The following is a 57,671-nucleotide window of genomic DNA, read 5'->3' as shown; positions in this document are numbered from 1 at the left end:
CCAGTAAAATAATCTCTATTTAATCGCTAAATTCGATTAGGTTAATCAGAAATGTTTATTTCCATTGGTTATAAGCTTAGTTTACTTTGTTATAAGCGAATTCGCTGAAGCACTCTTAAAAACCAACCGAGGAATACAAAATGTCTGAACAAAATGTGACTTTCCCACAACTGAACAAACCGGCTCCGGCTTTTAATGCAAAAACCACTCATGGCATGAAAACTCTGGAAGACTACAAAGGTAAATGGCTGGTGCTGTTTTCGCACCCAGCTGACTTTACGCCCGTTTGTACCACTGAGTTTATGGGCTTTGCTACCCGTGCTGATCAGTTTGCGGCGTTAAATTGCGAACTATTAGGCCTGTCAATTGATAGCGTGCACTCACACATTGCCTGGGCACGCAGCATTGAAGAAAACTTTGGTGTGAAAATTACCTTCCCTATCATCGCCGATTTATCGATGGAAGTGGCTAAAGCCTACGGCATGATTCAGCCGGGTGCCAGCGATACCGCTGCGGTACGTGCTACCTTCATTATCGACCCGAATGGTATTTTACGGGCGATGGTTTACTACCCAATGAGTAACGGTCGTAGCATAGACGAGTTTGTACGTGTATTAAAAGCGCTACAAACCAGTGATGAACATAAAGTGGCGACACCAGAAAACTGGCAGCCAGGTGAAGATGTCATCGTACCACCACCAGCAACGATGGCGGATGCCGAAATCCGTAAAGATCAAGGTTACCAATATACTGACTGGTATTTCAGCAAAAAATCGCTGTAAACCGTTTGATGTTTTCAAGAGCTGCGCCGCAGCTCTTGCTTTCACTTCTTAGGAGGGGTTATGGATCCTTTAGTACATATTAAAGCCTTTTTAGATAGCGACAGTGAAACCTTTAGCTATGTCGTGGCGGATTTAACGTCGGGCTTGGCGGTGATTATCGATCCGGTACTGGATTTTGATTATAAGTCAGGCCGAACCTCGACCAAAAGTGCAGAAGACATTCTGGCTTATGTCGAGCAGAAAACCTTTAAGGTGGAATGGATACTGGAAACACATGCCCATGCTGACCATCTTTCTGCTGCTCCGTTTTTTAAAGAAAAACTCGGCGCTAAAATTGGTATTGGCGAACATATTCAGCAAGTACAGGGAATTTTTAAGCAGATTTTTAATCTTGAAAAAGAATTTCTGCCTAATGGCGCCCAATTTGATCGCTTATTTAAAGATGGTGAAGAGCTCAAAGTTGGCAGTTTATCGATCAAGGTAATGCATACCCCAGGTCATACGCCAGCGGATCTGGCTTATATCGTGAACGGCAACATGGCCTTTGTTGGCGATACTTTATTTATGCCGGATGTCGGTACGGCACGCTGCGATTTCCCGGGTGGCAGTGCTAAAACCTTATACCAGTCGATCAAAAAATTGCTGTCACTACCCGCGGAGACGGAAATCTATATTTGCCATGATTATCCAACCCAAGGCCGTAAGCATGAATACAAAACAACGGTTGCTGAGCAACTTGAGCACAATATTCATGTAAACAGTGAGATTTCAGAAGAGGCCTTTGTGCAAAAACGCGAGGCGCGTGATAAGACCTTATCGATGCCACGGCTAATTTTGCCCTCGATTCAGGTCAATATCCGAGCTGGGCAGTTACCGCCAAAAGAAGACAACGGCCAAGTTTATTTGAAAGTTCCTATCAATATGCTGTAACGGCATCTAGAGAAATATTGTGACCTATATTTTGTTAGGTGCTGCACTAATTGGATTGAGCCTCGGCGTCTTCGGATCCGGAGGCTCCATCCTAAATGTTCCAGTATTGATGTATTTGGTTGGACAACCTGCCGAAATAGCGATTGCTTCTTCGTTAGCTATTGTTGCTCTTATTAATCTTGGGGCAGCGTAGCAAATGTCTTTAACAAGCGGATCAGTTATCGGCATCTAATTTGGTTTGGGCTCCACAGTATGGTGGGTACTTATCTGGGAGCATGGGGTGGCACCCTTGTTAACAGTAAAATTCAGGTAGTTGTTTTCGTCATCTGAATGTTAGTTGCCGCTGTCGCAGGCGCAGCTTGGTAGGGAATTTTATATTCTTCTTTGAATAAGCATATATCAAAAAAGAATTAATTAATTTACAGTAAGCGTTGCAGCAAATTAGTGCAACATGCATAGCGATGTTGCTTATATTATTGCGTTAGAACAAATATCTTATCTTTAATTTTTGCTAATGTAAGGCAATTCATTCCTCTGTAAGGTGTTGTTATGCATGCTAGTCCTACAACAAGCTTATCCTATACCGGTTTATCGATAGGTAAAAAACTGTTTATTAGTTTTGGCAGCCTTAGCGTGCTAATGCTGGTGGTTGCCGTAGTGGTGCAGCTGGCACAGCTGGCAATGGATACGGCAAGGGCCAGTGCAGCAGATAAGCGTAATCTGGCGGTGTTGCAGCTGGAAAAAGAAATCGATCACTTGGTTTGGGCTAACCAGCTGGCGAACAGTATTTTGTTGCAGCAGTCTTTTGCCGGACAACTTAATCCGCAACAATGCGCCTTTGGCCGTTGGTACGAGCAATTTAAAGCCTCAGACGTGTATAAAAATGGCAGCAAAGAGCTGCGTCGGGTATTAGATTCGATAGATGCACCACACAAACAGTTACATCAGAGTGCCGTCAGTATTGCGCAAGCCGCCCCAGATCAACGTGCCGCTATTTACCAGCAAGACTCCCTTTCGGCTTTGACACAAGTGCAACAGGCGCTGGGCGAGCTGCACACTATTTTTCAGGCTGAGCGCGACGCCATTATTGCAAAGGCAGAAGTTACTGATCGTAACGCTATGCGGGCGGTTTGGGCCGTGTTGGTGTTAACTCTGCTGGCTGCGGTGTTATTTGGCCTGTGGCTGCGCCGGGTTATCTCTTTACCTATGAAACAACTCACCCAACGTGCTGAAGCCATTGCTGCCGGTAACTTAACGGGCGAGCCATTGGTTATTCAAAGCCGCGATGAAGTTGGTTTGGCTGCGCAGGCGTTTAATATCATGCAGCAGCAATTGCGTCAGCTGATTAGCAATTTGGTGCAAAAATCAGATCAGGTAGCTGAGCACGCCGCCCGAGTATCGGACATTACCAGTCGCACCGATGTTGATTTACGGCGTCAGGTAGCAGAAATAGAACAGTTGGCCACCGCCATGAACGAAATGGCCTCCACTATTGCAGAGGTGGCAAAGCATGCGCAGAACACCTCCGACGCGACCCATCAGTCAGAGCAACATGCTGAGCAGGGGCAAAAGATAGTGCGCTTAGTGATCAACAGTATTAATGAAATTGCGTCAGAAGTGGATAATGCCTCTGTTACCATCAGCCAGGTACAGCAGGAAAGTCAGAATATTGGTGCTATTTTAGATACTATTCAGGCTATTGCCGAGCAAACGAACCTGTTGGCGCTTAACGCGGCTATCGAAGCCGCGCGTGCCGGCGAGCAGGGCCGTGGTTTTGCCGTAGTGGCAGATGAGGTGCGCACGCTGGCCGCACGTACGCAAAGCTCGACCACTGAAATTAAAAACCTGATCGAGCGGTTGCAGCACAGTGCCGCCAATGCGGTTAACACCATGAATGCCGGCGTGACCAAGGCGCAGCATGGTGTGGCCATGGCCGATAAAGCCGGTGCAGCACTGACTGATATTATGCAGTCAGTAAGCGCAATAACCGATATGACGCTACAAATCGCCAGCGCAACCGAAGAGCAAAGCACGGTAGTACAAGAGATGGACAAAAACCTGTTAAGGGTAAATTCACTGACGATGGATACCAAGCAGCGCTCGAATGAAGCAGATACAACCTCTGCTGAACTGGAAAACATGGCCGGACAGTTACGTGGTGAGAGCCATCGGTTTACAGTGAATTAGTACTAGGAAAAGCAAGCCTCTCTGTTAACGTAGATCATTATTTTCTTGATACCATTTAACAGGCAATACAACGCAAAATGGATGTATATTTGGCTAGGCCAGCTCCTATGATGTTCTTGAACTTTACCGCAGGCCGTACTTTTTTAATAAGAGTGAACTGTTTGCGCTAGGCCTAGCTAAAAATTAATTGTGAGTAAATGAGTTGAAGTAAAAATACATCGTTAACATACCAATATAAAACCCATGGTCGTCTTGTCGATTTTCGCTATTAGGTGATGTGGTAGCCATTAACGTCAGGGCATGCCACCTCTACAACTCGGCTCTGTGTGAACCTGTCCCCCCTAAGTGGTGCAAGTGTCAAAATATTAAAATCTCAAAGTGCAACAATTGTGACCAAAATTATCGTAAATCGTTTGTTTTAAACTGTCTGTCTTTAAAGCTATGGACAATACGACTGCTATTATCGAGTTTACTCCTGATGGAGTTATAGCAGTTTCGGCATGCTGGGTTTAAGTAGCACGCTGCGTTATATCAAAAGCCATGGCGCCAGAGTGGGCAGCGTCACTAATTGTGAAGGTTTTGAACATGACTTGGATCTGACCTACAGCATTCAGCAGGGCGTGTTAAAATGTTTAAGCTTTCGCCTTCGCAATGTCACCGCTCGAGCCAATTACCGCACCTATGTTGATGAGAAAAGGCTAATTCTGCAAAACAACCTGACCTTCAATTAACCCAGTTATCCAAACGTCTCCGGTAAGGGGTAGATCTCTGCCACTTACCGGAGTGCATGCTGCATTCGTATTCAGCTTGCCTATCTTAAACATTTAAGTAAGCTTAAAAAAACAACACCAAAATGTTATAGGACAGGGTATGAAACAGCTAAATTTAATTGGAGTCGCGTTAGTGGTTTTGTTTATCGCAGCTTGCCAGCCGGCAATTGAGCAGAAAACTGAGGGATCTGTGATTGGTACAATCTCACCTTATGTAAAATTAAGCCATCCAGAGTGGACTAAGGATGCGGTGATCTATCAGCTTAATACCCGCCAATTCAGTGAGGAGGGAACTTTTCAGGCAGCGATGGCGCAGTTACCTCGGCTAAAAGCGTTGGGTGTGGATATTATCTGGCTAATGCCGATCCACCCTATTGGCGAAGTAAACCGTAAAGGTAGCCTGGGTAGCCCCTATTCAGTCAAAGACTATTTTGATGTGAATCCCGAGTTTGGTAGCAAAGCAGATTTTAAAGCCTTTGTTGCTGCGGCTCACGAACTGGGGCTATATGTTATCTTAGACTGGGTTGCCAATCATACAGCCTGGGATAATGTTTGGGTTGCGCAACATCCGGAATGGTACTTGCGTGACTGGAAAGGGGATTTCCGCCCGACGCCCTGGTGGGACTGGAGTGATATTATCGAGCTGGACTATGCACAGCCGGCGTTGCGCCAGCAAATGGCCAAGGCGATGCGCTACTGGGTCGAAGAGTTCGGTGTTGACGGCTATCGTGCTGATGTTGCTGGCTTTGTGCCACTGGATTTTTGGGTTGCGGTACGACGTGATTTGGAGCAGGTCAAGCCGGTATTCATGTTGGCAGAATTCGAAGGTCGTGATTTTCACGCTGAGGCCTTTGATGCGACTTATGGCTGGACTTGGGGCGCAGCCATGCATGATATTGCACTGGGTAAAAAGGATACTCATCAGCTGTACGTTTACTATTCATGGAATGAGCGTTTTTACCCACAACAGGTAATGCGTTTGCTTGGCGTCAGCAATCATGATCAGAACAGCTGGGAAGGAACCGAGTTTGAGCGTTTTGGCGCGGCCTTACCTGCTGCGATGGTGCTGTCGTTTGTCAGTGAGGGTATTCCTATGATTTATAACGGTCAGGAAGCAGGTTATGATAAGCGATTAGAGTTTTTCGAACGCGACCCTATCGTCTGGCAGCAACATCAAAACGGAGAGTTGTATCGCCAACTGATAGCGCTTAAAAAAGCCTACCGGCCACTTTGGAACTCGATCTGGGGCGCGCGAATGCTCCCAGTGCACAATAGTGCTGAGCGCAAGGTTTTGAGTTTTGTGCGCCAGAATGATCAGCAGCGGGTGTTTGCCATCTTTAATTTATCTGATGAATCGCATCAGGTCAGTTTTAATTTACAGCTGCACCATGGTGTCTATACTGATTATTTTAGCCAACAGCCACAGAGTTTTGCTAGCGAGACTAGTATAGAACTGGCAGCTTGGAGCTATAGGGTATTCGTAGCGAATCGCTAGAACTCAGCGGAGGTACTTAAAAAGTATAAAAGATGCTTGCAGTGTGACAGTGCAAGACTGAGATATATCAGCTCTTTTTACTGAAACCCTTTATCTGCGGGTGCTGATGGCCGCCTTTACCATGGAGGTGGCCACGCGCTATATCTTCTGCAGTAGCCTCACGTAAGTTTAGCACTTCGATTGCGAAATTAGGGTTTTGCCAGCCAGTGAGTGATTGGTATCCACATCCGCCTTAAACATGCTCACTTTGACGATAGTCACCTGTCGCTCGCCCTGCGTTAAAGATTAACTCGAAAAGTCGTGATTTAGGCGATTTGTGGTTCGGGGGGTGAAGCAGACAACTGTGAAGCGGTATATGTGGGTAAAGCGAGAAACGTGTTACGTAGGTTGCATCAAAGGATTGGATTTTAAAATGCTGCAACGTCGTTTTGTTAACTTTTGGCTCTAGAATAGTCACCAGGTAGAGTATAACTAGAGGCTGTTGATCTTTGAGCGAAAATTAAACGGCATAGCAACAAGGTATAATGGTTTCGCCAAAAATCAAAAATACCACCGAAAACGGACGTTGCTATGCCAAGAACTATGTTAACAGATAAAGCCTGGAATGCCCTAAAGCAAATCCTTAAAGACACGGGGCGTGTTTACAATAAGTATGAGCATAGAAACACGCTTGAAGGCATTCTGTATCGGATGCGCACTGGAATTCAATGGCGAGATCTGCCTGAAAAATTCGGCCGTTGGAACACGGTTTTTAGACGTTTTAACCTCTGGTCAAAAAAGGGGATACTTCAAAAACTGTTTCAAAGTATTTCGTCTGATAATGACCCTGAATGGCTCTTTATTGATGGTAGTATCGTGAAGGCTCATCAGGATAGCACCGGTGCAGCAAGTGGCGCAGGCGAAGCTATAGGAAAAAGCCGGGGTGGCAATTCGACAAAAATTCATCTTGCTGTTGATAGCGGTGGACTTCCAGTTTACTTCGAAATCTCGTGTGGACAAGTACATGACATCGTCCATGCTCAGCGCTTGATAGAAGCAGCCCCGAAATCAAGTAATGTCACTGCCGATAAGGGCTACGATAGTGATAGTTTACGAGCATTTATTTAAGCTCAAGGTTGCGTGGCCAATATTCCGAGGAAAGAGAACAGCAAAACTGGGAATGGCCATATGGACTGGTGCCTTTATAAGTATCGGCACTTGGTTGAGAACGCCTTTTTAAAAATTAAAAAATATCGGGCTGTAGCTACTCGCTACGACAAACTGGCAAGAAACTACGCCAGTAATGTCGCATTAGCCTTTGTCCTGGTATGGCTGCCAATACATTGCTGAATGATATTTGAGCAAAGATCAACAGCCTCTAGTAAAGCAGCATTTAAAAATTAGCGCTGTATTGTGTCGAAAGCGTTCTATGACAACCCCAATAGTCGCCAGCGTTGAGACGATTGTTGTTAACTTTTACCTTTAGTGTGCCAGTGTATAGAGGCCTTAATATCAAGCGCACATCTACGGCGTTTTTTTACTTATGGTGATGCTCTTCAGTGCAGTGCTTTATCGATATTGTGCATACTTACGGCGATTTTTTACCTCACTAAAAGTCGATAACATAAGTGCAAGTGTTGCTTATAATACTGGTGTAATAGACTTTTTACGTTAAACAACCTAATTTTGTATTAAGTTTTGTGGTTAATCGCAACGAGGAAGTAAATTGACGCCCTTCAAGGTAGGTAATGCACCAGAGCAGGATATTGAGCAACCAAAGGTGTGGGCAGAGGCGTTTTTTACTACGATTGATCACCTAGCTGCTTTTGTTGATCTTCCTCCTCAGTTTTTAAAAAGGCAAGAGCGTGTAAAGCAATCGAAAGTGCAAACGAGGTTAATCGAGAACCATGCACTATTACGTCGGGTGCGGCCTTGGTTTAATTCGGATCAGGTTGCATGGGCATGGTATATCGTTGAGCCGATTGTCGCTTTTGAACAATTAACGCCATCAGAAATGATTAAAATATTTCATGGCTCAGGTATTGAGACATTGAATGATTGGATCACAGTGCGAGAATTGGGCTGCTTGAATTAGTTGTAAAATTGTCATGTTTGTACTTTGTCATATTGCTTGAATTCAGACCACATATACTAAAGTTACTTATGAATATCATTTTACGCCTATTGCAGTTGAACACTTTTGCTACTATTTTATAAATCGATTAAGAATTGCTTTGGATTATTATATGAAATGGTTCAAAAAAAACGAGCCTACTGTAGATTCTGTTATTCGTGACCGAGAAATACAGCAAACTTTAGACCTCAATGCGATAAAGCATTTTGTTGCATATATTGAGTTTGATAACAAAGGTAATATTAGTTTTGCAAATGAGTTATTTCTTCAAGCTAGTGGCTATTTAGAATCTGAGATAATTGGTAAGCATCACAGAATCCTTTGTGACAAAAATTATATTAACAGTAATGAATATAAACGCTTTTGGGATGACTTAGCCCAAGGTCAAAGTAAAACTGACATTTTTGAACGAAGAACTAAAACTGGCAAGGTTCTATTCTTGGACGCCACTTATTTTCCAGTGAAAGACCAGTCAGGCCAAGTTTTTAAAGTAATTAAGATTTGTAGTGACGTCACTGCTAACAAACTCAGGCTAGACTTTCAGAACGCTGTATTTAAATCTATGGACAATACGACTGCTATTATCGAGTTTACTCCTGATGGAGTTATAGCAGATGCTAATGAGTTATTTCTCTCCGTTATGGGGTACTCGAAGGACGAACTAATTGGGAAACATCATAAAATTTTCTGTCATTCGCAGTTCTACGATGAGAATCCTAATTTCTGGAAAAAAATCAGTTTAGGTGAGCCATTTTCAGGGCTATTTGAAAGAAAAAATAAACTTGGGCAGGCAGTTTGGCTTGAAGCTACTTACAACCCAATAGCAGATAGTAACGGAAAAGTAACAAAGGTGGTAAAGTTTGCTGCCAACGTTACCAGTAGGATTTTGCAAGCGAATTCTGCCGCAGAGCAAGCAGCAGCAACTTCTGAACAAACGTCACAAATAACACTGCAAGCAACTAGCGTCCTCGAAGAGGCGATTAGAACAACCGATCTTATTGTTCAAGAAGTTAATAGTGCTACCTCTGTAAGCAAACAGCTTAATGAGCAATCGAATTCAATAAAGGACATCGTGGTCACTATTCGGTCGATAGCAGATCAAACTAATTTGCTTGCCTTAAATGCTGCTATTGAGGCTGCTCGAGCGGGAGAATCTGGGCGTGGTTTTGCTGTTGTGGCAGATGAAGTTAGAACGCTAGCCGCAAGAACCAGTGAAGCTACAAGCAAAATTGGAAATGTGATTGATAGTAATGCGCAACTCATTGGGCAAATCTATAACCAGATGGGCAAAATACAAGCAGCATCCGAAGATGGACAGATAAAAATTTCAGGTGTTAGTCGTGGCTTGAATGATGTAAAAAATGGCGTTGATAATATGGCACAAATTATATCAAGCCTAAAACAATAGCTTATTTGCAAAAAAATATAATATCTTCTGCTCATGTCGGCTTTTCGCTCCTAGTAAAGTTCGTCTGTATGCCAAAACTGGAAATTCAGTTCGTTTTTTTCAGCTATGTCTAATGATCTTTTGGGCTTGATGTTTCAGATGAATGATGCTGCGCTCTGGGTACTAGTTTGAAAGAAATAGCCGCTTAGTACTTTGGTCCGTATAGTGTTAAAGCGAGTATAAAGAAGTAATTAAATTTAGTGCTTCCGTTGGCATTGTCATGCAATACCTTGATTTACGGATTTTCCATGTTTAAGTGCTTATTTATAAAGAAATTTAATTCACGAGCTGTGGCTCTGCTTACTGGCATTTTTTGGGATGATTGTTTAGTAAGTTGAGCGAGTTTTTCGCTAGCTTGTCTACTCACTCATAGCGATTATTATTTCATTATCATCCCTAAATAAGTTATACGTATTTCCATTACCCGACTGTTAAGGGCAAACCATGCATAAACCCGTTATTCTTATTTTTAGCGTTTGCAGCCTGTTTTCATACTCTAACAGCCTACAAGCTGATCCTTTGTCATCACATGCCATAGAGAATATTTTAATTAAAGGCCGGCAGATAGACTTACTGGGTCACAGCAGTAGCGCATCTGAAGGCATTATCGGTAATGCCGAGATTTTAGATCGTCCTTTATTGCGCACTGGAGAAATTTTAGAATTTATTCCCGGTATGGTTGTGACACAGCATAGTGGTAGCGGCAAATCTAACCAATATTTTTTAAGGGGCTTTAATTTAGATCATGGTACGGACTTTTCCAACTTTGTGGATGGAATGCCAGTCAATATGCGCAGCCATGGTCATGGCCAAGGTTATACCGATTTAAACTTTATTATCCCCGAGATTATCAGCCAAATTGATTATCAAAAAGGCACCTACCTCGCCAACAGCGGCGATTTTTCTGCCGCAGGCTCAGCACGTTTTGGCTTGCAAAATACTACCCCTAATGAAATCTCTTTGACGCTTGGAGAGAATGCCTATCAACGTGTTTTAGCAAAAGGCAGCTTAAATACCGCTCAGGGCAATTTGTTATTAGCGTCAGAGCTGCAAGGCTATGATGGCCCATGGCAAGATATTTCTGAAAACACGCGTAAAGTAAACCTGCTAAGTCGTTACAGTCAGCGCCTTGAAAACGGGCAGTTTGCACTTACTGTTATGGCATATGACAATAGCTGGAACGCGGCTGACCAAGTGCCTCAGCGAGCTATTAACGATGGCTTGATTGGTCGCTTTGGTTCACTTGACAATACCTTGGGGGGAGATAGCTCGCGCTATAGCCTGTCTGGCAGTTGGTTCAACGATAACTGGCAGGCAAACGCTTATATTATTCGCTCAGAACTCGATTTATGGTCAAACTTTACCTACTTCTTGGCTGACCCTGTGAATGGCGATCAGTTTGAACAAACCGATTCTCGTACAATTTATGGTGGGGAAATAAGCCGTAATTGGCATCGAGATATCGGCAGTATTGCTGCGGAGTATGTTGTAGGCGTGCAAACCCGCATTGATGATATTGCCGAGGTAGGACTTTACAATACGCAAGCCCGCCAAAGACTGAATACCGTGCGTGAAGATGCAGTATTACAACGTAGCATTGGCTTGTTTAACCAAAACACTTTTGCGTTAACCGAGCAATGGCTGCTGCATATTGGTGCCCGTTATGATGTGATGCGCGCCCGTGTAGACAGTAACGAAGAGGCAAATAGCGGTAAGTCATCCGAAGGCATTGTGTCGTTTAAAGGCGGCCTTAGTTATCAAATGAGCCCAAATTGGCAAAGCTATTTTAATGTGGGGCAAGGTTTTCATTCAAATGATGCTCGCGGCACTACTGCAACTCGCGTACCCCAGACGGATGAAGCCGTTGAGCCGGTTGATTTTTTAGTGCGTAGCAATGGCGCCGAGCTTGGCATTCGTTATTTTGATAGCGTTACCTTCAATGCTTCAGCAGCATTATGGTACTTAGATATGGACTCAGAATTATTATATGTGGGTGATGCGGGTACCAATGAGCCTAGCCGTGCATCACGACGCTATGGTTTAGAGATTGCAGCATATTATTGGTTGAATAACAGCTGGAGTATAGATACTGAACTCGCACTTACTCGCTCACGGTTTACCGAAGAAGCAACTGATGAAGGTGAGTATATTGATGGTTCATTACCGATGGTATTCAGCATGGGGCTTATTTATAAAGCGGATGACGTTTGGCAAACGAGCCTAAGGCTGCGCCATTTTGGTAAGCGCACACTAGACAGTTTTAATGAACAACGTTCTGCATCGTCTACCGTGCTAAATGGTAATCTAAAATACAACTTGTCAAATTGGCGTGTTTCAATTGATCTTCTTAACATACTGAACAGCAAAGCCAGTGATATAGAATACTTTTATGCGTCAAGATTAAACAATGAAGCTGCAGAAGGCATTGAAGATCGTCATATACACCCTATGGAGCCAAGAACCGTAAGGATTAGTGCAACTTATGCTTTTTAAAATTACCTCAATAACGAAATAAAAATCACGAATGACCAAAATCACAGGATGTTTTTGTCAATTCACGCTATAGCGTAACAAAGAATTGAGTTTGGTTCATGGCGTGAATAGTGTGGGTATTTAAAGTAGTGCTAATACCTAAAATCATCTATAAAGTGTCGAAAAATTCGACACTAGAACTCATCGGATACGACAGTTAAATTCCCGATTTTGTAACATATTTGTAGGGCTCTAAATCACAAAAGCGCTATTGCGAACTGATCGAGCCCCATTCAATAATGAAGAGTGTTGAATTGACTGAAGGCAAGGAGCCCGAACATGAAATGGATATTGGTTGCAGTACTCATGCTTTTTCATAACCCCCTAATCGCTTCAACTCAGTATTCTCAAGCGCAATGTAATGAGTTAAAAAAACAAAGAGAATACATTCGTAAGCGCATGAATGCAGGCTATGGTGTTGCTGGCGGCGGGTGGGTGGTTGATATGGCGATAGTGATGTTGATGAAAGCAGGCTAAGCACGGTTCAAAATGACTTTATCGAGCAGATTTATACGTTGCTCAAATCACATTTTATTGATAATACTAAATAATATCATGGATTGAGACGGTTTTATGTCGGTGAGTTATTACGATCAGCAAGCTGCGAGCTTTGCGCATGACACCCTCAGTGTCGATATAACGTTGCTTTATGACGAGTTTTTGCCGCTGCTGGCGCCGGGTAGTGTTATCGTCGATGCCGGTTGCGGTGCAGGTAGGGATAGTCGCTTTTTCCTGTCTAAAGGGTTTCAGGTATTGGCCTTTGATGCCAGTAAGGCGCTGGTCGACATCGCTGAACAAGTTACCGGTATCGCGGTGGCACATAGTACCTTTCTTCGCTTTACCCCTCCGATCAACGTTGATGCTATTTTGGCGTGTGCCTCGCTGTTGCATGTGCCTAAAGTTGAGCAGCAAGCTACGTTTCAGCATTTAGCGCAATGGTTAAAACCCGAAGGGATCCTGTACTGCTCATATAAGTATGGTGACAACGACTATGCTAAGGCAGGGCGGCAATTTACTAACGCCAATGAGGCGCGCTTGGCTGCGTTTTTAGAGGGCGCTGGTTTGCGTATAAAAAAAGTTTGGATCACCGCCGATGCACGCCCAGATCGCGCTGACGAACAATGGTTAAACGCGATTTTGGTGAAAACTGCCTGATGGTGCAGCAGTTATTCCAAGGCAAGGTGCTTACTACAGGTGGCGAAAATGACCCGCTATTACCCAAGTTATTAACGGCAATTAATCACGCGACAGAAGTGGAAATCAGTGTGTCGTTTATTCAGCCATCGGGGTTGCAGTTGCTGTTGCCAGCGTTAACCGATGCGTTAAGCGCTGGCGCTAAAATCAAAATACTGACCTCTGATTATTTGCATATCACCTCGCCAGAGGCATTACGCCAGCTGTTGCTGCTTTGCGAGCAAGGCGCCCAAGTGAAGCTGTTTTGTTGCCAAGCTAACACGCCGTTTCATATGAAAGCCTATATCTTTGTCAAAGGCTATGAGGGGGTGATGGAAGAGGGCTGCGCTTATATTGGCTCCAATAACATTAGCCGTACAGCACTGTTAAATTCTCATGAGTGGACATTACGCCATGATTTTCAGCAGAAATATGCTGTTGAGTGTCAGTTTACTGATATTCGCCAACAATTTGTTGCCATATTTAGTCACCCACAAAGCCAGCCACTAACAGAAGCACGATGGGCGGCTTATTTGCAGCGCTACCAACAAAATAAACAACAACGCTTACAGTTAGTGGATGCGGTTATTGAAGAAGAGCCGCGTTTTACGCCCAATGAGGCACAGATGTTAGCATTAGCGGCGTTAACAGAAAGTCGGCAACAAGGTTATAAGCGCGGCTTAGTGGTTCTTGCAACCGGCATGGGTAAAACTTGGCTGGCAGCGTTTGACGCCAAGCAATTGGCCGCCAAACGTGTGCTTTTTGTGGCCCATCGTGAAGAAATCTTATTGCAAGCGCAGCAAAGCTTTAGTCAGTTAAACCCGAATAAAAGTAGTGGTTTATATCTCGGTTCAGAAAAAGCACCCGAGGCTGACTTGTTATTCGCGTCTATCCAAACGTTAAGTAAAGTAGCGCACTTGCAGCAGTTTAAACCTGATCACTTTGATTATGTGGTTGTCGATGAATTTCATCATGCTGCCAGCCCCAGTTATCAGGCATTGTTACATTATTTTACCCCTGAATTTCTGTTGGGGCTAACCGCCACGCCTGAGCGCAGTGATCAGGCGGATATTCTGGCGCTGTGTGATAACAATTTGGTGTTTGAACGCAATCTTGTGCATGGCATCGAAAGCCGTATTTTGGTGCCATTTCATTATTATGGCATTTACGATCAGTTTGTTGATTACCAAGAGATCCCCTGGCGCAGTGGTAAGTTTGATCCCAAAGCTTTAGACAGCGCTTTTGCTACGCGCAAGCGGACTGCACACATTTTTGAGCACTGGCAAAAACACAAACAACAGCGCACCTTGGCCTTTTGTGTGTCACGCCGACACGCCGATTACATGGCCTAGTATTTTAATGCGCAGGGCATCGCTGCGGCTGCGGTTTATCAAGGCAGCGCATTAAGGCGCAATGAAGCATTAAGCTTATTGCAGCAAGCGCAGTTGAGTGTGCTGTTTTCGGTTGATTTATTCAACGAGGGAACTGACTTACCCGCTATTGATACGGTGTTGATGTTACGGCCAACAGAGTCAAAGATTTTGTTTTTACAACAATTAGGTCGTGGGTTACGCCAAGCTGAACACGTCGGCAAAACGCATGTGGTGGTGCTTGATTTTATTGGTAATCATCAGTCATTTTTAAATAAACCGGCAGCGCTGTATAACGTGAGTGGTGTTAAAGCCATTATTAGCACATTGGCAAAGCAGCCGGTGATTGCGCCAGGTTGTTATATTAATTTTGCACCTGAGGTTGTCAACTTTTGGCAGCAGCTTGTGCGTAACATGAAAAACACGGCGGCTGAAGATTTTCAACAATTGCAGTTAGAGCTTGGGCATCGCCCCACGGCGGCAGAGTTTGTGCTAGCGGGGTTCGATATCAAAAAAGTGCGAGATAAACACGGTAGCTGGTTTAACTTAGTAGCAGAGCAAACTGAAGATGCTGAAATGGCGTTGCTGCTTGAACGTTATGGCAGTTGGTTACGCGAGGGGGTCGAAACGACCGGCATAAACAAATGTTTTAAAATGATCTTGCTGCGGGCTTTTTTAGCGTTAGATGGGTTTAGTGCGCCTGTTAGTACTCACCAATTAGCTAAACAAAGCCGGCAACAAATTTGGCGGCGGCCAGATTTAGTAGAGAAAGACGTTCCCGCTGCACTTAGGCAAGACAATAACAGTGAAAAATGGCATCAGTATTGGTATAAGAACCCGATCCATTTTTATGCCAAGCAAGATAAAGCGGCTAGCAAGCCTTGGTTTGTTTTGAATGCAGGGCGGTTTGCCGCTAACTTTGAGGTTCGTCCTGCTGATATTGAAGCGCTCACGGCGTTAACACATGAGTTAATTGACCTGCGATTAGCGCAATATTTATTGCGTGATGCCCTGGTTTGATAAATCTTAAACACCTTAGTAGGCAAAATCGAGTTGGCTAAAAAGCAGTTCGCTGGGTTAAATCGACATGTTGCCACCAAAATTGCACTTCCTCGAACCACCGCAATGTCTCTTATTGGAGTGTTATGCCGGGTTGAAATGGTGTTCGCTTGGCAATAGCTGCCGCATTAAACCGACATGCGGCGGCCACATCTTGGTATTTTGCATGAATGTCGTCGCTAGATGCACACAACTATCTTACCAATATCCGATTTTAGTTATTACCACAAAGTTTGCGCTCGCCGCATGGCAGTGTTTTGGTGGTTACCTTGCTCCTTATCTCACTAATTAAAATAATTTATCTTAACTTCCCTTTAAAATCGTGGGTTAGCAGAGAGGGGGCAGGCTTTTTTTCATTAATTGAAAAGGGGTTTTTGTGTCTTTACTCCGCTCATTTTTACTTTTGGTAAGCTATGTTTAAGTGCTTTCACCATAATTTAACCAAGAAATTGGTTGACAAATTGGCAAGAAATAAATAGCTTTGCTGTCATACCGGGTGGTAAGCTTATGACTTTAGACAAGCAATTTACGGTCGGTACCTGTTAGTTCTACAACAGCATTTACGCGTTGCAACAATGCAACAACACAGTTTTTTGTGGTGTACAAACGTTTCTTTGCACCATTGTCAGTGCAGCAAAAAAATTAGGGGTGAACAATGTCAAAACCAACGATCGGCTTCATCGGCCTTGGCCTTATGGGCGGCAACATGGTCGAAAATCTACAGAAAAAAGGTTATCAGCTGACGGTAATGGATCTTAACAAAGACGCAGTTGCAGCCTGTGTTGCCAGAGGTGCATCTACAGCCAGCACGGCAAAGGAACTGGCCGCATCAGTTGATATCGTCATGCTTTGTCTCACCACCTCAGCTATTGTTGAAAAAGTGGTTTACGGTGAAGAGGGTATTCTCGCAGGCATTAAAGCCGGGGCAGTACTGGTAGACTTTGGTACCTCTATTCCAGCGTCAACGCGCAAAATCGGTGCTGACCTCGCCAAAAAAGGCGCGGGTATGATCGACGCCCCCCTAGGTCGTACACCGGCACACGCTAAAGATGGCTTACTGAATATTATGGCTGCCGGTGACCAGGAAACCTTCAACAAAGTGCAGCCGGTGTTGCAAGATCAAGGCGAAAACGTGTTTTATTTGGGCGAATTGGGTGCAGGCCACACCACAAAACTTATCAACAACTTCGTTGGTATGACAACCGTTTGCGCCATGTCTCAGGCATTTGCTATTGCTGATCGTGCTGGTGTTAATCGGCAACAACTATTCGACATTATGTCGACCGGGCCTTCCAGCTCACCCTTTATGAAGTTCTGTAAGCACTATGCAGTAGACAATGTGAGTGATCTTGGGTTTTCACTGGCTAATGCTAACAAAGACCTTGGCTATTTCCTGCAAATGGTTGAAGACCTTGGCACCGAATCAAAGATTGCCAAGGGCTCATCAAGTGATTTGCAAGCCGCATTCGATGCTGGCATGGGCAACGGCAACGTGCCAGAGATCTTCGATTACTACCGCGAACTTAACAAATAGCGCGATTTGTCAGCCTGTCGACGCTATCCGAGCTATACATTCCTCGAAGAGGACAGTCGCTCGTTTTTAAAGCAGCATCGACGGTGGATAAGGCGCTAATAAGATGGAATTTATTAGCGCAGGAAGTAACTCCCTTACTTCATGCTCTTACAGTAATGAAGCGAGTCTCAGTATTGAGGTGCAAAAACCATAATGCGTTTATTCAAAGATTATCTGCTAAACATGTGCCTGGCTCTGGTATTAGTCCCAGTATCAGTTACTGCATTCGCAACTGAATATTTTGTCGCGAATAAAGACTACTACCAGGCGATTTCATCGAAACTGGTTGCAGGTGACAAGATCATCTTGAAAAACGGGGTGTGGACAGACTTTGAGATCCTGCTGGAAGGGCAAGGTGAAGCTGATGCGCCTATAACGTTAACGGCAGAAACCAAGGGCCAAGTGATCCTGTCTGGCCTGTCTAATCTGCGGTTAGCCGGTCAGCATCTAGCCGTTTCTGGTTTGGTGTTTAAAAACGGTTATACCCCCAGCAGTGCCGTTATTGAGTTTCGCAAAAACAGTAATGCGTTAGCCTTTCACTCACGGGTGACGGAAGTCGTTATCGATAACTATAACAACCCGGATAAGCAGGAATCGGATTATTGGGTAGCCTTATATGGGCAGCATAATCGGTTAGACCACAGTCATTTCGTGGGAAAACGTAATAGAGGCGTTACCCTAGCGGTTAGGTTAAATAGCGAACAGAGTCAGCAAAACTATCACCAGATTGATCACAATTACTTTGGTTATCGCCCTACCTTTGGCTCTAATGGTGGCGAAACACTGCGCATTGGCACCAGCCATTATTCGCTTACCGATTCTTATACCTTGGTTGAAAACAATTACTTCGAACACACCAATGGTGAAGTAGAAATTATTTCGATCAAGTCCGGCAAAAATACCCTACGTGGCAACGTGTTCTTTGAGGCCCGCGGCACGCTGACCCTGCGCCATGGTAACGGTAATATCGTCGAGCAGAATATATTTTTAGGAAACGGCGTGGAGCACACTGGTGGGATACGTGTTATCAACAAAGATCAGGTGATCCGTAACAATTATCTGCAAGGTTTAAAAGGCTATCGATTTGGCAGTGGCTTTACGGTGCTAAATGGCGTCCCGAACTCGTCAATCAACCGCTATCATCAGGTCGAAAACGCCCTTATCGTTAACAACAGCTTTATAGACGTTGATCATATGCACTTGGCGGCCGGTAGCGATGCCGAACGCACCGCGGTGCCTATCAACTCCGTGATGAAAGATAACCTGATTATCAATACCAATAAACAGCAGCCTTTCAGCCTGTTTGATGATGTAAGCGGCATAAAACTCTCCGGTAATATTGCCAATACCGAGCTGCCAGTCGCGCTGAGCTATGGTGTAAAACGCCAGAACGTCGCCCTTAAAAAAGCTGAAAACGGCCTGCTTTATCCCGTGTCGGGCAAGCTAAACGCTGGGGCGAAGCGCGACTTAAAAGTACTGTCTAAACAAGATACTGGGGCAAGTTGGTATCCGAAATCGCCTGGGTTTGTCACATTTGATTCAGGTCAAACACATCAAGTGGCACAGGGTGAAACGGCTTTATTAGCGGCAATAGACCAAGCCGGTGAAGGTGACGTTATTGTGCTGGCTAATGGTCAATATGATGTCTCAAAACTGATCAAAATTAATAAAACGTTAACCATCAAAGCGGCACAAGCAGGTCAAGCCACGTTAACCTTTGAACGTTCCGCCTTGTTTGAAATTCAGAACGGCGGCAGTTTGAAACTTGAGGGCTTAGTGATCTCTGGGGCAAATAGTCCTGACTCGGCGGGTAATTCTGTGGTTCGAACCCAAAAATGGGGCATGGTTGATAACTACCGCTTTGTGCTGCTGAACTCACACATCTTAGCGCTGGATATCAATCATACCTTTGATTTTTTCGTCACGGGCAAGGGTGCCTTTGCCGATGAGATCAGCCTGATGGGTAACACTTTTGACAATGTGACCGGCGATATTCTGGTTCTTAATACTGAAATTGAAGATTTGGGCATTTATAACGCCGAGTATGTCACGGTAAAAAACAATACCTTTAACAATGTGCAGGGGGCGGTGGTGAAGCTTTATCGTGGTGGTACCGATGAAAGCACGTTTGGGCCGCTTTTGCATATGGCAGATAACACGTTAAACCAAGTGGGTTATGGCAAGCGCAACAAAAATAAATCCAGCTTGTATTTGCACGGTGTGCAGGTTGCCAACATTCTGCAAAACACGCTAGTTAAGTCTGCGCCAATAGTGGTAGAGCATACGGTTGGTGAGCCCATAACGGTTATTAAGAACAATCTTTTTGATGCCACACAAGCACCCACTGTCACTGAACTCAGGGTTGAAGGGCCGCACACGGCAGTCATTGACGATAACAAAACCCTAAATACTGACAAGAGGTAGCTGCAGATGAACATGTCAAAATTACTGTTAAAAGTAACGTCGCTGATACTGGTTACCTTGGCCTTTATACTGCCATTTGCTGTGCAAGCGGCTCATCCTAATTTGGTGATTACACCCGCTGATGTGTCTGAGATGCGCAAGGCCATTTCTAAGCCAGGACGATTCTCTAAAGCGTATAGCGATCTAAAAAGCCAAGTTGATCTGCAATTGACTCAGCCTATCAATGTTCCTGTACCGAAAGACGGTGGTGGCGGTTTTACCCATGAACAGCATAAGAAAAATTATCAGCTAATGTACAACGCCGGCATTGTTTATCAGCTTAGCCAAGATAAAACTTATGCCAATTATGTACGTGATATGTTGCTGGCTTATGCAAAGTTGTATCCAACATTAGATGTGCACCCCGCACGAAAAGTGGAGTCACAAAATCCCGGCAAGCTGTTTTGGCAAAGTTTAAATGAGGCCGTTTGGTTGGTACATACCATCCAGGCTTACGATTTTGTTCACAGTGCGCTCAGTGCACAAGACAGAAAGCGCATTGAAACCAAGCTGCTTAAGCCTGTTGCGCTGTTTTTGTCAGAGGGGCAGCCCTCTACCTTTAACAAAGTGCATAACCATGGTACCTGGGCAACCGCCGGGGTGGGTATGGTCGGTTATGTGATGAACGAGCCAGAGTGGGTTGAAAAAGCGCTTTACGATTTGGAAAAATCAGGCAAAGGCGGGTTTTTAAAGCAACTGGAAGAATTATTTTCCCCTCAGGGTTACTACAATGAAGGGCCATATTACCAGCGTTACGCCTTATTGCCTTTCGTTACCTTTGCCAAAGCGATTGAAAATAACGAACCGCAAAGAAAGATCTTTCAGTATCGTGATGGGATTGTATTAAAAGCTATAGATACCACTGTTCAATTAAGTTATGACGGTTTGTTCTTCCCCATCAACGATGCGATAAAAAGTAAGGGTATCGACACCATCGAGTTGGTGCATGGCGTTGCGCTGGCATACAGCCTAACAGAGGCGCCAGGCTATCTGGATATCGCTAAGCAACAGGATCAGATTATTCTCTCTGGCGATGGCCTAAAGGTAGCGCAAGCGCTGGATAAAGGTTTGGCTGAAGCCTATCAATTTGACTCCGTTGCCTTTGGTGATGGCAGTGATGGCAAGCAAGGCGCGCTAGTGATTATGCGCAGCCAGTTAGCGGGTGATCAGGCCGTACTGTTTAAACCTGCAGCTCAAGGTCTTGGCCATGGCCACTTTGACAAGCTCACCTGGCAGTTTTATGACCTGGGTAAAGAAATTGTCTCTGATTATGGTGCGGCGCGTTTTCTCAATGTGGAAGCCAAATTTGGTGGCCGTTACCTGCCTGAAAACGAGAGTTACGCTAAGCAAACGGTGTCGCACAATACGGTGGTGGTGGATGAAACCAGTCACTTTAATGGCGACGTTGAGGTAGGCAACCAGCACTCGCCTGTACTTAATTACTTTGAAACCAGCCCGTTTGGCTCTGTTACCCGCGCGCATATTGATACGGCTTACCAAGGTGTTCAGTTAAAGCGGACTATGGCGTTGGTTAATTTACCAGAACTTAAAAAATCCATAGTGTTGGATGTGTTTGATGTTGTTGCAGAGAAAGCCCATCAACTTGATCTGCCGCTACATTACCAAGGCCAACTTATTGACACGAACTTTGAATTGTCGGTGAGTACCCAACAGCTTTCGGCGCTAGGCACTAAAAATGGTTATCAGCATCTGTGGCTTAAAGGCCGTGGTTTACCCAAGCAGGGGCTGGCTAAGGTGTCCTGGTTGAATGAGAATGGACGCTTCTATACCCACACTAGTTTAGTCGATGGTCAGGAAGAATTTCTGTTCACCCAGATCGGGGCCAACGATCCTCACTTTAATCTACGCAATGAGCAAGCTTTCGTCCGCAGAGTAGAGAACAGCAAGCAACATCACTTCATTTCCGTACTTGAACCTCACGGCGAATACAATCCAAGCGAGGAATACACGCTAGATGCAGAAAGTCAGCTCACTGAGCTTGGCTACAGCCAACAAGATGAACTGCTGTTGGTCGATATCACTATCGCAGGTAAGTCATACCTGATTGCGATTAACCAAGCGGCAGAGGGTTCAGTTAATCAACAATTTCAATATCAACACCAATCGTATGTCATTAACGGTCGACTGGCTGTTTTTGCACTGAACGATGATGAGGAGTAAGACATATGAGCAAGCAAAGTAACCATTTTATCTCTGGTGCTGAGGCCGAGATTGAAGATTTGGGCGGCGGCTTAAAACGTCAGCTACTGGGTTATAACCACGAGCTGATGATGGTGAAAGTGTGGTTTGCCAAGGGTGCCGAAGGTTATGTACACAAACATCGTCATTCACAGGTGACCTATGTGGAAGAAGGAGAATTTCACTTTAATGTTGGTGGGGAAATCAAAGTGATGAAACCCGGCGACAGTTGCCTGATCCCTCCTTTTGTAGAGCACGGTGCAGTATGTCCTACCGGCGGTATCTTAATTGACACCTTCAGCCCGCCCAGAGAAGACTTTCTAGAGGATTAATCATGAAAATTAAAGGTTTACGCTGGTGGGTGGTGATGTTGATCGCGCTGGCGACCATCATTAACTACATTGACCGTCAATCGCTCAGTGTGCTCTGGCCAGCTATTGTAGAGGATTTATTTCCTGAAAAATCGGCACTGGAACGCAAACAAATTTACGCAAACATCTCTGTGGTGTTCGTGTTCGCCTATGCCTTTGGTCAGGCGATCTTTGGCAAGATTTTTGACTGGGTGGGTACCCGCATCGGTTTCGTGCTCTCTATCGGTGTCTGGTCATTGGCGACCATTATGCATGCTCTTGCACAAGGCGTGCTGAGTTTCGCTATTTTCAGAGCGATCTTGGGGGTTGCCGAGGCGGGTAACTGGCCAGGGGCTACTAAGGGTAATGCTGAGTGGTTTCCAATCAAAGAGCGTGCATTAGCGCAGGGTATTTTTAACTCAGGTGCGGCCATTGGCGGCATTATCTCTATCCCATTGATTGCGTTTCTTACCGTTTATTTTAGTTGGCAAATGGTGTTTGTGATTATCGGTCTGGTGGGTTTTCTTTGGCTGGTACCTTGGCTGATTTTAGTTAAAGCGCCACCTGCCATGCATTCATGGATTACCGAAGAAGAACGCGACTATATCCTGACCGGTCAAAAACCGAAACTGACGCCGCAGCAGGCAGCTTTGCCAGAAGAGGCAGAATATAACCCTACTACCAAGGAGCTGCTTTCTCGCAAGGAAAGCTGGGGCGTCATTATTGCCTCTGCGGCCATCGATCCAATTTGGTGGTTGTTTGTGTTTTGGATCCCAATTTACCTGAATGAAGTTTACGGTATGGATGTGAAGTCTATCGGGATCTATGGCTGGGTACCTTATGTGGGCGCAATGTTTGGTGCCTGGTTTGGTGGTTTGCTGGCCCAGAACAGACTGAACGCGGGTTGGAGTGCGGATAAAACCCGTAAACTGACCATCACCTTGGGCTGCTTAATTATGTTGCCATCATTACTTGCGATGGCCGATCCAGGAGAGCCTGTTATTGCGGTGTTAATTATGGCCGTGATTTTATTTGGTTTCCAAACGGCTATAGGTAACGTGCAAACACTTCCTAGCGATCTTTACAGCAAGCGTGCAGTAGGTACCTTAGCCGGGTTTTCTGGCATGGCGGCTAAGTTAGGCGCAGTGGGGCTGACCTCTTTAGTGCCTTATCTTACAGCAGACGGCAATTACACTCCCGCGTTCGTGATAGGTGCAGCATTAGCCATAACTGCAGCTGCCGCGGTGTGGATTTTGATCCCCCGTATCGAACCTTTGAAGAAAACTGAGTAAGAACATGACGAAGATATTTTTTCTTGGTGAGTGCATGGTTGAACTAAGAGAACAGGATGACTCGACGATGGGGCATTCGTTTGCTGGTGATGTCTATAACTCAGCGGTATATATGAAACGCTGTTTTCCAACAATAACCGTATCCATGATCACCGCCATTGGTCGTGACCGACTCAGTGACAAAATGCTTAGCCGATTTAAAAGTGAGGATTTAGACACACAATTTGTGTTTCAACATCCAAGCAAAGTGGCGGGTATGTATTTCATTGAGACTGATAGCGCGGGTGAGCGGCGTTTCACCTACTGGCGTAACGATTCCGCCGCCAAAAAAGTGGTGCAGTTTCTAACTGATGATGTGGTGGAACAATTAACGGCAGCGGACATGTTCTTTTTCTCAGGCATTCCGCTGGCCATTATTGACGAAGACAGCCGGGACGCCTTTTGGCAAAAACTGGCACGCTTAAAGCAGGCTGGCGTGAAACTGGTGTTTGATCCCAATTATCGGGCGCAGCTTTGGGCGAGCAAAGATGCGGCAATTGAGCAGTTTAATAAAGCCTTTCAAATAAGTGATATCGCCTTACCTGGCGTTGAAGATCTCAGCGTGCTTTATGGCATTGCGTCTGCAGAAGAGGCACTAGACTTTTGCCAGCAATATCAACTGGAGGAATTGGTGGTAAAAAATGGGCCGAAATCCGTTGTCACACAAATTGGCACAGAACGGCACAGCCACCAGATCACCCCTGTTACCAATGTGGTGGATACCACCTCTGCCGGAGATGCGTTCAATGGCGTTTATTTAGGGGCGCGTTTGTCAGGACGATCGGTCTTTGAAGCGGTACAACTAGGCGCTAAAGCCGCCGGTACGGTGATCCAGCACCCGGGCGCGATAGCTCCTTTGGCAGCATTCAAACAGGCCATGTCTGAAGTAGGCATATAGCTGTTACGGCAAAACAACATACATTATTAATTAAAGAGATATTCAGACATGACGCGTTTTTCTGAACTGATGGCAAAACAGACATTACTCCCTATTATTCAAGCGCAATCACCAAAACAGGGTGTGCAAATTGCCCAAGCTATGGCGGATGCCGGTCTTACTCTGGTCGAAGTAGTATTGAGAACAGAAGCTTCTCTTGCCGCTTTAACGGCGATTAAGCAAGAAGTGCCGCAACTGAAAGTCGGCGCAGGGACGGTGATCGATGCCCGGATCTTGAATCAGGCACTGCAAGCCGGTGCTGACTTCATTGTCACCCCAGCAACCTCAAAGACGCTATTGACTGAATTGGCAAGCTGTGGCGTGCCGGTGCTACCGGGTGTGTCTAATACCGGTGATATTTTGCTGGCGTATGAGCATGGCTACTCGGAAATGAAACTTTTTCCGGCTTCACTGTCGGGCGGGGTGCCCTTCTTGCAGGCGGTATCGTCGGTATTCCAGTCGGTTCGTTTTTGTCCGACCGGTGGCGTCAATCAGCAAAATATGCAGGACTATTTGTCATTGAGCAATGTGTTTGCGGTAGGTGGAACCTGGGTTGCACCTGCCAAGTGGGTTGAACAGGGTAATTGGCAAGCCATTACCGCCGCCTGCTATCAAGCGTTGAATAGACAAGGTGCAGAAATGACCCATTCAGTGACTTAGAAGCACTCGGGGATCGTCTTGGTAGAGCAAAAGGAACAACAATGAAACCCATAAACCGCATGTTGACGCTGAGCTTAATGTTATTGGCCGTTTTCGTCACTTACGCCAATGAAAATGACCAGAGTGACAGCAATATTGTAATGCCAGTATCCCACCAACAATTAGCGCAAGGGGTATTACTGGGAAATTTTACGCATTTGGATCCTGCGAAAAAACCCAGTGAAAACTTTGATCTGCTTGATTGGAGTTTAACGCTGCCAACGGATCTGAACAAAGATAAAAAAGCCGACATTGTTTACGAGCGGGCATTAGCTGATGGCTTTGAACTGAAACCGTTGTTTTACACCGCCGAGGATGGCGGTATGGTGTTCGCTTGTCCAAATGAAGGTGCCAAAACTTCAAGCAATACCAAGTATGCCAGAACAGAGTTGCGCGAAATGCTCAGGCGCGGCAATACTCAGATCAAGACGCAAGGTATAACCAAGAATAACTGGGTTTTTAGCCAAGCGCACGGTTCAGTTAAACGCAATGCTGGCGCTGTTGAAGGCAGCCTAGAAGCAACGCTTGCCGTTAATAGGGTATCGATAACGGGCGATGAGAAACAAGTCGGCAGAGTGATCATTGGCCAGATCCATGCAACAGACGATGAGCCCATTCGACTTTATTACCGAAAACTCCCTAATAATGAAAAGGGCTCTATTTATTTTGCGCATGAGATCAATGGCGGCGATGACGTCTGGGTTCATATTATCGGCTCGCGCTCTCACACCTTAGTCAATCCCGAAGATGGCATCGGATTGAATGAGAAGTTCAGCTATAAAATTACAGTGGAAAACAGTGAGTTGTTTGTCACTATCATTCGTCCTGGCAAAGCCAATATCACTAAATCCATAGATATGAGTAAAAGTGGTTATAACAGGAATAATCAATATATGTACTTTAAAGCGGGTGTTTATAACCAAAACAATAGCGGCGATCCTCGAGACTATGTGCAGGCGACGTTCTATCACCTTGATAACCAGCACGATAATTAGCCATTTTTGTTGAATGCAACGCTAAAGGCATATTCATCAAAGCGCAAATTGGTTAACCAATTTGCGCTTTTTTTATGGCATTTTAGCTGTTTATCTTTATGGTGTTTTACCTTTTGCATCTTTTAAACTCTCATTGGTAATTAACATTGGTAATATCAATAATTAATAATTGGTTGATATAGCGGTTTGATTTGGTTATATTTCGAACGTTAAATAAATTTCTTACAGGTAACAGGTAAACCTAACCGCACAAAATAATAACGGAGAACAGGATATGTCGCTGATATTTGATAATGATGCCGACAGATGTACACAAGAGAAACACTTCAGGCTTTCGCCTGTCGCCACAGTGGTAAAAATGGCACTGGTTGTCTCTCTTACCAGTTTTATTGCGATGTCTGCCAAAGCGCAAGACACGAATGCTGAACCGAAAAAAGAAGCTGAAAATATTGAAGTTGAGGTGATTGAGGTTATAGGTACCCGTAAAACCATCCAGGACCAAATTGCCATAAAGCGTGAAGCGACTTCGGTGGTTGATGGTTTATCAGCTGAAGATATCGGTGATTTACCTGCACTGTCAATTGGTGAAGCCTTAGAGTCAATAACGGGTGCCGCCTCTCACCGTGAAAATGGCGGTGCGACAGAAATTACGATTCGCGGTTTAGGCCCCTTCTTGAGTGCCACGCACATTAATGGTCGTGAAGCGACAAATGGTAGTGGTGACCGCTCAGTTAACTTTTCACAATTTCCGTCTGAGTTAATGCAAAAAGTGGCGATTTATAAAACTCAGGACGCATCACTGATCGAAGGGGGTGTGGCCGGTGTCATTACCTTAGAAACGCTAAAGCCTTTAGATTACGGTAAACAGCAAATTCAGGGGGAGGTAAAAGTAAATTATAACCCTGATGAAGCTAATATTGACAACTCATTACACGGCAATCTAGGTGGTCGGGTAACATTCAGCCTTGTTGACCAATTTGAGTTTGACAATGGTCAGGCCTTAGGGGTTTCGTTTGGCGTGCAACGTCAGGATATCAGCCAACCTGAAGCGGAATATCGCAGTTCAGGCCCGACTGGCGCTTCTTTATGGGCATGTTTAAACGATCCCACTAACACCAATGAAGGTTTTTTCCGCAGTACGGCCGGTGATTGCGAAGATCGGGTGGTGGGTAGTAGTAATCAAGGTTATCAAACCGCGATTAACCCCGTGACGGGTGAGGCACAAAGTGCGGGTACGCCTTACGCTTGGACGGGTAGTAGCCGTAGTTACCGCCAAAATGAAACGTCTGATGAGCGTGATGCTGTGTTTCTTGCGTTACAATATCGCCCTTCCGATGCGTGGGATATCAACTTTGACGCGCAAATCTCGGATCGTAATCAAGCGGAAGCACGTCATGACTTACTGTTCTTACAAAAGCGCGTTACGCCGGGTGTCACTGGTGAAAATCTGATTGTTAATGATGTAGGCGGCATTCTGCAATGGCAAGGCGAAGAGCGTTTTGAGTCCGCCGGCGAGCAGTTTTCTCGTGAAGAAAATTATGTTGGTTACGGCCTGAATGTTGAACACTTTTTCAGTGACCGCTTAACGATCACGGCCGATTTTGGTTACTCGCAAACCAAACGTGAAGAGTTGCAAATTTCTAACCGGGGTAGAACGATTGACCGGCCCTTTTTAACGTGGGAAATGGGCAAGTATATCCCGCATATTACCGTCACTGATTTTGATGTGACCGACATCTCGAATTTCACAGATAGCTTACGCACCCGTCTTGATAGAGAAGGTGTGCGTGAAAACGAGATTGTTTCTGCACGCTTGGATTTCAAATATGCGCTGGAAAGCAATGTGTTTTCCAGTGTGCAAGGTGGGGTGAGAGCGTCAGAGCTCAGTTTTGTGCAGCTTGGTGGTAACCAAGGTAGTGGTTCACGTACGGAAATATTGCTGGATGAAAGTGCAATATCCGCATTAGACGTATTGCAGCAATGTCAGATCAATTTCCCTGAAACCGACTTATTATCCTCTGTGTCTGATGGCAATCTGATTACCCACATCGACAGTAACGGTAACGTCGTGGCCAGTGGTACGGGTTCATCATGGGCCACTTACGATAATGTCTGTTTCTCACAAGCACTTGTGAATTCAGTTGGTGGGAGCTTTGCCTACCCGGAAGTTGAGTATCAAAACTCGGGAACTCAGGATGTTACTGAAAAAACCCTGTCGGCTTATCTGATGGCCAACTACGATACTGAAATGTTCGGTAAGTTTATTCGCGGTAATTTTGGTGTGCGGCTGGTTGATACCGACGTTACTTCAATTGGTTTTAGAAACAGCTTTGATGTTGTTACCAATGAATTAGGGGTGCTGAGCCTGGTTACCGGCGATTCGTTAGAGTCGATTACTGGCGGCGGCGGTTATACCGAAATACTCCCTAGCTTTAACCTGGTCGTCGATTACAGTGACAACATTTTGCTGCGGGCCGGTATTTACCGGGGCATGTCACGAGCGAACCCCAGTGATATGAGTTATAGCCGCACATTCCAAACGGATGATGATGTAGCGCCAACGTCCTTGGCAGACTTATTTGTCGGCGTGAATGGTTCAGGTAACCCCAATATCAAGCCTCTGATGTCATGGAATTACGATGTCGCATTTGAATGGTATCCTAACGAAGATTCCATCTTCGCGCTAAGCCTCTATTACAAACAATTCCAGGGTGGGTTCCAACAACGCACCGTATTGGAAGACTTTCTTGTTGACGGTCAGACGGTAACCTTGCCGATTACCAATTCGGTCACTACGGACAATGAAAGTGACCTGTACGGCTTAGAGGCGTCAATAGCCTATCGCTGGGACAATGGTCTTGGCGTTAAGCTGGGTTACAACTACGCCGATACGGACTTCGAGTTTGAAGACAGCTTGTACGGTAATACCTTTATTACCGATTTAGATGGCACCACGCGTCAATTGACGGCAGGTATTGTGCCACCTGGCTCGGTCCCTGGCTTTTCTGAACATGTATTCAGTGGTCAGATCTACTATCAAATCGGCGATTTTGATACGGCACTTATTTACAAGTATCGCAGTGAATACTTCCAGCCCTATACCACTGACGGAACCCGACTGCGTTATGTTGATGAAGTGGGCGTATGGGAAGCCCGCGCCTCTTACCGCATTAATAAAAATATTCGGGTAAAAGTGGAAGCGATTAACCTGTTCAGTGCACCCAAATCACAGGATTTCTTTGTGCAGGGTAACTTGGGCGAAGTTAACGACTACGGTCCGCGATTCTTTGCCGGTATTAGTTTGAAGTACTAATCGATTCACTAGAGATCTGAATCAGAATGCGGGAGAAAGTCGAAGCCCGCGAGTATTGACCTATATTACTTTTGTTCAGTCACTAAGCCACTTGTTAGTACTGAACCATTAGGAGCAGAAAGCATGTTTAAACAGTCTCTGATAGCCATCATCTTGGCAACCGCTTTGGTCGGTTGTGGTGGTGGTGATAATAACGAACTGGCTGGCAATAGCAGAGGAAGTATCAGTATCAGTGGTGGCGCATTAATCGCAGGCACCACCCTCTCGGCATCGGTAACGGATGCCGACGGCATTAAAAGCGACACCCTAGTTTACCAGTGGTCAACGGGGACAACGGGATCGTCATACACCATCACTGAAGCGGATGAAGGTTCTACCATCTCCGTGTCGGCCAGATATACCGATGAAAAAGGCATTACAGAAGGCGTAGGGGCATCGACGTCTGTGATACTGCCTACCCTGGATGTCAATGCCAATGTGGTAAAAGGGCCAATAGACGCCGCAAATTGCGAAATATTTGCTGTGACTGACACGGGTGTTGCAGCAACACCGGCTCAGGCCACGGCTATCTCCAATAGTATGGGTCGCGTCACTTTTACTAATGTGCATTTTGAAGGTACGGGCTTAATTTCGTGTTCAGGCGGTACCTATAAAGATGAGTCAACCGGCTTAATGCTGGAAGCGCCTACCTTAAGATCGGTGGTGAATGTGGTGGAAGGCACTGCAGATACGCCTGCACCTTCTTATGTTGTGTCGCCTTTAACGGAAATGGCGGTTCAGGCAGCAGGTGCCAACTTAAACACCTTTGCTGAGCGTGCTCGAGTCATCAATGTACGTTTTGGTATTCGTTTTGATACTACAACTGTGTTACCGACCGAGATTGGCGTTGTAGATCTGGGCGCTGCTGGTGCAGCAGATGCCGACCGCTATGGCTCGGTATTAGCACTGTTGTCGCAACTCGATGCCGACAACGTTGACAAAAACATGGCAACGTTAATCGCCGACATCGCGGCTGATTTGGCTGATGGTGCCTTTTCAGAGGGGTTGTTAGCTGCCCTTGAAACGGCCCAGCTTAATTTACAAAGTATGTCAGTTATCGCAAATAAAGTGGATGTCTCTTTACTTAATATTATTGGTTCTGCGATTGGCTACAACAACACCCCTGTTGCTGCAATCATTGAAGGGACCTTGAGTGGCACCATTCAACATACTGCCACCGAGCCGTTAACGGGTTCTGTTATTGTGATTGACCCGAACTTTGGCGAAGATGAAATTCTGGCACAAAATAGCGAGCTGCTCGACTATGGTACTTTCAGTATCAGTGCCCAAGGCAATTGGTCATACACTGTCGATGTGAACAACGAAACGGTTGCCAGCCTAGAACTTGGCAACTCTGTGAATGATACGGTGACCATCACCTCGATTGACGGAACGACTGCTGAAATCAAGATCCGCATTGCAGCGTTAACGCAATTAGTGAAGATTTCGGATACGGGTAATGACACTGGTGAAATTCGTTTTAGTGTTAACAATTTACGTAAAGGTAAACTCAGTGCGTCTTTTGCTAAAGATGAAACCCTGGGCAGTGATGGCAATATAAAAGATGCCTATATTACACTGTATGGTTCTTCTGGTAGTTCCAGTGAGGCGTTGATTGATTTGCGTATTCAAGGTTCGCAAACGGGCAGTGATGGTATGCCGATTGCACCTCGCTTCTTGGTTAGAAACACAGAAAGTGCCGCTTATCCGGGTGTCATCGTTACCGCTCCCTTTGTGGAAGGCGAATTCTATAACGTTGACATTACCTGGGATTTAGATGCCGCTGAGCAATTAACCCTTACGATTAACGATGAAGTGATTGGTGGTGGGTCGTTCTCCACTGCGGCGGTAGTTGATCCTGATTTTGTTAATCTGGAACAGTGGTTCGCCGATGGCGTTAAAGCGGTACAATTTAGATTGGGTGACAATGATCGAACCATCCCTTTTGGTTCTTTTTATGTAGATGATATTGAGGTCTATTCAGACGTTGCAGGTACCACCCGCGTATTCGCAGATGATTTTGAAAGCTACGCCGAGGGTGACACCCTGGATGGTGTCGGCAGTCTTTATAACTTAGCGATCTACTCTGAAGTTGTGGTATTTGATGTTGGGGATGGCACTGTTGAGCCAACGCCAGCCGTTTTCTTTGACTTAACTGCGTCTATTGCAAGCAATGCTACTGCAGCCTTGACCGGAACCGTTACTGTGGTTGACCCAGATGAAGGTGAAGCCTTTATTATGCCAGCCTCGCTCCGCAGCCGATTTGGCGACTTTGCTATTCTGGAAGACGGTTCTTGGAGCTACTTGCTTGATACGACCAACGCTACCATTGCGGCTTTAGTGAGCGGTGAACGCGAAACCGATACGATCACCATTGAATCTTTCGATGGCACCACCGCAGAACTGGTGATTACTATCAATGGTGTGGGTGGCGAAACCGCAGGCGCCAATAAGGTTGCAGTGATTATTGATACCGATCCAACGGATACTGGCGAGCTACGTTATGCGCTTGGCAGTAATGGCCCACTGGCACAAGGTCGAATTACCGCATCGGTTAAGCGTTTAGATGATGAATTAGGTGATGGTGATGCGTTTATCACGCTATTTAACTCTGCCACCAATAACAATGGTGCGATCTTAGATCTACGTATCACAGACGATAGCTTTGCGGTTCGTAGCCCAAGCAATGTTGATACGTCGGCAGCCACCGTGTTGTTAGATACCTTTATGGACATTGTTATCACGTGGGAATATCCAAATGGTAACTTAGAGGTTAATCCGCTGGTAACGGTTGAAGTAGACGGCGTCAGTTTTGTGGCTGAAGGCTTTACACCAGATAACAGTTCTACCGGTGGTGTCACGCACGTTGCATTCCGGTTCGGTGACAATAGTGGCGTACGACCAGAGACGGCTAAATTTACGGTGGATGACTTAGTCATTTACGCGGATAAGGCCGGCAATAATGTGGTATTTTCTGACGATTTTGAGTCATATAATAATGGTGATTCTCTTGGCGCAGATAACTCGGCATCACCCTATAACTCAGCAACCTCTGAGGCAAGTATTGAGACTATTGGTGAAGCGAGTGGCCCTGGCACACCGGGCAATAAAATTGCTGAAATACGGGATACCGATCCGACTGACACCGGCGAGTTAAGATATGCGCTTGCCGACAAAGGCCCGCTGGCTGAAGGTCGCTTTGTGCTTGCCATCAAACGTTTAGACGATGAAATGGGTGATGGCGATGCCTATATTACGCTGTTTAATTCCGCCACCAATAACGATGGGGCGATTTTAGATCTGCGTATCACTGACGATAGCTTTGCGGTTCGCAGCCCGGCAGGTGTCGACACCTCCGCAGCCAACGTCTTGCTGGATGAATTTATGCATGTGGTGATTACCTGGAAGTACCCAGGTGGCAATCTTGAAGTGAATCCGGTGGTCACGGTTGAGGTTGACGGTGTGCGGTTTACGGCCGATGGCTTTACGCCAGATAATAACTCCTTCGGTGGTGTCACTCACATTGCGGTAAGATTTGGTAGCAACAGCGGCACCATACCTGCAACCGGTGTGGTATCGGTAGATAATATTGCTATTTATGCCGATGCAGAGGGCAGAACCCTATTGTTCTCAGACGATTTTGAATCTTATGCCGTGGGTGACTCGCTGGATACAGACAATTCTGCGTCACCTTATAACTCAGCAACTAATGAGGCGGTTGTCGCGGTGGAATAACACCTTTACTATACTGCTGGGTGAGCGCTCAGAGATTAAACGTGTAGTGTAAATAGTAAGGCGGGAATTATCCCGCCTTCTTTTTACTGTAACTCAAACCCTTAGTGTTTACGTTACTCGTACAGCGCTTATGTTATTCGCTAGCCGAATATCCGGTGTGACTGTTTTTAATTTCATAGAAGGTGGCTTGCACAAACTCTGCTGGATTGCTTGAATTGTTAACGTTATATACGCCCACTTTAAAATAGTGGTACTGACCCGGCTGATCATACAAACTTTCAGCCATATCATACTGGGCCACAACATCGGCCTTGCCTGCACGGCTAATCGTCACGGTGAGTAAGTTGAAATTAACGCTGATGTGATAACTAAAAACCTCATTCAGGGCGATTCCCTCCACCGGGTTTGCGGCGGTATTGCTGCGTGAGCCAATCATGTCAACATAGCTTTCAATGTTTCTACCTTGGCTGTCTTTCACCCGGCTCTCATGCGCGAAATAGATAGCACCGCGTTCATTTCCTGGCAGTTTTCGATAGTATAAGCGAACCGGTTCATCATCATTAGCGTGGATCTGACCAATGATTACCCGGCCAATCTGAAAATTTTCGCCAGTGGTGGTAACCTGATTAACCGCCATCTTTACCCGCAAATCGCCGTCATAGCCGCCTGCATTCTGCCGCCCTTGTGCTGAGGCACTGCCAAACACCCAGTTATTTTTATTCACGCCTTGCGTGCTGATACTACGGTCGCCACGGCGTAACATTTCTCTTAGTTCAACCCGTACATAGCTAGTATTGGCAGAGGTTTTAAAGCCATAACTGGGTGAGCGCATCACAATGCCGCCATCAGCTGAGGCATAAAAGAATTCAGAATTGGTATAACCGTTTGCAAGGTCTGTTTCAAAAATGGAGTCAGCGGTGCCACTGTTGTCCTCATCGGTAGGGATGCTCAGGTACCAGTCGATTAACTCGATACCCAATTCATTAGGAAAACGTTCGTTGAAGTTGCCGCCGGCATCTTGGCAATAATGCGCCTGAACTTCAACAATGGCATTATTTTGGTTTTCGTTATTACCAAGCCCGATTAGCTTGATATAGCGGGCTGATGTCGGCTCGATTTTTACTAGTTCAAAACCACTATGTCTGCCGCTGGAATCTGCTTGCGTTAATACGGTGGTCCAACTCGTGTTATCGCTCGAAGTTTCCACAGAAAATCTTGCGATACGTTTATTCCCTTCAAACCATTTAATGGTCAGTGCACCCAGTGTTTTAACGCTTCCCAAATCTAATATTAGCGCGGCATTTCTAACATCGTTTGACCATCTGGATTGGGATGATGTGTTGCCATCAATGGCACTGGATGCTGGATATGCCGAGTTCTCCATGGCGTCAGTGGCAGAGCGTATTGGGTACACCTGATTGATGCATTGCTCAGGTGTGACTATCACAGGGGGTGGGGATGTAATATTGGTGGTATTAGTGTCACTACTTCCACCGCAGGCTGTGACAGCTAGAGCTAAATTTATGGCAATAACGAGTTTGCCGAATTGATGGACTCTTTTTGACCGATAAGACATGCCCTTATCTCCTACTAGAACGATAAATAGAACTTGGTATAAATCTGGCGTTGTGGTGATGTTTGGTATTGCTGGTTATGCCATAAATAATTACCGGTTTATCTTTAATGGTCAACCAATTAATTTGAGCGATGGATGCTGGTGTCACATTTAAACCAATATTTCATCGGTAGCTTGGATATGTTCTTCAGTCGCATAGTCTCTTTAAGGTACTTTAAAAAGTAATTTTACTCATTATGAAACAATATAAATATATGATTTTTATATTTTTTTTATGTTGTTTTTAGTTTTTCGCTTATTGGGCAGGAGAGTTTTTTACCAAATAGGTTAACCTTTTGGTTGACCAATATTCTAATAAGGTGTAAACATAAAGCATAATAATAAAATTGCCAGTAGTTGTTCTTTTAAGAATGTTGGCATAAAGGTTCGCGATTAACTTAAGGTCGCAGTTGCGACCCCAAAATATAATTATAATTTTAGACGGGGAACAAAAATGAGACACATGCTATCAAAAATTACCTTAGCGATACTGTCGACAACGGCACTCGGTATCGCGTCTACCGCCAACGCCCAAGAGTCAGAGGTAGAACAAAGCGATATCGAAGTGATACAGGTGACGGGGATCAGAAGCTCCTTAACAAGTGCTTTGGCAGAAAAGCGTAATGCCGGCAGCTTAGTTGAAGTTATTCAAGCAGAAGATATTGGTAAACTACCCGATCAAAATTTAGCGGAAGTGCTGGAAAATATTACTGGTATTCAGATTACCCGCTCAGCGGGTGTCGGTACGGGAGTACAAATTCGCGGTACTGATGCAAACCGCACTGAAATTAATGGTGTATCTACGGTGGGATCGGGTGCAGGGCGCAGTGGTATTGATTTTGAAGATGTTTCTGCATCGATTATTGCAGGTGTCGAAGTCATAAAAGCGCCACAAGCAAAAACGATTGAAGGCTCTGTTGGTGGCACTATTAACTTAAGAACCATTCGCCCACTTGAGTTAAGTGAAACGCTAGCCGCATTTAGAGTGCAAGGTGAAGAAAGCAGTTTATCTACCGATGGCGTTAAACCGCGCTTATCAGGAACCTTTGGTGATAATTGGGAAAATGACAATGGTGAGTTTGGTTTTGTCATTAGTGGCAGTTATGCAGAGCAGGATGTAACCGCATTTCGCCCCCGAGCTGACCGTGATAATCTTGTTCGCTCTGACAGTGGTTTAGCCAGCGCACAAAGTTTCCATTATCTACCCATTCAGTTTCTGATCCAGGATTACGATAACTTTGAATATGAGACAAAAAATTTCGCTGGTTCTTTTGAGTGGGCGCCAAACAGCAACAACAAATTTTGGTTTGATGCGATTATAAATGATCAGGACCGTCGGGAAGAAAGTTCCAGGGTTCAGGCGTCAGGGGTAAGTGATCTTATTGGTGTTTCGGTTCCAACTGAATTTGAAACAATTAATTTTGGCTCTTTAGATGGTGTCGAGCTTGGCAGCATTCAAGCCGCACTTAAAGGTATTATTCCGGTTCAGTCTGACGGTTCGGACGGTAATTTACGCTTATCCAGTGACACCAGTTCTCGGGCCACCAAGAGCAAAATATTCCGGCTAGGTGGGGAACACCAGGGGGATAATTTTAAAATAAGCGCCGAGATATCCTCATCTTCATCTGACTCTGCGACCCCCCGAATTGATACTACGCTCAATTTTGTCAATCCCAATGCGGCAATTGGGTCAGCTAACGATAATGGTGTCCCGTTTGAGTATGACTTAAGTGGTGGTGCCTTGGCCTTCGGCATTGCATTTGGTGCAGAAAATGCGCCTGCTCCTGCTGATTTGCTCGACCCAGCCAACTACAGGTTGCAAGCGGTAGCACTAGCAAATAATACCAATGAAAATACCGAAGATGCCATGCGTGTTGATTTTAGCTACGACTTGAATATGTCGATTTTTACTACGCTTGACGCAGGTTATCGTTATAACAAGACATCCAGTGTGTCCAACGTTGTGGGCTCAAATCTTAGTTTGTCCAGAATGGTGGATTCTCCCAGTGGCGATTTGTTTGCTGATATTCTGACAACTGGCCCTAATAACTTTAATGCCGCAGATGGCAGAGCGCTTTATATTAAAGATTTTCTGCTGGTGAACCCGGCGTTGGTAGGCTCTGATCCTGATCGGGTATTTACTACGTTAGCTAACGCCATTACTGCCCATGGGGGGACAAGACCACTGAATGCCCCAACGTCATCAGTTGCAGGTTTTTATGATATCAGTGAATCCACTAATGCACTGTATGCTCAGGCAAATTTTGAAACTGGTATGCTTCGCGGTAATCTTGGTGTACGTTATTTAAAAACGGATCTTGATTCAACCGGCAACCGCAGTGTTAACGGAGATGTCGTCGCAGAAACTAGCTCAAGTGATTACAGTTTTGTGCTGCCGCGGATTAATCTGGCCGCCGATGTAACCGACGATCTGGTGCTGCGCGCTGCTTTTGGGAAGGATATTCGCCGTCCGAATTTTAGTGACCTTTCAACTTCTTATACATTTAGTACTAGCCCTAATCCACCGGTAGCTGGTGGTAATCCTAACTTAAAACCTGAAGTGGTTACATCCTTTGATATTTCTGCAGATTGGTATTTTGCTCAGGCCGCAGTTGTCAGTATCGGCTATTTCCACAAGATACGTAAAGATGTGCATGTGGGGCAACAAGATGATCCTTATTCAGAGCCTGTCACAGGTTATCGTGACATTATTGGTCCAGAGTGTGAGCAAGGCGGTATCTGGAACCCCATTGCGCTGATCAACGTGTTTGGTCCGGTGAGTTCTAACGTAGGTGTTTGTGTACCATTCTCCACTATTATTAATGACACTAAAGAGACTACGCAAAAAGGCATCGAAATGGCATTCCAGTATGATCTTTCTGCTTTCGAAGATCAGCTTGGCTGGGCATCTGGTTTTGGTGTGGTGGCAAACTATACTATTCAGGAATTCTCTGGTGGTGAAGCGGTCAATACCTCGGCCAGTCGTCCTAGTCAGGTTTTTGCTGCGTCAACAGGTGGTACAGGTTCACTGAACGTTACTGCCGTGCAAGGCTTACTCAACTTATCTGAAAATGCCTACAACTTGACCTTGTATTACGAAAAATATGGCTTGTCTGCCCGGATGCGTTACACCTGGCGAGAAGCGTTTCGTTCAAACGATTTTGGCAGTACATCAAGTTATCCTTGGGGGTTTCCGGTCATTCAGGAAGACCGAGGACAACTTAATGCCAGTATCAGTTATGATGTAAACGATCAACTCAATATTGGCATTGAAGCCGTCAACCTGACGGAATCTGAGGTTCGTCAATCTTGCGTTAATGAAGGCGCGCTACTTTGCTTTCAGGGCTTAACAGACCGTCGAATTACCTTGGGTGCCAGTTACAGATTTTAATTCTACTATCTAGGGCTGGTTGTCTAAGATAACCGGCTCAAGCAAAATCACAGCAAAAGCACTTGTTAAAGCAAACCTAAAGGTTTGCTTTTTTGCGTGTGGCAAAAAAAATATAAGCTCTGTGTCAGAGCCTATTATGAAAGATAAAAAACAGTGCCAGATGTGAAATGGGTTACGCTAACCGTTACTACTTATTTAAGTGAGAGATAGAATACAAACCGCGGCTTTCATCCGTTTTACGTTTGATCTCTTCCAAGGCTTTAGCTTCACTCGCCTCAAATAAAGCATTAATCAAACGGTCGAAGTGATTGTGCATCGCCGTTCTTGCCGCTGAAGCGTCACGTTTGACTATGGCGTCATAAATAGCAGTATGTTCTTTGATACGCTGCGCTATACCTTTCGAGCATACATCCTGATAAGCGGCAACGACTTGCGGCTCATTCCGTCTGACTTTCCAAAGGTTGTAAATGGACAGGACAATGGCATTGTTACGTGTTGCACTAGAAATGATCTCGTGGAATTGTTGATCGGCTTCATCAGCCTTATCCAAATCTTCTGAAGATGACATATCATCCAGAGCCTGCTTGAGCGCTGCAAGCTCGGTGTCGCGGATTTTAACTGCGGCTAACGCTGCTGCTTCTCCCTCTACTAATGCCCGAGCCTGGGTGAGCTCAAATGCGCTGATAGATTCAAGTGAAGGTGCTGAGCCAGCAGAATCAGTGACATATACGCCTGAACCTGTTTTTACCTCTACTCTGTCTCTCACTTCTAGCGCGATAATCGCTTCGCGTATCGTTGGACGGCTAACATGATAAATTTCAACCAGCTCTCTTTCAGCGGGCAGGCGGCTTCCTGCAGGGTAAACGCCTTTGTCAATCAACGCTTCTAACTTTTCAACAACTGTCCAGAAACGTCTACGTTTCTTCATGATGGGTATCCCTTTAAGTCTTGCCATTGGCCGAACAGGTACTGACGCCGATTATACCCCGAACCTATCAAAAATTCTCAAAATGCCGGCATCTTATTCAGCTAGGGTCACTCTCCAGATTAGAAATTTCTAATTGGTTTTGCTAAACGCAATGGTCTTGTTTAAATCGGTTTTAGCTTTTTGGAGCGCTGCCAAGAAAACAGTTGGGTACTGCTTTGTGACTCTAACAGTTGCAGCGCAATTCTTATGTCGGCAGTGTAATACAGTGATGCGAAGCCAAGCCGATTGCGGCCAAGGTTATGAAATACCATACCAAAAGCAATATCACCGGCACTAAAGTCTTGATGATGTTCAGCAAAATAGGTCGCGGGTTTACTAAGATCTTCATCGATAAGCAGCGATCTTACTCTGCGGGGGCCGCCGTGATAAGCCTGGATCAGCAGCAGCCGATAAACCTGTTCCCGTTTTTCTTCTGGTAAGTGGCCGAAACGGGCCATGAATACGGGATGCAACATGCGATGGTTACGTTCAAATAACCAGAGCGCGCAATCGACCTGAGCGATGCGGTGTAACTGCTTATTTTTGGGAACGCCGCAATCTTTTAATACTTGTGGAGTCAGTTGTAATATACCTCTAGCATTGGCTTTTGAATGGGCCTCGCGCACGCCACCACTTTCAATAATCAACATACCGGCCAGATCGGCTAGAAGATCTTCTGGCAGGCTAATACGCTTTTGCTGCGCGCGACGGGCATATACCAAGCGCAGGGTGTCATGCAGTGAAGCTTGGTTTTTAGGTGTGCCTACTTTTATACCATCCCAGTTGCCAGACAGCCTACCTTCCGGATGCTTGCCCAGATAACGCGCAATGGCAAGCGATAAATCGACATAAGGTTGGTGGCAACGAATCGCGAAAGGATAGCCAAGTGTCTGGTTATTACCTTCCACCCAGGCATGCACCCGCCCTTGTTGTGCCATACCCTGACGAGTTTGATTCAGGATTAACTGGGTTTGCGGTGAATCTGAGGCATCTTCGATAAATTCTAAAAAGTTGCCGCGCATATCAAATAGCAAATGGCGATTGCGCTCGGTACAGTGTCCTGAACGCGTCAGGATCCAACGTCTAACATTCATTACGTTGTCATACACACCTTGGCTCTCGGCATAAGGCTTGCTGCGCACAACGTCAGTCCAGTTCTGGTAAGGTTGCACGAGTTGTTGCCCCAGAGCGCTTGCAGACAATAGGCATCCAAATAGTATAGCGGCGGTAACGGGCCAATAGCTGCTAGGTCGCATGGAACCCATATTTTCTCCGGTGTTGCAAAAGCTGGCGCAACGGTTGTTAGCTGAGGCTCAATAGCCAGAATGATGTATACCAGCAACAGTGGGCACTTTGCTAAGTACTGTTGCTGACACTGAGTATAATCTACGGCGCCTTTATTTAAACACTAATTAGAGGTTGTGATCTGTAAGCTCACCGAACTGTATTTAGACCATTTGCCTGTCATCCTAGAGGCAAATGGCAGCCCAGATCGTTCAACTTGATTCAATAAATACTGCTGGTAGCTTTCATCATCGCCATAACGGATCACTGAGGCAGCAATGGTGCTGCTTATATTATCATCAAATTTATTCTCTATGCCGTAATCTGCAGGTACTATTTCGTCAGGATAAAAGCCCTGCAATGGGCTAATAAAGCTTTGGAAAAAACGTGTGCCATCATTAAGCCGAAAGTGTTCAACTCGGGGCGCGAGAGTTAGCGAATGGCCAATCGTTTTGATATTGCTCGAGTTTATCATTAACGCCTTATCTTATGTTGTCAGCAAATATAATGCCGTTTTGTGCTGGTGCTGCTTTAAGAGCAGCATTGTCATGGTCTGAAGTTTTACCTTGCGCGTAAAAAAGCCAATGACGCTTAACTCAAGGGTATGAAATGTATTGTGCAGATTGCGAGTCGGTTGATGACTATTTTTTTGACGATGCCACTTTTTTTGGATATTCGTGCCCACCACGGAAACCTTCGCCAAACTTGCCAGATACGTTGGCAGTCAAAATTACACGGCAAAACAGATAAGTACACACTGCATCGCCGTTGAAATTAAAGCCAGTTCTATTTCTGCTTTCTTAACGGGTGTTAATGGTGCATTAGAGCAAGCCGAATTAGCCGGCACTAAGTTAACGACGATGGCTGAAGATGCTTTACCGGATATTTCTGCTATGTCGCGCATGACCATCTTTAATGTGCTGATCAATCGCTTTAAGGCAAAGTGGCTAATCAATAGTATTGAACATGAGAATTATGAAACATGGTTTCAGCCTATCGTTTATGCGCAGTCGGCATTAGAAGATCCCAGAATCTACTCTTATGAAGGGCTGTTTAGGATGCGCGACGAGACCAACAGTATCGTGCCGCCGCAATTAGCCTTTTTGCTTGCCGAACAAGCCGATTTATTGTTTTCATTGGACCTAGTAGCAAGGCGTGCTGCGGTTGAATACTTTGCTGCAGCTAAATTAAAAGGTAAGTTATTTATTAATTTTAATCCCTCAAGCATCTATGACCCTTCATATTGTTTGCGCTCTACCGCCGCTGCCATTTATGAGCTTGGGTTGACGCCTGCCGATATTGTGTTTGAAGTCACTGAAACACACCAAAGTAGCGATTTAAATCACTTAAAAGGCATTCTGGCGTTTTATCGCAATGCCGGCTTTCAAGTTGCAATGGATGATATTGGATCGGGTTGGTCTGGCTTGAATCTTCTGCAAAAAATACGTCCAGATTACGTGAAAATAGATATGGAACTGGTGCGTGATGTGCATCAAGATGTATTTAAGTAAAATATCGTTTCCAGCCTAGTGAATATCGCCAAAACCAGCGGAATCACAACTGTGGCTGAGGGTATTGAAACGGAAGACGAGGCCAGATGGCTTATTGATAATAAAATTGATTTATTGCAGGGGTATTTATTTGGCCGGCCTAAATTTTATAATCAGAAAGTTAGCCAAGAAAAACGTGAAAATATAAAAAGCTCAGTGTCGCCACTTAAGAATGCGGCAAAAAGATTTTAGTGGCTAGGGCTTGTTGATACATATAAACTCAACAGCCTTGCTGTTGATTTAGAAGGGAAATTATCGTGATCAGTGTCACAGACCTATGCTTTCATCGACAGGATGGCGAGCAAGTTCACCAAGTATTCGACGGCCTCAGTTTTGAGATCAAATCGCAAGAGCAAGTTGCGCTACTTGGAGACAGTGGCTCGGGTAAAACTACCTTACTTAATTTATTATCTGGCTTACTGTCACCTCACAGCGGTCAAATTGTCATTAATGGCGAACAGATTTCCTCATACAACGCTTTGCAGCTTGCCTACTACCGCCGCAAAATAGGTTTGATTTTTCAGCGTTATCAACTGCTCGATTGTCTTAGTGTAAAACAAAATATCTTGTTTCAGTATAAGTTAAATTTTCCAAGGCAACGACCTAAAGACTTTGAGTGCTTAACCGAGCAGCTGGGTTTAACGGATAAACTGCACAAGTTGCCTAATCAGCTGTCTGGTGGCGAGCAACAACGGGTAGGCATTGCCCGTGCTTTACTGAATCAACCTCAGCTTGTGTTAGCTGATGAGCCCACTGGCAACCTTGACCAGGCGCGCTCGCAGCAAGTGGTAGAACTGCTGACCAGCCTGTGTAAGACTCGGCGAATCAACTTGGTTATGGTGACACATTCTCAGCAATTAACGCGGTATTTCGATAGTGTGAAAGTGCTTGCTAATGGCCAGCTTAATGAACGAAATTAAGCTTATTTTACGAACCCATATGGCGTATTTTAAGCACCATCCGTGGTTGTTGTTACTGTTTATTGTGGGGTTAAGTTTAGGCAGCGCCTTACTAACAGCCATCGCTGGATTAAACCAAGAAGCGAAAAACCGGCACCAAATTTCCGCTGCGCTTATCGATAATACCGTTAGCCATATGGTGAAACCGCCAATAGGTCAAGCGTTTTTGGACGGTGCTTTATGGCTTAAATTAAGAGCCAATGGTTATACCAATGCGCAGCCGGTGTTGCGAGGGCAGTTGCAGCTGTCATCTGGTCACACCCTTTATCTGCAAGGTGTCGACAGCCTCATGTGGTTAACTCAGTCAGCAGCGCTAAGTACGCAGCAACATGCCGAGACCACAGAGGCCAGCTTTCGCTTCGATAACATCATCATTGATAGCAATAATGCTGCAAAGTTGATGCTGGATAGCGAAAGTCGGCAACTTACCCTACAAGACTCGGTTATCAAACCAAGCTTCACCTTAGCGGCTGACATTGGTGTGTGGTCAGTTACCGATCTTGCCTATGCAGACATGCTGCTAAACGCGAACGGTCAACTGAGCTTTATTGAGCTGATTGACTTAGCGCTCGAGCAGGCCCCATTAGTTGAGGCGATACTTGGAAATGATGCTCGTTTAGTGGCAGCACAAGAGCAAGACTTTGATGCTTTATCCGAGGCATTCTTTTTTAATTTGGGTGCGCTGGCGTTACTCGGCTACATTGTGGCGGCCTTTTTAAGTTTTAATGCCATCAAGCTATCAATCGCAGGGCGCAGAAACTTACTAATACAATTTCATGTTTTAGGTTTTTCGCAGCAGGCAATTTTTATTGCCATCGCTATTGAGTTTATCGTTATGGGTTTTTTAACGGCACTATTGGGTAGTTTGGCAGGCTATATTATTGCCAACACGTTATTAATGGACATTAACAGTACGCTGATGGGCTTATATCAATTAGAAAAAGCGCTCACCCTTAGCTGGCAGTGGCAAACTTTGTTATTGGGCTTTTTGTTAAACATCGTGACCCTCGGCCTCATGTTACTCACGCAAAAAAAGGTGCTGCATAGCCACCGTAAATGGCTGTTTTATATTGTACTAGGCGGTGTGCTAGCGGCCCTTAGCTATGGTTATTTTTACGCAAGCACCGAGTTTGATGCTCTGTTGATGTGTTTTTTAATCTTGGTATTTTTTGTGCTGATTACCCCAAGTTGTTTGCAAGGCTTGCTTAGCGTTAAAAATCCGTTTAGCCAGCCACTTTGGCAGTGGCTTTATGCCGACAGTAAATTCCAGTTAGCAGAGCTGCGAATTGCCATCGTCGCCATTTTAGTAGCCCTTGGCAGTGCCATTGGCATGCAAATCATGGTTAAAAGCTTCAGCGATACGCTAAATGCGCATCTTGAAACACAACTGAATGCCGATATTTACCTGCAAGTAGACGATGACGATCCAGCGTTACGCCAGCGCTTGGCAAAGGATACCCAAGTAGCGAGAGTCGGTATTTATATGGCCGCAGCCGGTTATATCGATAAAACACCTACGCGCCTTATTAGCTATGGAGATGGCGATGAAGCGTTTTCGCACATCAGCCTTACGTCAAATCAGCCGGTCAGTGCCGAGAATTTTGCCGAACAAGGCTGTATTGCCAATGAGCAGGCGGCTATAAAAGAGGGCTATAAAATTAATGACCGTGTGCGCTTTGTGCAAAACCAACATGAATTTGCGTGCCGGATCAGTGCCTTTGCCTATGATTATGGCAATACCGCATTAAGCCTGATTATCCAAGAGCAGACTTTGCGCGCGAGCCCATTTCACTGGCAAGTTTTTGGTTTGTCGTTAACTTTAGCTGAGCAAGTCAGTGTTGAGCAAATCACTGAACGACTGATCAATGTTTACCAGCTAGACAGTGCCACTATCGCCGCCAATAAGCACTTTAAAGCAGTGGCGAATAAGATGTTTAACGAAACGTTTCAAGTAACTAAGTTACTTAATGGTTTTATTTTAGCTATTGCTTTACTGAGTTTATGTATCAGCTTATTAAGCCTGAGTGCGTTGCATGTAAGTCAATTAGCGGTGCTGCATAGCTTAGGTGTTGATGCGGCCCAGCTGCAAAAGCTTAAGCTGTTACAAACCACCTTATTGGTATTTTTTACCTGTGCTTTTGCGATCCCATTAGGCTTTGCACTTGGGTTCACGCTGTTGGAATTTGTGATGCCCATCGCCTTTGGTTGGACTATCCATTTTAATTTAGATTTGCCGGCACTGCTCTATACCTGTCTGTTTATGCTATTAGCCGCAGTCCTCTGCGCGTATCTGCCGATTAAAAAGCTTACAGCTCATTTGCAGGTAAAGGGGCCTTAACTATTGATGAAGTATGTTCTCGTTTTTTTCAGCTTTTTATTACTCAGTTGCGAGCCTGCGCCGCACCTCGAAAACTTTCAGGCTTTGCAAACTGACAGTGGGCAACCCGTCGATAAACAGCGTGGTGTAATTTTCCCGCAGGATCATGGCCCGCACTTAGAGCAAGGTATTGAGTGGTGGTACGTGACGGCCAATCTTACCGCAGAAAGTGGCGAAACCTTTGGTGCACAGTGGACGTTGTTTAGAACACAAGCTCCCGTTAGCTTTGAGTCTTCTTGGTGGGATAACCAACTTTATTTTGCGCATTTCGCTCTGCAGCACGAGCAAACACATATTGCTTTTGAACGCTTTGCCCGAGCGGGGCAGGCCAGTATTGTTGCTAGCCCTTTTAATGCGCAATTAGATGATTGGTCGCTTAAAAGCACTGAACAGTCGTTTTTACCGTTGCAGATGCAAGCAAAACAACAAGACTATGCCATTGCTGTATCACTGAGTAATAGCCCGTTAACGTTACACGGGGAAAATGGCTATAGCCAAAAAACCGAGAGTGGTCATGCATCTTACTATTTTAGCTATCCATTTCTTGAGGCAGGCGGCGTTATCACCTTCAATGGTAAGCAATATAAGGTAACAGGTAACGCGTGGTACGATAGAGAATGGTCAGCAAGCTTATTAGATAAAAGCCAGTTTGGTTGGGATTGGTTTAGCCTGGTTAGCGATGAAAATGGCAAACAAGGTTTAATGCTCTTTTGTATTCGTGACGACAAAAATAACTATGATTATTGCAGCGGTAGCCGAATAGCGAAAAACGGGCAGGCCACGATGATTGCCAGAGAAGATATCAGCTTGTCGGTACTCGAGCGCATTACCCTTAACGACAGGAAATACCCCAGTAAGTGGCAGATTACCCTACCTAATTCAGCGCCGATTATGCTTGAAACTTTAACCAAAGACTCACGTAATCAATTGTCTGTGCCATATTGGGAAGGACGCGTGCGCGCTTCCGGTGGCTTTAATGGCTTAGGTTTTGCTGAGCTTACTGGGTATTAACGTTAAATATGGGGTTTTTAAGCGGCAGCTGCAACAGGTTTTGCTTGTCGAGGTATCCGCAAGTGATAGCAGCCTAGAGAGCTGCTATTTCTTAAGAGGTTCTTAGGACGATGCTTTGCATTAACTAAAATAACAATGCTTGAATAGTTAGTGGGTTATTAAAGGTATTTTAACTTGAGTTAATATGAACTATCGCTCCCTATTCACAGTAGAAATTTTAGGTTTGCGGCTTAACTTATGCAGGTTAATGATCTAAATAATCTCAATACAGTTAAACGTTATAGCCAAGACTATTTTTAAGAGGAAGAAAAATGCAATTTCGCCCCTGGATTGCCGCGGTTGCTGGTTGCCTCGTGCTGTTTATACTGTTGGCTTTTGTAAAGTTTACGCAAGTGCGGGCAGCGATTGCGTTTGGCGAGTCGTTTCCTGAGCCCAGCGAAACGGTGGCAGCAATAAAAGTTACCACCAGTCTTTGGCAAGACAGTTTGCAGGTGTTGGGTGAAGTTAAGGCAACACGCTCGCTAGAGGTACGCAATGAGCTTGAGGGGGTGATTACTGCTGTTGGTTTTCGCTCGGGTGGCTCGGTAGAAAAAGATCAGGTGTTATTGAGTTTAGATAGCGTTAATGAACAAGCGGCACTAGATGCTATTAACGCAGAAATTGCTTTAGCCACCCTGGATCTTTCTCGATTAACCCAACTGGTTAAAACGCAGGCGTCCAGCCGCGCGCAACTTGACCAAGTGAGCGCGCAACTTGCCATAAAACAAGCTAACGCCAGAGCAATACAGGCCACCATTGCAAAGAAAACCTTGATTGCGCCCTTTAGTGGCAGCACAGGTTTACATGAACTTGAGGTCGGAGGATTTTTAGCGGCGAACACATTAATCACCCGGTTAATTGGTAACTTAGACCAAGTTTGGATCGATTTTTCAGTACCACAAGCTGCTTATCAATTAAGCCTGTCGACCGCGCTTGAAATCAGTAGCGTGGCGTCTGCGAATATCAAACATCAGGCAAAGATCATTGCTATAGATCCGGTTATTTCTAGTATCTCTCGCAATTTACGAATTCGCGCCGAACTCGACAACCTTGATGCCCAGTTTAAACCCGGTGCCAGTGTGATGGTGAGTTTGCCCATTGCTGCGCCAATCAGCGTCATCCGCTTACCGAACACCGCGGTGCGTTATGATACGTTTGGTGCTTACGTGTATGTACTGGCGCAAGCTGCAGATGACAAGTTACGCGCCAATCGTCGGGCAGTAGAAGTTGGCGCGCATGATGATAAGCACATAGTGATTTTGTCGGGGCTGAGCCAGAATGAACAAGTGGCTACGGTAGGTTCTTTTAAATTACGTGATGGCATCTTAGTCAATCTTGCTACGGCTGATGATGCGGGGCCGTTGTAATGGCACAGCACACTTCTGATCCGCACAATATAAAAGAGGCCGCGTTGGATAACCGGCCCTCAATAATAGATATATTTTGTAAAAAACCGGTTCTGGCGATTGTACTTTCGCTGATCTTGGTACTGGTGGGGATCCGAGCTGCAATCGATATTCCGGTGCTACAATTTCCACAAATTACCAGCGCGTCGTTACAAATCACTACACCCTATATAGGCGCTTCCGCAGAGGTAGTGCAAGGCTTTATTAGTGAGCCAATTGAACGCGTTGCCAGTTCGGTTCCTGGGGTCGATTATGTTGAGTCGCGCAGCACCCCTGGGCTCAGTGCTGTAACGCTTTGGTTAAAGCTGAATCAAGATAGTACCAAGGCGTTGGCAGAGTTATCGGCCAAGCTGGATCAAATTCGTTTTGAATTACCAGAAGGCGCCGAAGATCCGTCGGTTGAGGTGGTAAGGGCTGACCGTCCTTTCGCGATTTTTTATTTGGTGGTGAATTACAACCAAGCAGACAGCCCGATGTCGCGTATGGAAGTCACTGACTATTTATCGCGCCGTGTTTCACCAGCTTTGGCTTCTATTCCGGGCGTACAGCGCATTGGCATTGAGGGCGGCAGGGCACCGGCGATGCGAATTTGGTTGAACCCTGCGAAGCTGGCTGCTTTTAATATTGCTGCGGACGAGGTGATGTTAGCACTACGGGCAAATAATTTAATCGCGACAGTTGGCCAAAGTGAAAACAATCAGCAACGCATTCCGCTGCTGACCGATACCTCATTATCAAATGTGACTGATTTTGAACAGCTGGTGTTAAGAAATATCGAAGGTGCGCAGGTGCGTCTAGCCGATGTTGCAGAAATCGAGATTGCTGAAGAAGAAAGCGAAACCAGTGCTCGGTTGAGCCACGATACTGTGTTGTTTATTTCTGTCTGGCCTTTACCAGGCGCCAACGAGATAGCTATTGGGGATAGTTTGTATGCCAAGCTGGAGGAAATAAACCCAACCTTGCCCAATGGCTTACGCATTACCGACGGTTACGATGGCACCTTGTATATGCGCAGTGCTTTAACCGAAATATTTATTACGCTGGCCGAAACCATTGTATTGGTGGGTATTGTTGTGGTGGCGATGATGGGATCGTTTCGCACGGCGTTAGTGCCTTTAGTGACTATCCCTATTTCGATTTTAGGCGCTATCGGTACTATGGCGCTGATGGGGTTTAGCCTGAATTTATTGACCGTGCTTGCCATCGTGTTATCCGTGGGTTTGGTGGTTGATGATGCCATCGTTGTGGTGGAAAATGTGGCTCGACATATGCGCAATGGCATGAGTCGACTCGACGCGGCCTTACTTAGTTCACGCCAGTTATTAGCGCCTATAATCAGCATGACCATTACCTTAGCTGCGGTATATGCTCCTATTGGTTTATTAAGTGGTTTAACAGGGGCTTTGTTTAAAGAGTTTGCCTTTACCTTAGCGATTGCCGTGTTAATTTCCGGCTTTGTTGCAATAACCTTATCACCGATTATGAGCGCTTATGCCTCGCCAGAGGGGGGCAAAGAAAGCCGGTTAACTCAACGCATCAATCATGTTTTTGATCGTCTGCAGCAGGCTTACAGTAAAGTATTGATTGTGACGCTTAAGTATAAAGCGCAGGTGTTATTTATTGCGGTATTTTTAGCGTTACTGAATGTACCGTTTTATCTGTTTTCATTAAAAGAGCTGGCGCCCACAGAAGATCAAAACAGCATTAATGTGGTGGTAGAGTCTGCTCCCGATGCCTCTTTAGCCTATACCATGCAGCATATGGATGCGGTAGTAGACACGATGCTGCAGTTGGATGGGGCGAAGTTTATGTGGCAAATTGTTAACCCTGCAGGAGCTTTTGGCGGCTTAGATTTAGTTGATCCGTCACAGCGTGCTGAAAAAACGCAGGATATGTTTTGGCAAGCCTTTGCTAATTTGTCGCAGGTGCCTGGCTTAAAAGCTTTTCCAGTGATGGAATCAGCCCTACCGACGTCCGGTAATTTTTCAGTAGAACTGGCCGTGCTTTCCACCGACTCTTACGTCGATATGAAACGCTACGCCGATCAGATGGTGGCGGCCGCTCAGGCTAGTGGTAAGTTCTTATTTGCCGAAACGGATTTGAAAATCGATTACCCGCAAGCGCGCTTCAAGCTTAATCGTCAGGCGATTGCGGATTTAGGCATGGATTTAGCCAGTGTTAGTGCCCAGCTTGAGGTATTGTTATCGGCTAATTTTGTCAATCGTTATAATCAAGATGGCCGCGCTTATCGCGTTATACCTATGCTAGATGAAAGCGCACGAGTGAATCCTGATGCCATATTGTCACTGTTGATCCGCACCCCCGCCGATCAGTTAATTCCTTTGCGTGCTATTGCCAGTTTAGAAACCGAAATTAGACCGCGTGTGTTAAGTAAGTTTCAGCAAAAAAATGCCTTTAGAATTTATGGCGAAGTGATCCCAGGCACCACCAAAGAGCAAGGCTTAGGTGCTTTAGAAGACGCCGCCGCGAAGATATTGCCAGCAGAATACAGTATTGATTATGCTGGCGAGTCACGACAAATTCGTTTAGAAGGCAACACCTTAGAAGGCGTACTAGTGGTCGCATTAGTCTTTGTGTTTTTTGTGCTAGCGGTGCAGTTTAATAGTTTTCGCGACCCTCTGGTGGTGTTGTTGGGCTCTGTGCCTTTAGCGATGGCTGGCGCCTTGATGTTTGCCTTTTTAGACTTCACGACAATCAATATTTATTCACAAGTTGGCTTTATCACCTTGGTGGGGCTGATTGCGAAAAACGGCATTTTAATTGTTGAGTTTGCTAATAAAATGCAACAGCAAGGTAAAGCAAAATTCGATGCTATACAGCTTGCAGCACAAGCGCGTTTACGCCCAGTGTTAATGACAACCGCTGCAACTGTGCTGGGGCATTTTCCTTTGGTGTTAGTGGTGGGCGCCGGCGCTGAAGCACGCAATAGTATCGGCATTATTTTAGTTGCAGGCATGTTGGTAGGCACGCTGTTTACTTTATTGGTGTTGCCTAGTGTTTATATGGTGCTGGCGTCAAACCATCAGCCAACTAAAAAGTAGCGAAAGCTCGTACTCAACTTTCTGCACATGTGTGACTGACATCTCACTAAAATTAATGAATTGAAAGCATGGTTTTCTTCTCAGCGTCAACTGAGAAAATGGTGATTTTAAGAAGTCTAATCGGTTAAATGGCTGCATTCTCATATGCTTAGGTTGAGTAATGCAGCTTCTCTCCACATTCAACATATCTGCTTAGCTAAAGTCACTACTGTTATATTTCTTTTGAGTATATCTAATGGTTTTAAATTATTTTTTGTTATATAAGAAAACCGTTATGGTGTCTTCCTTTTATAGTCTGGGTAGGTAGTAACCATGAAAAAACGTGTAGTAGTGAGTGTAGTAGCGGCCAGTATTTTTATGAGTTCTCCCGCTTTCGCAACCAATGGTTATTTTACACACGGTTATGGCATGACGCACAAAGGTATGGCGGGTGCTGGGGTGGCGGTCTCAGAAGAGCTGATGTCTGCGGCGAATAACCCAGCTAACTTGCTGGTAAAAGGCAGTGAATTGTCAGTTGGCTTAGAGCTGTTTGCGCCCGATCGCAATTATGCGGTGGCGGAGGTTAACGAATTTTTTCCTGGTGCATTTTACTTACAAGGTCCGGGTAAGCGTAGTGCAAAAAAGCTATTTGCTATTCCCGAGTTTGCTTTTGGCCAGCAGCTAAACGATCAAGTTAATGTGGGGATATTAATTTATGCGAATGGCGGCATGAATACGGAATACCAAGCCGACGCTATGCCCGAAGGCACTTTTTATGCGGGCACGACGGGGGTAGATTTAAAGCAATTATTTGTTAGCCCCACCCTAAGTTATCAGTGGACCGAGCAATTACGCTTAGGTGTGGCGCCGGTGCTGGTTGTACAGCAGTTTTCAGCACAAGGACTGGCGAGCTTTGCACCGTTTTCTCAAGCACCTACTTCGTTGTCAGATAATGGCTCCGATTTCAGTAGCGGTATTGGCTTGCAATTAGGTTTAACCTATTTAGTGTCGGATGCCTTCACTGTTGGAGCCAGTTATCGTTCTGCGGTAAGCATGGGGGAATTCGATCAATACGCGGGTTTGTTTGCTGAACAAGGCGATTTTGATTTACCCAGTGCCTTACAAGTCGGTTTGGCGTGGCAAATTAATCGGTCGCATCAAGTATTGTTAGATCTGCAGCATATCAATTACGGCGAAGTGAGCAGTGTAGCAAACCCAATCGGTAATATTATGTCAGCTCCTTTGGGTGCGTCGAATGGTGCAGGCTTTGGTTGGCAAGATATGACGGTATATAAACTGGGTTATCAATGGCAGCGAACCGAGCAGCAAAAGATCCGGTTTGGTGTTTCTTACGGTGAGCAACCTATTTCGTCATCGCAGGTGTTATTCAACATTTTAGCGCCCGGGGTACAGGAATGGCATTTCACTACAGGTTTAAGCCAGTCGTTAGCTGCGAATGTACAGATGAACCTAACAGCGTTTTATTCACCTACTAAAACAGTTACTGGGGCAAATTTTTTAGCGCCAAATCAACAGTTAAGCATTGCTATGCAACAGCATGGCGTAGGGGCATCAGTAGCGTGGGCGTTTTAAGTTTAATTAAATACTGATTACGCTGGCGCTAGCCGTAAGTGTTAGCTGCAGGTTTTTGTAGTTAACGCCTAAGCGTTTTAGTTTGGTACTTGCGCGCGTTTAATACTGAATGGAAACACAGAAAAACACACCTAAATAAACCCGCAACCTAACTCGAGCTATTTTTAGGTGTGTTTTTGTTTTTCTAAGCGAGTGGTACCGCTTTAGGGTTTGGCCCGTACTGGTTATCTTCAACACTATCAAAAATAAAGAAAACTAATAATACTATTCCGCCAATTAAAGGAACTAAGCCAATAAGTAACCACCAGCCGGTGCGGCCGGTGTCATGTAGGCGACGAGCACCAATAGCGAGAGACGGAATAAGTAGGGTTAGGCTGAATAGTAAAGAAATAATAAAGGTGCCTAATATACCGTCAACAATTACTGCGCCGATATAGAATAAAACATAAAACAAAAAAACATCCAGTATTCTTGACGACGAGCCCTGCCAGTGAAATCTGCGTATTTTTTTATAGCATCCAAAAAGTAATTCATAATTTAACTTCTTTCATTAATGATATTCTTATCAAATATCTGGTTATGGGTAAAACCCGCTAGTACACATTAAGTGTTCTTAAAGGAATGTTGTTCGTAGAACAAGCATGCGCTAGGCGTTAAGTTAGAAAAACCAACTTTTCGGTTCGGCAATGGGTAGCCCTTTATCTAAAGCCTGCATACCTTTTACAGAACGAACAATTAGCCATATCGCCCAAAATAGCAGTATAAACCAACCAATTAATACCAAAGCTAAAATACCGCCAAGTATGATATACAAGGCGCCAATCCAAAATGTTCTAATTTGAAAATGATAATGTGTTTGTAACCAAGCTGGCGCATCGCTTTTATTCACGTAAGCAATCACAACACCAACAATGCCGGCGATGCCAAATAATAAACCGACTAAATAAAGAATATAAACAAGCTTTGCATTTCCTTTCTCGGTGGTGTTTTCCCTAACTATCTCATTCATATCGTTATCCTCATAAAAAGTAGTGATTATTAATATATGAATTATTTAATTCAGGCAACAAATAAATTGGCAAATGTATAAAATTTACTGATTTTATTGAGCAGGCTTCAATTAAATAGCTTTAACACTATAAAGCCTATTATTGTCATTTAGAATGAATTAAGTTAATTATTTTTAATCTGGTTGTGTCATGTGGTGTTTTATTATGCTGTGATAGTTCGTTGCAAGGCTAAGTTGATCTACCTTTGAAGTTACGATTTTATGAAATTAAGCGCTAATTTGTTCAACTAAGGTTTGATAGGCCAAATCATGATGTGATGTATAAAATTGCTTTTAAATGGTGTTATCGTAATGGTGTGATTCCAACTTAATTGAATAAAAAAACAGGCGCTTAAAGCGCCTGTTTTATTTCGGTTAACAACAGTCAGGTTTAGCCATCAATTTTTAAATGACCACTACTAATCAAGCTATCAATAATGGCTTGTGTATCATTACCAAAGCTACTCAGGTCAACGTTTTCAAGCGTGATTTTTTGCGTTACGTTGCCACTACCCGTATGTTTAATATCTATCGTGGTGTTGCCATCGACAGTACTGAAACTGAGGTAATTGGTAATGTTGTCGCTATTCTCACCTTGTAGCAAGTCACGTAAATCGATGACATCTCCTTGTGCCATGCTAAAGTCTTTAATCACGTCAAAAGCCGCTGCACTGCTGCTTCCTTGATCGCCAAGTTGCCAAGCGAACACGTCTGCACCTTCACCACCGATAAGCGTATCATTGCCAACACCACCAAACAGCACATCGTTGCCGCTGCCTGCATTAATGGTGTCATTGCCTTGTCCGCCATAGATAACATCATTGCCTGCACCCGCGTTGATCACGTCATTGCCACCGTAAGCATTGATCAGATCACCCTGATCCGTACCGATAATGGTTTGCGAAGAATCATTGCCGCTGGTAACCGTATTGGTCGTTTGCGACAGGTCGATAATAAGCGTATCGGATACTGCAGTAGTAGAAGTGCCATCAGTTGTGGTCGCCGTAACGGTTAAGTTAAGCTGGCCAACAAAATCAACTGGGGTTAGTAAGCTTAACCCTTCCAATTGTTCTTGGGTTAGGGTCCAGCTGCCATCGGCATTTTTTATGCCTGCGGTGAGCAGGGCGTTGCTCGGTATGCCTGTAATGGTGATAAACATGCTTTCACTGGCATCAGTAAGTGCAGCATTAATGGTTAAATCAACCATATCGCCATAGGTAACACCATTGACCGTGATCGTACTCGACGATAAGTTGAGTTGTGAGTCTTTACCGCTATCTCTACCGTTGAGAATAACCCAGTCAAATTTATAATCACCATCTTGCGTTGCGGTAAAGTTAAAGGTGCCATTACCATTAACGCCTGCGCCCAAGAACTCTGAGGACGTAATGATTTGTGTGGTTTTGCTGCCATCCGGTGCGGTAATAATCACTAACACAAAGTCGCTGAAGCCTTGTTGGATTTCACTTGTATTGTTTTCACCATTAATGAAATTCCAATTAAAGCCAACCGACATGCCGCTATTTAAGCTAACCGTGCTAGACGTATAGTTTCCGTCGATGGCATTGGTGTTGCCTGATACATTCAGTGCACCCGAGGGTGGGTTGAAGCCATCTAGGAAGCCACTGCTTAAACCAAGAGCTTGTTCAATAGAGGCTTGGCTTAAACCAGATCCTATCAAGCTACCGTTCGCGCCAGTAGTAATAGAGGTTGCGCCGACTTTAGTTGAAACAGCATCACCGACTTGCAGAATTGCTGCGTCTGCCACTCCTGCCAAAGTAATGTTTAATGCGGCAGTCGATGAACCACCTTGTCCATCTGTTAGGGTATAGGTTACAGAAGGCAGTGAACCACTCCAATTTGCTACAGGAGTAAAAGTAAAGTTACCTTCAGCGTCTAAGGTTAATTTACCTTGGTTTTCAATAATCACTTCTGCGCCGGCTAGATAAGTTTGCCCATTTATCACAAAGCTTTGTAAGGTTAGGGCATTCCCATCTACATCGACGTCATTGGTGAGCACATTACCTGTAATAACTTCATCTTCGTTACCGTTAACTACATTATTCTTAGCGACTGGCGCATTATTGATACTGGCTGAGTCGCCACTACCTTCATTACCCACGAGATCAGTGTAACTGCCATTTGCCACAGTAAATGAAATAGGTGCAGTGCCACTTGCCACGAAGGTGGCTGTCCATACATTCGGATTAGTTGGATCTTGTTTTAATCCGGACAGCACGCCACCGGTAACGGCAATATCAGTCAGATCAAAGCCTGAAATTTCCTCATTAAAGGTAAACGTGATCGTTGCAGATTGGCCACTTTCAAGCGTTGCTTGATCAGATGTGATATCAACACTTGGCGGTGTGAGATCTAAAGCAACTATCGCGTTATCAATTAACGGATTACCGTTGTTGTCCACAGCCGTCGCGTCAATGGTTAGTGGACCATCGGCTAGGGTGCTGACATCGACACCTTCTAAGGCATAACTGCCATCGGCTAATACCGTAGCTTGGGCAATGACCGTCTTACCGTTTTGATCGGTGATGGTGATGTTAATTACCGTGCCCGGCGCCACGTCGGTGGTTGTGCCCGATACATCGAGGGTGCCATCGGTATTATCAACCGTCGCAGCGATAACTAGGGTGCCTTCCACCGCATCCAATGTAGCATTGGTGTCTGCCGCGAGTGGGTTACCGTTGTTATCGACTGCCGTCGCGTCAATGGTCAGTGGGCCATCGGCTAAGGTGCTGACATCGACACCTTCTAAAGCGAAGCTGCCATCAGCTAATACCGTGGCTTGAGCAATCACCGTTTTACCGTTTTGATCGGTGATGGTGATGTTAATCACGGTACCCGGAGCAACATCGGTGGTGGTACCCGATAAATCGAGGGTGCCATCGGTGTTATCGACGGTCGCAGCGATATCTAATGAACCGGCAATCGCATCGAGTGTGGCTGAAGTATCGGCGGCCAATGGATTGTCGTTGTTATCGACCGCCGTCGCATCAATGGTTAATGGGCCATCGGCTAAGGTGCTGACATCGACATCGGCTAACTGGTAACTGCCATCAGCCAGCACGGTGGCTTGGGCGATGACTGTTTTACCGTTTTGATCGGTGATAGTGATATTAATCACCGTGCCTGGAGCAACATCGGTGGTGGTGCCCGATACATCGAGGGTGCCATCGGTATTATCAACCGTCGCAGCGATATCTAATGAGCCAGCAATGGCATCGAGTGTAGCTGAAGTATCGGCGGCCAATGGATTGCCGTTGTTATCAACCGCCGTCGCATCAATGGTTAATGGGCCATCGGCTAAGGTGCTGACATCGACACCGTCTAAGGCATAGCTGCCATCGGCTAATACGGTAGCTTGAGTAATCACCGTTTTACCGTTTTGATCGGTGATGGTGATGTTAATTACCGTGCCCGGCGCCACGTCGGTGGTGGTGCCCGATACATCGAGGGTGCCATCGGTGTTATCGACGGTCGCAGCGATATCCAATGAGCCGGCAACCGCATCAAGTGTGGCTGAAGTATCAGCAGCCAATGGATTGCCGTTGTTATCAACTGCCGTCGCATCAATGGTTAATGGGCCATCGGCTAAGGTGCTGACATCGACATCGGCTAACTGGTAACTGCCATCAGCCAGCACGGTGGCTTGGGCGATGACTGTTTTACCATTTTGATCGGTGATAGTGATATTAATCACCGTGCCTGGAGCAACATCGGTGGTGGTGCCGCTGAGGTCAAGCGTACCGTCGGTGTTATCCACGGTCGCGGCGATATCCAATGAACCGGCAACCGCATCGAGTGTAGCTGAAGTATCTGCCGCGAGTGGGTTACCGTTGTTATCGACTGCCGTCGCATCAATGGTTAATGGGCCATCGGCTAA

Annotated in this window: 37 protein-coding genes and 4 pseudogenes; 33 read left to right on the top strand and 8 right to left on the bottom strand. The window is 45.3% G+C overall.

Features of this window, described 5'->3' with window-relative positions:
* Window positions 1–140 precede the first annotated feature (140 nt).
* From ORJ01_RS15350 to ORJ01_RS15330, 6 genes are all read left to right on the top strand, one after another.
* Window positions 141–782 (top strand): peroxiredoxin, encoded by a 642-nt coding sequence (locus tag ORJ01_RS15350; protein ID WP_306178790.1) that lies wholly within the window; start codon window positions 141–143, stop codon window positions 780–782.
* Window positions 783–842: 60 nt separating this feature from the next.
* On the top strand, window positions 843–1,712 hold the full coding sequence (locus tag ORJ01_RS15345) for an MBL fold metallo-hydrolase (RefSeq protein ID WP_306178789.1): 870 nt from the start codon (window positions 843–845) through the stop codon (window positions 1,710–1,712).
* A 19-nt stretch (window positions 1,713–1,731) separates the two neighbouring features.
* Window positions 1,732–1,905, top strand: a complete 174-nt coding sequence (locus ORJ01_RS16225) for a hypothetical protein (protein WP_371930778.1) — start codon at window positions 1,732–1,734, stop codon at window positions 1,903–1,905.
* Window positions 1,906–2,261: 356 nt separating this feature from the next.
* Window positions 2,262–3,899 (top strand): methyl-accepting chemotaxis protein, encoded by a 1,638-nt coding sequence (locus ORJ01_RS15340; protein ID WP_306178788.1) that lies wholly within the window; start codon window positions 2,262–2,264, stop codon window positions 3,897–3,899.
* Window positions 3,900–4,399: 500 nt separating this feature from the next.
* The gene (locus ORJ01_RS15335) at window positions 4,400–4,630 is read left to right on the top strand and encodes an OprD family outer membrane porin (protein WP_306178787.1); all 231 of its coding nucleotides are present in this window, start codon (window positions 4,400–4,402) and stop codon (window positions 4,628–4,630) included.
* Window positions 4,631–4,769: 139 nt separating this feature from the next.
* Entirely contained in the window at window positions 4,770–6,164 is a 1,395-nt protein-coding gene (locus ORJ01_RS15330; protein WP_306178786.1) for an alpha-amylase family glycosyl hydrolase, read from the top strand.
* A gap of 67 nt (window positions 6,165–6,231) precedes the next feature.
* Here the strand turns inward: ORJ01_RS15330 and ORJ01_RS15325 are convergent.
* Window positions 6,232–6,440, bottom strand: a pseudogene (locus tag ORJ01_RS15325) (hypothetical protein); the annotation flags it as partial.
* A gap of 294 nt (window positions 6,441–6,734) precedes the next feature.
* Between ORJ01_RS15325 and ORJ01_RS15320 the strand changes: the two are divergent.
* The 19 genes and pseudogenes from ORJ01_RS15320 to ORJ01_RS15235 all read left to right on the top strand — a co-directional run bounded on the left by ORJ01_RS15320 (window position 6,735) and on the right by ORJ01_RS15235 (window position 33,492).
* A pseudogene (locus ORJ01_RS15320) lies at window positions 6,735–7,493 on the top strand (IS5 family transposase).
* Window positions 7,494–7,869: 376 nt separating this feature from the next.
* The gene (locus tag ORJ01_RS15315; RefSeq protein ID WP_306178785.1) at window positions 7,870–8,238 is read left to right on the top strand and encodes a hypothetical protein; all 369 of its coding nucleotides are present in this window, start codon (window positions 7,870–7,872) and stop codon (window positions 8,236–8,238) included.
* 151 nt (window positions 8,239–8,389) lie between these two features.
* A pseudogene (locus ORJ01_RS16220) lies at window positions 8,390–9,151 on the top strand (PAS domain-containing protein); the annotation flags it as partial.
* The gene (locus tag ORJ01_RS16215; RefSeq protein WP_371930783.1) at window positions 9,128–9,685 is read left to right on the top strand and encodes a methyl-accepting chemotaxis protein; all 558 of its coding nucleotides are present in this window, start codon (window positions 9,128–9,130) and stop codon (window positions 9,683–9,685) included. The pseudogene ORJ01_RS16220 and the gene ORJ01_RS16215, both read left to right, overlap by 24 nt.
* 483 nt (window positions 9,686–10,168) lie before the next feature.
* Window positions 10,169–12,217: a TonB-dependent receptor gene (locus tag ORJ01_RS15305; protein WP_306178783.1), complete on the top strand. Its 2,049-nt coding sequence runs from the start codon at window positions 10,169–10,171 to the stop codon at window positions 12,215–12,217.
* A 318-nt stretch (window positions 12,218–12,535) separates the two neighbouring features.
* Window positions 12,536–12,733: a hypothetical protein gene (locus tag ORJ01_RS15300; RefSeq protein WP_306178782.1), complete on the top strand. Its 198-nt coding sequence runs from the start codon at window positions 12,536–12,538 to the stop codon at window positions 12,731–12,733.
* A gap of 96 nt (window positions 12,734–12,829) precedes the next feature.
* Window positions 12,830–13,411 (top strand): bifunctional 2-polyprenyl-6-hydroxyphenol methylase/3-demethylubiquinol 3-O-methyltransferase UbiG, encoded by a 582-nt coding sequence (locus ORJ01_RS15295; protein WP_306178781.1) that lies wholly within the window; start codon window positions 12,830–12,832, stop codon window positions 13,409–13,411.
* On the top strand, window positions 13,378–14,781 hold the full coding sequence (locus ORJ01_RS15290) for a DEAD/DEAH box helicase family protein (protein ID WP_306178780.1): 1,404 nt from the start codon (window positions 13,378–13,380) through the stop codon (window positions 14,779–14,781). Before ORJ01_RS15295 ends, ORJ01_RS15290 begins: the two co-directional genes overlap by 34 nt.
* Window positions 14,782–14,799: 18 nt before the next feature.
* Entirely contained in the window at window positions 14,800–15,819 is a 1,020-nt protein-coding gene (locus ORJ01_RS15285; protein ID WP_371930782.1) for a helicase-related protein, read from the top strand.
* 694 nt (window positions 15,820–16,513) lie between these two features.
* Window positions 16,514–17,392, top strand: a complete 879-nt coding sequence (locus tag ORJ01_RS15280; protein WP_306178778.1) for an NAD(P)-dependent oxidoreductase — start codon at window positions 16,514–16,516, stop codon at window positions 17,390–17,392.
* Between the two features lie 192 nt (window positions 17,393–17,584).
* Window positions 17,585–19,855, top strand: a complete 2,271-nt coding sequence (locus ORJ01_RS15275; RefSeq protein ID WP_306178777.1) for a chondroitinase-B domain-containing protein — start codon at window positions 17,585–17,587, stop codon at window positions 19,853–19,855.
* Between the two features lie 12 nt (window positions 19,856–19,867).
* Window positions 19,868–22,075: a heparinase II/III family protein gene (locus tag ORJ01_RS15270; RefSeq protein WP_371930777.1), complete on the top strand. Its 2,208-nt coding sequence runs from the start codon at window positions 19,868–19,870 to the stop codon at window positions 22,073–22,075.
* Between the two features lie 5 nt (window positions 22,076–22,080).
* Window positions 22,081–22,425, top strand: coding sequence for a cupin domain-containing protein (locus tag ORJ01_RS15265; protein ID WP_306178775.1), 345 nt, complete (start codon window positions 22,081–22,083; stop codon window positions 22,423–22,425).
* 2 nt (window positions 22,426–22,427) lie between these two features.
* On the top strand, window positions 22,428–23,735 hold the full coding sequence (locus ORJ01_RS15260) for an MFS transporter (protein WP_306178774.1): 1,308 nt from the start codon (window positions 22,428–22,430) through the stop codon (window positions 23,733–23,735).
* Window positions 23,736–23,739: 4 nt separating this feature from the next.
* Window positions 23,740–24,672: a sugar kinase gene (locus ORJ01_RS15255; RefSeq protein ID WP_306178773.1), complete on the top strand. Its 933-nt coding sequence runs from the start codon at window positions 23,740–23,742 to the stop codon at window positions 24,670–24,672.
* A 48-nt stretch (window positions 24,673–24,720) separates the two neighbouring features.
* Window positions 24,721–25,371, top strand: coding sequence for a bifunctional 4-hydroxy-2-oxoglutarate aldolase/2-dehydro-3-deoxy-phosphogluconate aldolase (eda, locus tag ORJ01_RS15250; protein ID WP_306178772.1), 651 nt, complete (start codon window positions 24,721–24,723; stop codon window positions 25,369–25,371).
* 140 nt (window positions 25,372–25,511) lie between these two features.
* Window positions 25,512–26,405 carry a polysaccharide lyase family 7 protein gene (locus ORJ01_RS15245; protein ID WP_371930780.1) on the top strand — a complete coding sequence of 298 codons (894 nt, stop codon included), beginning with the start codon at window positions 25,512–25,514 and terminating at the stop codon, window positions 26,403–26,405.
* A 394-nt stretch (window positions 26,406–26,799) separates the two neighbouring features.
* Window positions 26,800–29,718, top strand: a complete 2,919-nt coding sequence (locus tag ORJ01_RS15240) for a TonB-dependent receptor (protein ID WP_371930779.1) — start codon at window positions 26,800–26,802, stop codon at window positions 29,716–29,718.
* A gap of 123 nt (window positions 29,719–29,841) precedes the next feature.
* Window positions 29,842–33,492 carry a VCBS domain-containing protein gene (locus ORJ01_RS15235; protein ID WP_306178768.1) on the top strand — a complete coding sequence of 1,217 codons (3,651 nt, stop codon included), beginning with the start codon at window positions 29,842–29,844 and terminating at the stop codon, window positions 33,490–33,492.
* A 133-nt stretch (window positions 33,493–33,625) separates the two neighbouring features.
* Here ORJ01_RS15235 and ORJ01_RS15230 read toward each other — a convergent pair whose 3' ends face one another.
* On the bottom strand, window positions 33,626–34,906 hold the full coding sequence (locus ORJ01_RS15230) for a polysaccharide lyase family 7 protein (RefSeq protein WP_306178767.1): 1,281 nt from the start codon (window positions 34,904–34,906) through the stop codon (window positions 33,626–33,628).
* A 655-nt stretch (window positions 34,907–35,561) separates the two neighbouring features.
* Between ORJ01_RS15230 and ORJ01_RS15225 the strand changes: the two genes are divergently transcribed.
* Entirely contained in the window at window positions 35,562–38,498 is a 2,937-nt protein-coding gene (locus tag ORJ01_RS15225; RefSeq protein ID WP_306178765.1) for a TonB-dependent receptor, read from the top strand.
* 187 nt (window positions 38,499–38,685) lie between these two features.
* Here the strand turns inward: ORJ01_RS15225 and ORJ01_RS15220 are convergent, their stop codons facing one another.
* The 3 genes from ORJ01_RS15220 to ORJ01_RS15210 form a co-directional block, all read right to left on the bottom strand.
* Window positions 38,686–39,426 carry a FadR/GntR family transcriptional regulator gene (locus ORJ01_RS15220; protein WP_306178764.1) on the bottom strand — a complete coding sequence of 247 codons (741 nt, stop codon included), beginning with the start codon at window positions 39,424–39,426 and terminating at the stop codon, window positions 38,686–38,688.
* 161 nt (window positions 39,427–39,587) lie between these two features.
* On the bottom strand, window positions 39,588–40,667 hold the full coding sequence (locus ORJ01_RS15215; RefSeq protein ID WP_306178763.1) for a transglycosylase SLT domain-containing protein: 1,080 nt from the start codon (window positions 40,665–40,667) through the stop codon (window positions 39,588–39,590).
* A 206-nt stretch (window positions 40,668–40,873) separates the two neighbouring features.
* Complete coding sequence (locus tag ORJ01_RS15210; protein WP_306178761.1) at window positions 40,874–41,224, bottom strand: hypothetical protein; 351 nt, start codon at window positions 41,222–41,224, stop codon at window positions 40,874–40,876.
* Window positions 41,225–41,609: 385 nt separating this feature from the next.
* On the opposite strand from ORJ01_RS15210, the pseudogene ORJ01_RS15205 reads away from it, so the two are divergent.
* The 7 genes and pseudogenes from ORJ01_RS15205 (at window position 41,610) to ORJ01_RS15175 (ending at window position 52,725) form a co-directional block, all read left to right on the top strand.
* Window positions 41,610–42,491, top strand: a pseudogene (locus tag ORJ01_RS15205) (EAL domain-containing protein).
* Window positions 42,492–42,556: 65 nt separating this feature from the next.
* Window positions 42,557–43,219, top strand: coding sequence for an ABC transporter ATP-binding protein (locus tag ORJ01_RS15200; RefSeq protein ID WP_306178760.1), 663 nt, complete (start codon window positions 42,557–42,559; stop codon window positions 43,217–43,219).
* A 19-nt stretch (window positions 43,220–43,238) separates the two neighbouring features.
* Window positions 43,239–45,596 carry an FtsX-like permease family protein gene (locus ORJ01_RS15195; RefSeq protein WP_306178759.1) on the top strand — a complete coding sequence of 786 codons (2,358 nt, stop codon included), beginning with the start codon at window positions 43,239–43,241 and terminating at the stop codon, window positions 45,594–45,596.
* Between the two features lie 6 nt (window positions 45,597–45,602).
* Window positions 45,603–46,646, top strand: a complete 1,044-nt coding sequence (locus tag ORJ01_RS15190; RefSeq protein ID WP_306178815.1) for a lipocalin-like domain-containing protein — start codon at window positions 45,603–45,605, stop codon at window positions 46,644–46,646.
* Between the two features lie 311 nt (window positions 46,647–46,957).
* Window positions 46,958–48,052 (top strand): efflux RND transporter periplasmic adaptor subunit, encoded by a 1,095-nt coding sequence (locus tag ORJ01_RS15185; RefSeq protein WP_306178758.1) that lies wholly within the window; start codon window positions 46,958–46,960, stop codon window positions 48,050–48,052.
* Entirely contained in the window at window positions 48,052–51,153 is a 3,102-nt protein-coding gene (locus ORJ01_RS15180; protein ID WP_306178757.1) for an efflux RND transporter permease subunit, read from the top strand. Before ORJ01_RS15185 ends, ORJ01_RS15180 begins: the two co-directional genes overlap by 1 nt.
* A gap of 312 nt (window positions 51,154–51,465) precedes the next feature.
* Entirely contained in the window at window positions 51,466–52,725 is a 1,260-nt protein-coding gene (locus tag ORJ01_RS15175) for an OmpP1/FadL family transporter (protein WP_306178756.1), read from the top strand.
* 184 nt (window positions 52,726–52,909) lie between these two features.
* On the opposite strand, the gene ORJ01_RS15170 is transcribed toward ORJ01_RS15175, so the two are convergent.
* The 3 genes from ORJ01_RS15170 to ORJ01_RS15160 form a co-directional block, all read right to left on the bottom strand.
* On the bottom strand, window positions 52,910–53,179 hold the full coding sequence (locus ORJ01_RS15170; protein ID WP_371930776.1) for a DUF805 domain-containing protein: 270 nt from the start codon (window positions 53,177–53,179) through the stop codon (window positions 52,910–52,912).
* Between the two features lie 204 nt (window positions 53,180–53,383).
* Entirely contained in the window at window positions 53,384–53,734 is a 351-nt protein-coding gene (locus ORJ01_RS15165; protein ID WP_306178755.1) for a hypothetical protein, read from the bottom strand.
* Between the two features lie 430 nt (window positions 53,735–54,164).
* Window positions 54,165–57,671 (bottom strand): type I secretion C-terminal target domain-containing protein (locus ORJ01_RS15160; RefSeq protein ID WP_306178754.1); only part of this gene is annotated, 3,507 nt, incomplete at its 5' end.

It is taken from the genome of Alishewanella sp. SMS8 (assembly GCF_030737935.1).
Lineage (GTDB): Bacteria > Pseudomonadota > Gammaproteobacteria > Enterobacterales > Alteromonadaceae > Alishewanella > Alishewanella maricola.
This window is presented reverse-complemented; position numbering and strand designations above follow the sequence as displayed.

Excerpts from the sequence above, each read along its gene's own strand:
- ORJ01_RS15350 (WP_306178790.1), top strand. The coding sequence starts at position 141 with ATGTCTGAACAAAATGTGACTTTCCCACAACTGAACAAACCGGCTCCG.
- ORJ01_RS15345 (WP_306178789.1), top strand. The coding sequence starts at position 843 with ATGGATCCTTTAGTACATATTAAAGCCTTTTTAGATAGCGACAGTGAA.
- ORJ01_RS15340 (WP_306178788.1), top strand. The coding sequence starts at position 2,262 with ATGCATGCTAGTCCTACAACAAGCTTATCCTATACCGGTTTATCGATA.
- ORJ01_RS15335 (WP_306178787.1), top strand. The coding sequence starts at position 4,400 with ATGCTGGGTTTAAGTAGCACGCTGCGTTATATCAAAAGCCATGGCGCC.
- ORJ01_RS15330 (WP_306178786.1), top strand. The coding sequence starts at position 4,770 with ATGAAACAGCTAAATTTAATTGGAGTCGCGTTAGTGGTTTTGTTTATC.
- ORJ01_RS15305 (WP_306178783.1), top strand. The coding sequence starts at position 10,169 with ATGCATAAACCCGTTATTCTTATTTTTAGCGTTTGCAGCCTGTTTTCA.
- ORJ01_RS15300 (WP_306178782.1), top strand. The coding sequence starts at position 12,536 with ATGAAATGGATATTGGTTGCAGTACTCATGCTTTTTCATAACCCCCTA.
- ORJ01_RS15295 (WP_306178781.1), top strand. The coding sequence starts at position 12,830 with ATGTCGGTGAGTTATTACGATCAGCAAGCTGCGAGCTTTGCGCATGAC.
- ORJ01_RS15290 (WP_306178780.1), top strand. The coding sequence starts at position 13,378 with ATGGTTAAACGCGATTTTGGTGAAAACTGCCTGATGGTGCAGCAGTTA.
- ORJ01_RS15280 (WP_306178778.1), top strand. The coding sequence starts at position 16,514 with ATGTCAAAACCAACGATCGGCTTCATCGGCCTTGGCCTTATGGGCGGC.
- ORJ01_RS15275 (WP_306178777.1), top strand. The coding sequence starts at position 17,585 with ATGCGTTTATTCAAAGATTATCTGCTAAACATGTGCCTGGCTCTGGTA.
- ORJ01_RS15270 (WP_371930777.1), top strand. The coding sequence starts at position 19,868 with ATGTCAAAATTACTGTTAAAAGTAACGTCGCTGATACTGGTTACCTTG.
- ORJ01_RS15265 (WP_306178775.1), top strand. The coding sequence starts at position 22,081 with ATGAGCAAGCAAAGTAACCATTTTATCTCTGGTGCTGAGGCCGAGATT.
- ORJ01_RS15260 (WP_306178774.1), top strand. The coding sequence starts at position 22,428 with ATGAAAATTAAAGGTTTACGCTGGTGGGTGGTGATGTTGATCGCGCTG.
- ORJ01_RS15255 (WP_306178773.1), top strand. The coding sequence starts at position 23,740 with ATGACGAAGATATTTTTTCTTGGTGAGTGCATGGTTGAACTAAGAGAA.
- eda (WP_306178772.1), top strand. The coding sequence starts at position 24,721 with ATGACGCGTTTTTCTGAACTGATGGCAAAACAGACATTACTCCCTATT.
- ORJ01_RS15245 (WP_371930780.1), top strand. The coding sequence starts at position 25,512 with ATGCCAGTATCCCACCAACAATTAGCGCAAGGGGTATTACTGGGAAAT.
- ORJ01_RS15240 (WP_371930779.1), top strand. The coding sequence starts at position 26,800 with ATGTCTGCCAAAGCGCAAGACACGAATGCTGAACCGAAAAAAGAAGCT.
- ORJ01_RS15235 (WP_306178768.1), top strand. The coding sequence starts at position 29,842 with ATGTTTAAACAGTCTCTGATAGCCATCATCTTGGCAACCGCTTTGGTC.
- ORJ01_RS15225 (WP_306178765.1), top strand. The coding sequence starts at position 35,562 with ATGAGACACATGCTATCAAAAATTACCTTAGCGATACTGTCGACAACG.
- ORJ01_RS15220 (WP_306178764.1), bottom strand. The coding sequence starts at position 39,426 with ATGAAGAAACGTAGACGTTTCTGGACAGTTGTTGAAAAGTTAGAAGCG.
- ORJ01_RS15210 (WP_306178761.1), bottom strand. The coding sequence starts at position 41,224 with ATGATAAACTCGAGCAATATCAAAACGATTGGCCATTCGCTAACTCTC.
- ORJ01_RS15195 (WP_306178759.1), top strand. The coding sequence starts at position 43,239 with ATGGCGTATTTTAAGCACCATCCGTGGTTGTTGTTACTGTTTATTGTG.
- ORJ01_RS15190 (WP_306178815.1), top strand. The coding sequence starts at position 45,603 with ATGAAGTATGTTCTCGTTTTTTTCAGCTTTTTATTACTCAGTTGCGAG.
- ORJ01_RS15185 (WP_306178758.1), top strand. The coding sequence starts at position 46,958 with ATGCAATTTCGCCCCTGGATTGCCGCGGTTGCTGGTTGCCTCGTGCTG.
- ORJ01_RS15180 (WP_306178757.1), top strand. The coding sequence starts at position 48,052 with ATGGCACAGCACACTTCTGATCCGCACAATATAAAAGAGGCCGCGTTG.
- ORJ01_RS15175 (WP_306178756.1), top strand. The coding sequence starts at position 51,466 with ATGAAAAAACGTGTAGTAGTGAGTGTAGTAGCGGCCAGTATTTTTATG.
- ORJ01_RS15165 (WP_306178755.1), bottom strand. The coding sequence starts at position 53,734 with ATGAATGAGATAGTTAGGGAAAACACCACCGAGAAAGGAAATGCAAAG.